Here is a 55545-nt window from a genome sequence, read left to right as displayed (position 1 = left end):
AAGGCCGGCATGATCGGCATGGGCAAGTCGCTGGCCTACGAGGTGGCGAGCCGCGGCATCACCGTCAACGCCGTGGCGCCGGGCTTCATCCAGACCGCGATGACCGACAAGCTGAACGACGACCAGAAGGCCGCCATCATGGGCCAGATCCCGGCGGGCCGCATGGGCACGCCGGAAGAGATCGCGGCCGCCGTGCTCTATCTCGCCAGCCCCGAAGCGGCCTATGTGACCGGCGCGACGCTGCATGTGAACGGCGGCATGGCCATGCTCTGATGACCTGTCGCAGGGGCAGCTCCGGGCGGGGGCGAAAGCGTTTGCCTTGCCCGGCTCCTGTGCTATAGGCGCGCAAGATTTTTCCGGGGATGGCGTCCAGATGGGCGGCTTTCCGGAGGGGTCCGGGGCTGCGGCGCTTCTCTGGCGCCCGGTCCCGCAAAAGGGTCAGAGGGCCCGCAGAATACGGTATTCGGGCACCCGCCCTGAGAGAAAAATGAGGAACCGAAGATGAGCGACATCATCGAGCGCGTCAAAGCGATCGTCGTAGAGCAGCTGGGTGTTGAAGAAGAGAAGGTCAACGAGCAGGCGTCGTTCATCGACGATCTCGGTGCCGACTCCCTCGACACGGTGGAACTGGTGATGCGGTTCGAAGAAGAGTTCGGGATCGAGATTCCGGACGATGCCGCCGAGAAGATCCAGACCTTCGGCGATGCCGTCTCCTTCATCGAGAAGGCCCAGGCCTGATCCGATCGATCGGACGCTGACGTCGCGAATGGCACCCTCGGGGTGCCATTTTGCGTTTCAAGGGGGGCTCGTTCCCAGCAGGCCGAGGTTCGCCGCTTCCGCCAGCTGAGTTGGATGAGGATGGGGCAGGGGCGGCACGATCGCTGCAGGGGCGGCAGCAGACCCGCTTCCGGCCCGTCCTGGCTGCAGGCAAGGTTCGGCGCCGCGTCCCGGCCCGCCGGCGGCCATGCGCGAATCTCCCTGACCGCGTCATCGCGCATGTCCCGGCCCCATGGCCGCCAACGGCGGCTGGCAGGTCATGCACCGTGCAGCGTGTTTTCCCGCATTCCGCCGTCACGCCCGGGAAAACGGCGCTCTCCGCCGGCGGGACTTGAGCGGGACAGGCTGCGGCCGCTTTCCGCGGGCCAATGCGGCGGGCACAGTCCGCAGGCGGGCAGCGATGGCGGCGGGACCCGCGACTGAAAACCGGCGGCGGGCCGGGAATGGCTTGGCCGGGCCGGTCCGCCATGCCGACGCAGCACGTTGCGGATCGGGCGGACGGGCGCCGTGCACCCCGCGCCGCCACCGGGACCATGTTCGGCGCGCGGTCGGCGCAGGCGGAGCCGTCCAGACCGGCCTCCCCCTCTCAGGTCCGCTTACGCAGCCTGCCCTCCGCAGACCGGGTCTCCGCCCCCCGCATGCGCCCGCCGGGCCCCGGCAGGATCCGCCTGATGGGAGCGTCTTCGCCTATGGCTCCTCCAACCGGCCGCGGCAATCCTGGCAGTGGCATCCGGGTGGTCCGGGAGGCGCGCCATTGCATGGAGAATCCGGCGGCGGCTGTCCGGTTTGCGACACTGTCCGGCTGCGCCCCGGCCCGGATCCCCGTGGAGGCGGACCCGGCATGGCCCGTGCTTGGCCAATTCTGCGCGTGGAACAGGAGGTGCGTCATGATCGGAACGGCAATCGTGGGCGGCGGGCTGGCAGGGCTGGCCCTGGCCGCGGAACTGGCTGACGAAGGGCAGGAGGTCCTGCTTTTCGAGGCGCGGGAAAGGCTCGGCGGCCGGGTGCTGACCGTTGCCGATCCCGGAACCGGGCTGGCGCTCGACATGGGGCCGGCCTGGTACTGGCCGGACCAGCCGCTGATGGCGGCGCTGGTGGCGAAGCTCGGCCTGTCTGCGGTGCCGCAGCATGACGGCGGATCGAACCTGATCCTGCGCGATGCCGAGGGCGGACCGGAGCCCGACGGCGCGGATCCGGTCCATGGCGGCGCGCTGCGCGTGGCCGAGGGGCTGGGCGCGGCGGTAGCGGGGCTGGCGGCACGGGTCGGGGCGGAACGCATCCGGCCGGGCCATGTGCTGGCCTCGGTGACGGATTGCGGCGGCCATGTGCGGCTGGGCTTCGCGGATGGCAGCGAGGCGGAGGCGCAGCGCGTGGTGCTGGCCCTGCCGCCGCGGCTGATCGCCGAGACGGTGCGCTTCGAGCCGGAGATGCCGCTGGAGCGGCTGGCGGAGATGCCGACCTGGATGGCACCGGTGGCCAAGGCGGCCGTGACCTGGCCCGGCGCGCCCTGGCGCGCCGAGGGGCAGTCGGGCAACGCCACCGTCACCCATGACCGCGCGGTGCTGCACGAGACTTTCGACCTGAGCGCGCCGGAGGGCGTCCCGGGCGCGCTCGGCGGCTTCCTTGCGCTCGACCCCGGCACGCGGGCGCAGTTCGGCGCCGGGCTGCCGATGCTGATCTCCAGCCAGATGACCCAGATCTTCGGCAAGGCGCTCGAAGGCGGGATGCCCTTCTTCCGGGACTGGGCAGCCGAGCCCTTCACCTGTTCCGCGCGCGACCTCGCCGATCCGGCGGCCCGCCGCAGCGCCGCCCCGGCCTTCCTGCGCCGCGCGCATTGGCAGGGGCGGCTCTATTTCGCCGGAACCGAGACCGCGGGGCGCGATCCGGGCCACATGGAGGGCGCTCTGGAGTCGGCCGAGCGGGTGCTGCGCCAGATCGCGCTGGCGCCGCCGGTCCGTCCCGCGGCGGAGGAGGAGGGGCTGATGGGCTTTGCGGGCTGGCTTGAGGCGCGCGAGACCGCCGCCTTCGACGTCTACCGCCACCACCTGAACCAGCGGCTGTCGCGCCAGCAGGGCACGATGGTCACCCGCTTCGCGGCGCTGGACAGCGTCGAGGCCTTCTTCGGCGAGGCGATCGGCGTGCTCTCGGCCGTGCCCTTCCCCGAGGAGGAGATCGGCGCCGACGGGGCGCGGGCCGAGGTGGTGAAGCATGTAGGCACGATGGCGAAGAGCTTCCTCAACCGCCATCTGGGCGAGATCCTCGCCTTCAACCGGTCGTCCTGCGCGCTGCGGAACTTCCCGGCCGAACACGAGTTGCCCGTCGACTACGTGCAGGCGATCCTGGGCGATGTCTCGCGCGCGGGGGGCGGCTTTCTCGCCGAGGTCGACGGGCTTCTGCGCGCCCGCGCCGCGGCGGCCTGAGCCGTCCGGTCCGCGGTTTCCCGCCCGTTTGGGGCGGGGAAGCCGCACCGGGGCGGGTTCCGCAGGGTCTTGCGCTTGCCGCATCGCGCGCCACAGGGTATCAGGCGCCGGAGCGCTAATGAGAACGGGAGCAGACCATGCGTCGGGTAGTCGTGACGGGATTGGGAATGGTGTCGCCGCTGGCCTGCGGGGTCGAGGAGACCTGGACCCGCCTTCTGGCCGGACAGTCGGGGGCAGGCACGATCGGCAAGTTCGATGCGGGCCACCTTGCGACCACCTATGCCTGCGAGGTGCCCTATGGCGACGGCACGGACGGCACCTTCAATCCCGACCACTGGATGCAGGCCAAGGAGGCCCGCAAGGTCGACGAATTCATCCTCTTCGGGGTGGCCGCGGCCGAGCAGGCGGTGAAGGATTCCGGCTGGATGCCGGAGGATGACGAGGGCAGGGAACGCACCGGCGTCCTGATCGGCTCGGGCATCGGCGGCCTGTCGACCATCGCCGACACCGCGATCCTGCTGAAGGAGCGCGGCCCGCGCCGCGTGTCGCCGTTCTTCATCCCCGGCTCGCTGATCAACCTGATCTCGGGCCAGGTGTCCATCCGCTACGGCTTCAAGGGCCCGAACCACGCGGTCGTCACCGCCTGCTCGACCGGTGCGCATGCGATCGGCGACGCGTCGCGGCTGATCCAGCTCGGCGATGCCGACGTGATGATCGCCGGCGGCGCCGAATCCGCGATCTGCGAACTGGGCATCGCGGGCTTCAACGCCTGCAAGGCGCTGTCGACCAAGCGCGGCAACGAGCCCGAGCGGGCCAGCCGTCCCTATGACGCCGACCGCGACGGCTTCGTCATGGGCGAAGGCGCGGGGGTCGTCGTGCTGGAGGAATACGAGCACGCGGTCGCGCGGGGCGCCAAGATCTATGCGGAAATCCTCGGCTACGGCCTGTCGGGCGATGCCTACCACATCACCGCGCCCTCCGAGGACGGCGACGGCGCCAAGCGCGCCATGACCGCGGCGATCAAGCGGGCGGGCATCCTGCCCTCGGCGATCGACTACATCAATGCCCACGGCACCTCGACCATGGCCGACACGATCGAGCTGGGCGCGGTCGAGGCGATCCTGGGCGATGCGGCCTCCAAGGCCACGATGTCCTCGACCAAGTCCTCCATCGGCCACCTTCTGGGCGCCGCGGGCGCGGTCGAGGCGATCTTCTCGATCCTCGCGATCCGCGACCAGGTCGCGCCGCCCACCATCAACCTCGACAACCCGGCCGTGACGCCGAAGCTCAGCCTGGCGCCCAATGCCAAGGAAGAGCGCGAGATCAAGATCGCGCTGTCCAACAGCTTCGGCTTCGGCGGCACCAACGCGTCGCTCGTGATCGGCCAGGTCGCGGCCTGATGTGGAAATCCGTTGCGTCCAACTTCCTGACGCTGCTGATCATCGCCCTGATGGCGCTGTCCGGCGCCATCTACTGGGCGCAGCGCAGCTGGGTCACGCCAGGCCCGCTGGCTGACGCGGTCTGCATCAGCGTGCCGCGCGGCGGCACCATGACCAGCGTGTCCCAGCAGCTCGAGGACATGGGGGCGGTCGCCAATGGCCGCATCTTCCGCCTCGGCTCGGACTATACCGAGCGCAGCGCCAAGCTGAAGGCGGGGAATTTCCTCGTGCCGGCCGGCGCCTCGATGGAGCAGATCTCGGACCTGCTGACCGCCACCGGGCAGAGCACCTGCGGCGCCGAGGTCAACTACCGCATCGGCGTCACCCTGACCGAGCTGCAGCTGCGCGAGATCGCGCCGGAAACCGGCCGCTACGAGGTCGTGGCCGAATTCCAGCCCGACGCGCCGAAACCGGAAGCTTACCAGCGCTTCCTCGACCAGGGATTCGGCGGCTTCCGCGTCACCGTGGCCGAGGGCGTGACCTCCTGGCAGGTCTGGAACGCGCTGGAGAAGCTCGACATCCTCGACGGCAGCGTCGACTTCGTGCCCGGCGAGGGCACTCTGGCGCCGGGCAGCTACGACATAGCGCCGGGCGACCTGCGCGGCGACATCCTGGCCGAGATGGAAGAGCGCCAGACAGGGATCCTCGACGAAGCCTGGGCGTCGCGCTCCGAAGGGCTGCCCTACGAGACGGTGGAAGAGGCGCTGACCATGGCCTCCATCGTCGAGAAGGAGACCGGCGTGGACGGCGAGCGGCCGACGGTCGCCTCGGTCTTCGTCAACCGGCTGGAACAGGGCATGCGGCTGCAGACCGACCCGACGGTGATCTACGGCATCACCGAGGGCAAGAGCGTGCTCGGCCGCGGCCTGCGCGCCAGCGAACTGCGCCGCTTCACGCCCTACAACACCTATGCGGTGGACGGGCTGCCGCCGGGGCCGATCGCCAATCCCGGCCGCCTGGCCATCGAGGCGGCGCTGCATCCGGCGCAGACCGACTACCTCTACTTCGTCGCCGACGGCACCGGCGGGCACGTGTTCTCCAGCACGCTGGCAGAGCACAACGCGAATGTCCGCAAATGGCGCGAGATCGAGCGCGAAAGGCTTCAGCAGACCGGGCAATAATGCCCGGCCTGCCTAAGGCGCAGCTGTCTGGGAAGGTGCTGCCTCGCTGGCACGGCACCGCAGTGCCGTGCAATTCCTGGTAATCGGCACGCCGGAAAATTAGCCAGGGAGCTGTACCTCCCTGGCTGGAAGGTTCTGCAAAGCACAATTTTATCAAGATGTTGCGGAGCCTAGGGCTCCCCAAACGCCTAAACTAAATACATTCTTAACGTGTGATGAGGCGGCTGGTAAGCTATCGTTTCCGATAGGTAAGGATTCCCGGCCGTGTCCGCAGTGAATGCGATCATCGACATCGCCGACATGTTCGGCGCGGAAGCGGCCACCGGCGAGGCCGGCTGGCTGGCGACGCAGCGCGCGGCGGAGCGTCTCGGCCTCGCGGCGGTCAATGCGGCCGGGGTCTTCACCCGCTCCGGGGAACCGGTCTGGATCCGCTACGGCATGCAGGCCGACTGGGTCGAATCCTACACCTCCGGGCGGATGTACGAGGTTGACCCGGTGATCGGCTGGATCGCGTCCGACAGCCTGTCCGGGCAGTTCTGCTGCGCCGACGTCCGCGCTGCCGCGCCGCGCCGCCAGGCGGCGGAAATGGCCGATCTGCTGGAGGACTACCGCTACCGCCACCTGCTGGGCCGCAAATGGGTCGAGGGGCCGATCACCAAGACAGTCCTGTTCTGCACCGAAGACCCGGCCGAAGCGGTGCTGCCGCCGGAAACGCTGGCGATCCTTCCCGCGGTCTCGGCGATGATGGCCGGGCGGCTCAACGCGCCGCAGGACTGCGCAGGCTTCCTCGGCATGGCCTACCGGCCGCTGAGCGGGCGGGAGAAGGACGTGCTGAGCTATCTCGCAGCCGGGCTCGACAACAACCAGATCGCCGCCCGGCTGGGGCTCGCCGAGGTGACGGTGCGGATGCACATGTCGCGGGCGCGGAAGAAGATGGGGGCGGCGACGCGCGAGCAGGCGCTGGCGCTGGCGATGGCGCGGGGCATGCTCGACCTGTGATCTGCCGGGCCGCGGCAGGGGCGGCGGCCCGGCGGCGGTTCAGAAGCTTGCCGTCAGGCCCAGCCAGAGGCGGCGGCCTTCGCCGACGGTGTTGCTGTCGCCGCTTTCGATCTCGATGTCCGCGAGGTTGTAGATTGCTGCGTTCAGCGTCAGGTTGTCGTTGAACGCGTAGGAGGCGCCGATGTCGATCGTGGTGTAGGCGTCGTACTTGTACGCAATCACGTTGCCGTCGCTGTCGGTCCGGTAGGCCGTGCCGTTGTCGCCGATCCGCGCGCCCGCATTGATTTCCTCGCCGTGATAGGTCGCGCGCCCCCAGGCATCTAGCCCGTCGACCGGCGTCTGCCAGTCGGCCCGGATCGAGGCCTGGTGCTCGGGCGTCCGCGCCAGCGGCAGCCCTTCGTACTCGCCGGTCTCCTGCTCGCTTTCCGTATAGGTGTAGGTGGCCCGCCAGGACAGCACGGCGCTCATGTCCCAGGTCGCCGCCAGTTCCACGCCCTCGATGGTCGCGTCCTGCACGTTGCGGTACTGCCAGAGATTGCGGGTGACGCCGTCCACCTCGATCGTGTCGCCGGTGTTGTAGCTTTCGATCTTGTCTTTGAAGTCGGTGTGGTAGGCGGTGGCGCTGAGCTGCCAGACGCTGTCGGTCCAGATCGCGCCCAGCTCGTAGCTGGTGGAGGTTTCCGGCTTCAGGTCGGGATCGCCGACGATCACGCCGCGGCCGCCCTGGGTGGCGTAGTAGTAGCCCTCGGTGGTCTGGCGGATCTCCGGCGCCTTGTAGCCGGTGGAGACGCCGCCCTTCACCGTCAGCCGGTCGGTGGCGGTCCAGACGCCGTAGATGCGCGGGGTCCAGTAGCCGCCGAAATTCTCGTGCTCGGTATAGCGCGCGCCCAGCGTCAGGGCGAAGTCGGGGACGATCTTCCATTCGTCCTCGGCGAAGAGCGCCCATTGCCAGGCCGAGAATTCCTGCTGCGAGTCGTCCTGCGTGCCGGAATTCTGGTCCTTGAGCACGGCATCGAAATACTGCCCGCCGAAGACCAGCGTGTGCTCGCCCAGGCCGGAAAAGGGCTGGGTGAACTTGGCGTCGAGGACCGAGTTGGCGATCTCGGGATGGCGGTCCGACTTGACCAGGCTTTCGCCCGCATCGGCGCTCCAGGTGTTGCGCTCTCCGGTCTCCCGCTGGAAGGACAGGTCGGCCTCCGTGCTGCCCCAGCTGCCGCGGTAGCCCAGCATCCAGTGCTCCCGCGTGTGGCGGTTCTTGGCGTCGCCGTCGCCCTCGGCCACGGACTTGCCGTCGGTGGTGGTGTTCTGCACCCGGGTGCGGCCGATCTCGGCCTGGAATTCATGGTCCTGCGACGGCGTCCAAGTCAGCCGCGCGGTCATGTCCTCGTCCTCGGATTCGGCATTGCCGTCGAGAACGCCGCTTTCGCCCTGCCAGTAGTTGCGGCCCCAGAGCTGCAGCCCCAGCTTGTCCTGCACAAGCGGGCCCGCAAGGTAGAAGCTCTGCTGCGCGGAGGCGGCGTCGCGGCTGTGCTCGGGCATGGTGCCCTCGACGGTCACCGAGCCGCTCCAGACCGGGCTGACCTTCTTGGTGATGATGTTGATCACCCCGCCCATGGCGTCGGAGCCGTAGAGCGAGGACATCGGCCCGCGCACGATCTCCACCCGCTCGATCGCGGCGACCGGGGGGATCCAGCTCTGCTCGAAGCCCGAGGAGCCGTTGGGGCGGCTCTCGCGGGTGCCCTGGCGGCGGCCGTCGACCAGGATCAGCGTGTAGCTGCCGGGCAGGCCGCGGATGAAGATATCGGATTCGTCCGCCGTGCCGGTGGTCGCCACGCCCTGCACGCCGGTCAGGATGTCGGTCAGGTCGGTGACGTTCTGGCGCTCCAGTTCCTCGCCGGGGATCACGGTGACCGAGGCGGGGGCGTCCTCGACGCTCTGGGCGAAGCCGCCGGCGGTGACGGTGATGTCGCCGAGCATGGTCAGCCCGTCTTCCTGCGCCGCGGCGGGCAGCGCGCTGCAGAGCAGTCCGAAGGCGGTCGTGGTCAGGAAGGGCGGGCGCGGCAGGACAGCGCCGCCCGCGGCAGGGCGGGTCGGGATCATCTCGGCAAACTCCGTGGGATCGGGGAGGGGATCTGCCTGGGCGCGCCTCTGCGGCGCAGCCTTGGTGGATTTCGGCCACTAGTCGAGCAAAACGGTCGGGATTGTCAAGGCAATGTGACTGTGCGCTTTTGCAGTGGCCTTGTGCAGCGGAACCGGATAACGGGGAGCGCCTGCAAACGGAGGGAGCCCATGGCCTATTCGGACTTCTCGCGCGCCATCAAGATCGCGCCGTCGATCCTGTCGGCGGATTTCGCCAATTTCGGTGCGGAGATCCGCGCCATCGAGGCGCAGGGCGCCGATTGGGTCCATGTCGACGTGATGGACGGCCACTTCGTGCCGAACCTGACCTTCGGCCCGCCCGCGGTGAAGGCCTTCCGCCCGCATGTGGAGACGGTGATGGACGTCCACCTGATGATCCAGCCGGTCGATCCCTATATCGACGCCTTCGCCGAGGCGGGCGCCGACATCCTGACCGCCCATGTCGAGGCCGGGCCGCATATCCACCGCACGCTGCAGGCGATCCGCGCTGCGGGGATGAAGGCGGGCGTCGCGCTGAATCCCGGCACCCCTGCGGAGGCTGTCGCCCATCTGCTGGACCTGACGGACCTCGTCTGCGTGATGACCGTGAACCCGGGCTTCGGCGGCCAGAAGTTCATCGACATGACCGCCAAGGTCCGCGCGCTGCGCACGATGATCGGCGACCGTCCGGTGCATATCGAGATCGACGGCGGCGTGACTCCGGAAACCGCGCCCCTGGTGGCGGGGGCAGGCGCCGACGTCCTGGTCGCGGGCTCCGCGGTCTTCAAGGGCGGCTCGGTCGCCGATCCGGCGCCCTACGGCGCCAATATCGCGGCGATCCGCGCGGCTGCCGGCGCCGCGGCCTGATCCCGGCGGGACGGGCGGCACGCCGCCCTCCCAATGCCGCCCGCCCTGCGCGCCCGGGCGGCGCGCTGTGGCCGCCGCGACACGGTCGGCCGCCTGCCGCCCGCCCTGCGGCACTCAGGCCCCGGCGGTCCGATTTTCCGAGGAAAACAGGTCTAAATTTTAGGCAGCCTGCCTGCGCCGCCTCGGCCGCGGCGGCGGGGGCACTGGCGTCATCGATTATTCTGTGAAAGCGTGCCGGACAAAGAAGGGTACGAGGGGCGCAGTTACTCATGTCGATCAAGGCCAGCATCTATCACCTGACCCATTACAAGTACGACCAGCCGGTGGTTCTGGGCCCCCAGGTCATCCGCCTGCGGCCGGCCCCGCATTCGAGGACGCGCGTTCTGACCCATTCGCTCAAGGTCAGTCCGTCCACCCATTTCGTCAACCACCAGCAGGACCCCTACGGCAACTGGCTGGCACGGTTCGTGTTTCCCGAACCGGTGCGCGAGCTGAAGATCGAGGTCGACCTTGTCGCCGACATGTCGGTCTACAACCCCTTCGACTTCTTCGTCGAGGAGCGCGCCGAGTTCTATCCGTTCGAATATCCCGAGGAGCTGCTCGAGGATCTGTCGATCTACATGAAGCCCGAGCCGGCCGGGCCTCACCTGAAGAAATTCCTCGAGGGCGTGCCGACGGAGAAGATGCGCTCGGTCGATTTCGTCGTCGACCTGAACCGCCGCATCAACGAGGCCGTCGAATATGTCGTCCGGCTGGAGCCGGGCGTCTACACCCCGGAAGAGACCTTCGAGAACGGCAAGGGATCGTGCCGCGACAGCTCCTGGCTGATGGTGCAGGCCCTGCGCAACCTCGGCCTCGCGGCGCGCTTCGTCTCGGGCTACCTGATCCAGCTGAAGCCCGACCTGAAGGCGCTGGACGGCCCCTCCGGCACCGAGGTCGACTTCACCGACCTGCATGCCTGGTGCGAGGTCTTCCTGCCGGGTGCGGGATGGATCGGATTCGATCCGACCTCCGGCCTCCTGACCGGCGAGAGCCACATCCCTCTGGCCGCCACGCCGCACTACAAGAACGCCGCGCCGATCTCGGGCGGGTTCTCGGCGCCGGACGACCTGGAGACCGAGTTCGACTTCGACATGCAGGTGACCCGGGTCGCCGAGCACCCGCGCATCACCAAGCCGTTTTCCGATGACAGCTGGGACGCGCTGAACGCGCTCGGCGCGCATGTCGACAAGAAGCTGGCCGAGAACGACGTCCGCCTGACCATGGGCGGCGAGCCGACCTTCGTGTCGATCGACGATTTCGAATCCGACGAATGGAACTCCGCCGCCGTCGGCCCGCAGAAGCGGGCGCTGGCCGATGTCCTGATCCGGCGGCTGCGCGAGAAATTCGCGCCCGGCGGCTTCCTGCATTACGGGCAGGGCAAGTGGTATCCGGGCGAGACCCTGCCGCGCTGGACCTTCTCCTGCTACTGGCGCCGCGACGGCAAGCCGATCTGGAACGATCCCGACCTGATCGCGCGCGAGCTGCCGGTCGCCGAGATCGAGAAGGAGGACGAGCCGACCTACGAGGATGCGGCGCAGCTAACCACGGCGATCGCCGAGGCGCTGGCGGTCGAGACCGGCAACATCATGCCCGCCTACGAGGACCCGGCCGAATGGCTGATCCGTGAAGGCCGCCTGCCGGACAATGTCGACCCCGAGAACTCGCATCTCGAGGATGCCGAGGAACGCCAGCGGATGCTGACGGTGTTCGAGCGCGGCCTGACCAAGCCGGTGGGCTACGTCCTTCCCGTGCAGCCCTGGCAGGTGAAGCACACCACCAGCCGCAAGTGGATGTCGGAGAAATGGAAGACCCGCCGCGGCAAGCTGTTCCTGGTCCCCGGCGACAGCCCGGTGGGCTACCGCCTGCCGCTGGGCGCGCTGCCCTACCTGTCCCCGGCCGAGTATCCCTACATCAACGAGGCGGACACCACGCTGGAACGGCCGCCGCTGCCCGACATCTCCAAGGAGATGGCCGAGCGGCTGGGTAAGGAATGGCTCGACCAGAAGGTCGCCACCGTCACCTACGAGACCGCAGAGAAGGACGGCCCGGTCCCGCAGAGCCTCTACGAGATCGACGGCCATGTCCGCACCGCCATCTCGGTGGAGCCGCGCGACGGCCGCCTGACGGTCTTCCTGCCGCCGGTCGTCTGGCTGGAGGACTATCTGGAGCTGGTCGCCGCCTCCGAGGCCGCGGCCAAGCGGCTGGGCATGCCGGTGCATATCGAGGGCTATCCGCCGCCCTCCGACCCGCGCCTGAACGTCATCAAGGTCACTCCCGATCCGGGCGTGCTGGAGGTCAACATCCAGCCCGCGTCGAACTGGGACGAGGCGCGCGAGATCACCGAGACGATCTACGAGGAGGCCCGCCAGAGCCGCCTCGGCGCCGACAAGTTCATGATCGACGGCAAGCATACCGGCACCGGCGGCGGCAACCATGTCGTCATCGGCGGCGCGACCATCATGGACAGCCCCTTCCTGCGCCGTCCGGACCTGCTGCGCTCGCTGATCCTGCACTGGCAGCGGCATCCGTCGCTGAGCTACATGTTCTCGGGCCTGTTCATCGGCCCGACCTCTCAGGCGCCGCGCGTCGACGAGGGCCGCGCGGATCACCTCTACGAGCTGGAAATCGCGCTTCAGCAGATCCCGGCGCCTTGGGAGGGCATGCCGCCCCTGCCGTGGCTGACCGACCGGCTGCTCAGGAACCTTCTGGTCGACGTCACCGGCAACACCCACCGGGCCGAGATCTGCATCGACAAGCTCTACTCGCCCGACGGCCCGACCGGCCGGCTCGGCCTGGTCGAGTTCCGCGGCTTCGAGATGCCCCCCAATGCGCGCATGTCGCTGGCGCAGCAGCTCCTGATCCGGGCGCTGATCGCGCGGTTCTGGGAAAGCCCGCTTTCCGGCAAGCTGACGCGCTGGGGCACGACGCTTCACGACCGGTTCATGCTTCCGCATTACCTCTGGGAGGACTTCAACGAAGTTCTGGCGGATCTGAACGAGCATGGCTATCCGATGCAGGCCGACTGGTACAAGGCGCAGGCCGAGTTCCGCTTCCCGTTCTGCGGGGAGGTCGAGGGGCCCGGCATCCACCTGGAACTGCGCCAGGCGCTCGAACCATGGCACGTGATGGGCGAGACCGGGGCGATCGGCGGCACGGTGCGCTACACCGACAGCTCCACCGAGCGTGCCCAGGTCAAGCTGACAACCTCGGACCCGTCGCGCTATACCGTGGCCTGCAACGGCCGCATCGTGCCGATGCAGAAGACGGCGGAGAACGGCGTGTCCGTGGGCGGGATCCGCTACAAGGCCTGGCAGGCGCCGCTGGCCATGCATCCGGTCGTGCCGCTGCACGTGCCGCTGACCATCGACGTGTTCGACACCTGGTCGAACCGCGCGATCGCGGGCTGCGTCTACCATGTTGCGCATCCGGGCGGACGGAACTACGACACATTCCCGGTCAACTCGAACGAGGCGGAGGCGCGCAGGCTGGCACGCTTCCAGCCGCATGGGCATACGCCGGGCCTTTACGTGCCGCCGATCGAGACGCCGCATCCGGAATTCCCGATGACGCTCGACCTTCGGCGCCTTGCCGGGATGTGATGATTGAGCACGCATGAAAAATCCGAGCGTCGCGGCGGGCTCGCGGCGTTCATCCGCGACTACCGGCCGACCGCGAACACTGCTGACGAACTGCTTGACCCGGCCGGACAGATGCGTCCGGCCTGGCGCGATTTCATCGGCCAGTTCGGGCGGCTTTCCAGCATGGACATCGAGCGCCGCTTCCACCGGGCGGAGCAGTACCTGCACGATGCCGGGGTGTACTACCGCGAATACGACCACGGGTTCTCGCGCGAGCGCGCCTGGCCGCTGAGCCATATCCCGGTCCTGCTCTCCGAGGAGGACTGGACCTCCATTTCCGAGGCGCTGGTGCAGCGCGCCGACCTGCTGGAGTCGATCCTCGCCGATCTCTACGGACCGAACCATCTGGTCGCGGACGGGCACCTGCCGGCCGCGCTGGTGGCCTCGATGCCCGAATGGCTGCGCCCGATGGTCGGGGTGGAGCCGCGCTCGGGCCATTTCCTGCATTTCATCGCCTTCGAGATCGGCCGCGGTCCGGACGGGCGCTGGTGGGTGCTGGGCGACCGCACGCAGGCCCCGACCGGGGCGGGATTCTCGGTGGAGAACCGCGTCGCGATGAGCCGGATGTTCCCGGAATACTTCGCCGACAAGACCGTGGCCAAGATCGGCGGCTTCTTCGCGGATTTCCGCGCTGCGCTGGAAAGCCTCTCGGACGAGACCGAGGGCGGGGTCGGCGTGCTGACGCCGGGCATGCTGAACCAGGGCTATTTCGAGCATGCCTATATCGCCCGCTACCTCGGCTTCATGCTTCTCGAGGGCGAGGATCTGGTGGTCCGCGACGGCCGCGTCATGGTCCGCACCGTCAACGGGCTGCAGCCGATCAGCGTGATCTGGCGGCGCATCGACAGCGCTTGGGCCGATCCGCTGGAACTGAACGAGGCCTCGCGCCTCGGCACGCCCGGTTTGGCAGGCGCCATCCGGCAGGGCTCGCTGACCATGGTCAACGCGCTCGGCTCGGGCGTGCTGGAGACGCGCGCGATGCTGGCCTTCATCCCGCGCATCTGCCAGGCGCTGACCGGCGAGCCGCTGAAGATGCCGAACATCGCCACCTGGTGGTGCGGGCAGGGGGCGGAGCGGTCGCACGTGCAGTCGAATACCGACCGGATGATGATCGCGCCGGCGCTGGCGACGCGGCTGCCGTTCGACACCGACGGCAAGACCGTGCTGGGCGGCAAGTTCCGCGGCTCCGCCAAGGAATCGATCTCCGACTGGATCGAGAACGAGGCCGGCAACCTCGTCGGCCAGGAGGCCGTGAGGCTGTCGACCACCCCGGCCTGGGACGGCGAGAAGCTGGTGCCGCGGCCGATGTCGCTGCGCATCTTCGCGGCGCGGACCAGCAAGGGCTGGGCGCTGATGCCCGGCGGCTATGCCCGCATCGGCCGCAACCAGGAGTCCACTGCGATCTCGCTGCAGAAGGGCGGTTCGGTTGCCGATGTCTGGCTGCTGTCGGATCCGCCCGGCTCGCAGACGGCGATCGCCGAGGCGCGCTCGGCGCTCGGCACCCGGCCGGATCTGAGCCTGCTGCCCAGCCGCGCCGCCGACAACCTCTACTGGCTCGGCCGCTATGTCGAGCGCGCCGAGGGCACGATGCGGATGCTGCGTGCCTACCATGTCCGGCTGGCGGAGAACGCCGCGGCCGACATGCCGCTGCAGCATGAGATCGGCAAGGCGCTGACCATCGGCGGGGTCGACGTGTCCCAGCCGGTGCCGCTGGCGCTGACCGACATGCTCGATGCCGCGGTGCAGAGTGCGGCGCAGGTGCGCGACCGCTTCTCCGTAGACGGCTGGCTGGCGCTGAAGGACCTGCAGGCCGCGGCGATGCTGCTGGCCGAGAACCACCGCAGCGACGAGGAGCCCCGCTCGGGCGACGACATCGCGCGCGAGATTTCCGGCCTGCTGCGCCAGATCACCGGCTTCTCGGGGCTGGTGCAGGACAACATGTACCGCTTCACCGGCTGGCGCTTCCTGTCGATCGGCCGCGCGCTGGAACGCGCCATGGACATCTGCGCGATGCTGGCGCGCTTCGCCGACCATTCCGCGCCCGAGGGCGGGCTCGACCTGGCGGTGGAGCTGGGCGACAGCGGCATCACCCACCGGCGGCGCTATACGATCGCGACCAACCGGCAGACGGTGATCGACCTGCTGGCGCTCGACGGGCGCAACCCGCGCGCGCTGCTCTACCAGCTCAACCGCATGCGCACGCTGTGCGAAAGGCTGCCCGGCGCCGACGTGCACGGGCGGCTGGCCGATTTCTACCGCGCGGTGATTCGGGTGCAGACCGATATCGAGCTGCAGCGCCCGCACACGCTGGACACCCAGGCGCTGTGGAAGACCCGCGGCGAGCTGATGGAGGTGTCGAACCTCCTGACCCAGCACTATTTCAGGTAAGGGGAGGACCGCGATGCCGACGCGCTACGACATCCGCCTGAAGATCTTCTATACCTATGGCCAGTCCACCAGCCTCGGCCATCACGTGATCCGCATGCAGCCGCTGGAGCTGCCGCGGCGCCAGCGGGTCTCGATCCGCCATCTCGACATCTCGCCGCGCCCGACGGAGCGCACCGAGGGCACCGATTTCTTCGGCAACCGCGTCGTTTCCGTGGGATTCGGCGGCCGTCCCTCGACCGGCATCGAGTTCCGGCTGAAGGCCTGGGTGGAACGGCGCAGCCAGCGGCCGGGGCTGGACATCAGCCCGACGCTGGCACGGCTTCCGGTCGAGCTGGCGGCGATCCGCGATCTCGACGGCAGCTCGCCGCACCATTTCGTGGCGCCCTCGCCGCGGGTCGGCTCGATCTCCGAGATCACCGCATTCGCGCGCGATCTCGTCCCGGCGGACATGACGGCCATGGAGGCTGTCACCCGCATGGGGCTGGCGATCCACGACGAAATGGACTTCCTGCCCGGCGCCACCGATGCCGACACGCCCCCGGCCGAGGCGTTCCGGCGGCGCAAGGGGGTCTGCCAGGACTATTCCCACATCATGATCGCCGGGCTGCGCGCGGTGGGCGTGCCCGCGGGCTATGTCTCGGGATTCCTGCGCACCATCCCGCCGGAGGGCCAGCAGCGGCTGGAGGGCGCGGATGCGATGCATGCCTGGGTTCGCGCCTGGTGCGGGCGCGAGATCGGCTGGATCGAGTACGATCCCACCAATGCGATGATGGCCAGCGAGGACCATATCGTCGTCGCCTACGGGCGCGACTATTCCGACGTGTCGCCGGTCAAGGGCGTCACGCGCATGTCGGGGGTCGGCGGCACCGGGCACAGCGTCGACGTGGTCGAGCTGCCCTCGGAGCCAGCCGGGGCGTGAGGGTCAGCAGACCCGGGGCAGGGCCTGCTCGGCATGGATGCCCAGCACGTGGATCAGCCCCGGATTGGCCTGGGTCAGTTCCGACAGCATGATGCCGTCCAGCGCGCCGTAGAAGGCCTCCACCGCATTGGCGAGCACGCCGCGCAGGCGGCAGTGGTCGACGATCGGGCAGTGGTTCTCGGCGCCCTCGAAGCACTCGGCGAAGGGCACGGTGCTTTCCAGGGCGCGAATCACTTCGCCGATGTCGATTTCCTCTGCCGGGCGGGCGAGGCGGAGCCCGCCGTTGCGGCCGCGGGTGGTCTGGATCACGCCCAGCTGCGACAGGACCACGATGACATGCGCCAGATGGTTTTCCGAAGCGTTGCAGGCGCGGGCCACTTCGGCCTTGCGGACCGTGCGATCGTCGTTGACGGCGCAGAACATAAGCGTCCGCATGGCCAGATTCGTGCGTAGCGTCAGTCTCATGTCTGCCTTGCTCCCTGTGAATGGCGGTAAAATCCGCGTGCACTCTGCACTGTCCGGGAAATTCAGACTTTGATCCTAATCAATTCCCGCGCGGGCTGCGGCGCAGCGCCGGCGGTTCGCAGATGCGGCGACGAAAGTAGGTATTTTTAGGGGGAATTGATTTGCCTGAGTCTGCAATCCATGCAGTATTGGATACATGACATTCCGGCGGGGCCGGAGCCAGCCTGGCATCAGACCGGGCGGCAAGGGACCCAGATGGCCGGAGCCCAGGGGAGGACGCGGACCGCCGGTCCGCGGGTAATATATGGCACAAGATTACTGGCGCGGTTCCGGCCGCAGCGGCGCATCCGAGAACTCGACCGGCGCACCGGGTCCTTCGGTGAAGGTCTGGCCGGGGCTCGAGGCCCGCAGCGGCAAGCGGTTCGTCTGGATGGCGCCTGCTTCCGGCGATGTCAGCACCCACGCCCGCGGCTCCGACCGGTTCCGCCACGGCCTTGAGCTCGGCATGGCTGCGGCCGAGGAGGCGCGCGCCGCCGCGCGGCTGCTCGACGTCGCGATCTGCCCGCGCCATCCCGGTGCTGCCGCTCGGCTGGTGCCGATGCTGTCGGATTTCCTCGGCTGCGACGAGTCGGAGATCGCCGCCGCGATGGAACACCAGCCCGGCTGGATCATGCGCCATGTGAGCCCCTCCGCGCTTGCCCGCCTGCAGCAGCAGTTCGCCGCGCGCGACGTCGCGGTTCGGATTTCCGATCCGGCCACGACGGCCTATGACCTCGACATCTCGCGGATGGACCGCCGGGCGCTGCCGATGCTGGCGCGGGAATGCCTGCGGCTCGGCGTCTGCGCCCATCTGCGCGCGCCGGTCGGCGGCGCGGTCGCCGCGCATCTGCTGGAGCGGTTCGAGCGGCACGGACTATCGGTGACGGACCGGGCCTTCCTGCCGCATTGCGTGCTGCTGACCCGCCTGCCAGGGCACCGCCACGGGCGCGGCGCGCTGGCGGCGCTGTCCGGCCTGCCGATGGACCAGATCCCGGATTCCCCGCGGGACCTGCCGCTGCTGCTGGATGCCGGTCTCGACCGCAACGAGGCGCGCGAGGCGATGGTCGCCTATACCGCGGCCGGCCTTGCCACCGTGGCGCTGTCGCGCCGCGAGCTGCCGCGCTGGCTCGAAACGGTGTTCTGTCCCGGCTCAGGCTGCAGCCGACGCCGGGAACAGCTCCTGCAGCAGATCGATGAAGGCGCGCAGCCGGTAGGTCAGCGACCGCGCTCCGGGATAGACCAGGCTCACCTCCACCGGAAGGCTGCTCCATTGCGGGAGATGGCGGACCAGCCGGCCGGAGGCAATGTCGTCCGCCACGAGATATTCCGGAAGAAGCGCCAGTCCCGCGCCTGAGATGACCGCGCTGTAGAGGCAGGGGTAGGAGGAGAAGCTCATCCCCCCTGCCACGCGCACGATCAGGTCTTCCTGGCCGTCGGTCAGGTGCCAGGTCTGGATCAGCCCGATCCCGTAGAGCGCGATCGGGTAATCCGCCAGCTGCCGCGGCGAAGCCGGGGGCTGCTGCAGCACGCCGGGCGCACCGACCAGGATGCGCGTGCTCTGGAAGAGCGGCCGGGAGACTTCGGCCCCGGTGCCGCCGCCGAGCCGGATCGCCGCGTCGAAGCCTTCCTCGTCCAGATCCGGCTGGCCGTCCGTCAGCACGATCTCCAGCGTCATCTCGGGATGGCGGCGGCGGCATTCCGCGGCCAGCGGCCCCAGGAAGGTCTGGCCGAAGAGCAGCGGCGCCGCGATCCGCAGATGGCCGCGCACCATGCCGTCGGTATCGCCCAGCGAGCGCGAGATGTCCTCGGCATCGGCCAGGATGCGCTCGGCCCGCGCCAGAACCAGCGCGCCCTCGGCCGTCAGCCGCAGCCGCCGCGTGGTCCGTTCGATCAGCCGCACGCCAAGATCCCGTTCCAGGTCCTGGATCCGTTTCGAGACGGTGGATTTCGGCGTGTTCAGCTTCCGGGCGGCGGCCGCAAAGGAGCCCTGCTCGATCACGGCGCTGAACTCTCTCAGAGCATTGAGATCCATGGGCTTTCTGTCTTCCATATCCTGAGGGGCGGACCCTGTCCGGCCATCCTTGCGGACGGCCGCTAGCCGCGGTCCTCCGTATCCATCCAGATCGTCACCGGACCGTCATTCACAAGATGCACCTGCATGTCGGCCCCGAAGACTCCGGTTTCCACGGGGATGCCGAGCGCAGACAGTTCGCGGGCGAATTGCTCGTAGAGCCGACGGCCGGTCTCCGGCGGTGCCGCGGCGGAGAATCCGGGACGGTTGCCCCGTCTGGTGTCTGCGGCCAGGGTGAACTGGCTGACAACTAGGATACCACCGGAGACGTCAAGAACGGAGCGATTCATTTTCCCCGCGGCGTCCTCGAAAATCCGCAGCTTCGACACTTTCGCGGCGAGCGGCGCCACGACCTCCTCGGTGTCGCCCGCCATGGCACAGGCCAGCACCAGTAGGCCGGGGCCGGTGCGTCCCTTGACCTCGCCGCCGACCTCGACGCGGGCTTCGGCGACGCGCTGGATCAGCAGGCGCATGGGGAACTTCCGTTAAGGGATGCCGGTGGGTCAAGGTGTCTCGATACCATGGGCTCTATTCGCGCGTCGCCGCTGCGAGGGCAAGGGGGCGGACCGCAAAATCTTGCCCTCGCAAGGCGGCAGGTTTCGGGGTAACGGCTGTGCCATGAGCGAAAGAGACACATACGAGCTGTTCCTGGTGGCCGCGCCGGGTCTTGAGGGCGATCTGGCGCGCGAGGCGGAGGCCCTCGGCCTCGGCGGTGCGGCTGCCGTTCCGGGCGGCGTCACGGCCGAAGGCGGCTGGCCGGAAATCTGGCGCGCGAACCTGCAGCTGCGTTGCGCTTCGCGCGTCCTGGTGCGCGTCGCCTCCTTCCGCGCGCCGCATCTGGCGCAACTCGATAAGCGGGCGCGCAAGGTCGCCTGGGACCGCATCTTGCGCGCGGATCTGCCGGTGCGGGTCGAGGTGACCTGCAAGCGGTCGCGCATCTACCACCAGGGCGCGGCGGGCGAACGGATCTCGCGCGCGATTTCCGAGACCGCGGGCGTCGCGGTGGCCGCCGAGGCGGCGATCGTGGTCAAGGCGCGGATCGAGGACGACCTCTGCACCATCAGCCTCGACACCAGCGGCGAGCCGTTGCACCGGCGCGGGCACAAGGAGGCGGTCGGCAAGGCGCCGCTGCGCGAGACCCTGGCCGCGGCCTTCCTCGGCCGGATGGGATTCGATGGCAGCCAGGCGGTGGTCGATCCGATGTGCGGCTCGGGCACTTTCCCGATCGAGGCGGCGGAGATTGCCGCCGGGCTGGCACCGGGGCGCTCGCGCCGCTTTGCCTTCGAGGACCTGGCCAGCTTCGACGCCGCCGCCTGGGCCGGGATGCGGCAGGGAACGCCGGGCAAGGCCGCGCCGGGCCCCCGCTTCTTCGGCTTCGACCGCGATGACGGTGCGATCCGGATGGGCACGGAAAATGCCGCCCGGGCCGGGGTGGCGGACTGGACGGACTTCCGCCGCCAGGCGATCAGCGACCTGCAGCCGCCCGAGGGCATGGCGCCGGGCCTCGTCATGGTGAACCCGCCCTATGGCGCGCGGATCGGCGATCGCAAGCTGCTCTTCGCGCTCTACGGCACGCTCGGCCGGGTGCTGTCGGAGCGGTTCCGTGGCTGGCGGCTGGGCATGGTCACCAGCGACGCGGGCCTCGCCAAGGCGACGGGGCTGAGCTTCCTGCCGCCTGAGCCGCCGGTGTCGCTGGGCGGCCTCAAGGTGACCTTCTACCGGACCGGCCCGCTGGGCGGCTGAGCCCGCTCAGAGCCAGAGGTCGGGCTCGACCTGGGCGGCCGCGCCGGCCATCGCGCCGAAATGCGCGCTGGCATAGCCGGCGCCACCGCCAAGGATGACGCCGCTGCCCGGCAGCGATCCGAAATCGAGCCCGGCGATCTCCGATCCGGGCCCCAGCGCCACCTGCGGATCCGCGGCGGCCGTGACCACCGGCACGAAAACCAGCGCGCCGTCTTCGGCCGGGGGCGACACCGGCAGCGCGGCATGGCCCGCGCCGTCAGAGAGTCCGGCCCGTGCCTCCGGGCCGATCCCGTCGAGGCTGCGGTACTGCAAGGCGATGCGGCCGTCCGCCTCCAGCTGGATCTGGAAGCTCAGCCGCCCTTCGCCGCCATAGAGCGCGACATCGCGGTATTCGATCACCATGCGGGTGCCGCCGGCATCGCTCCAGGTGCTGATCCGTCCCGGAGATGCGTCGAGATCGCTCCAGAGCGCCGCAATCATCGGGCCGGGCAGGCCCTCCCCGTCCAGCGGCAGGGGCCGGGCGGCATTCCCCGCGCCGCCGAAAGTCAGATAGCCGTTGGCGCTGACCGTGACCTCGCTGTAGCCGCTGCCGAAGAACGGGAAGAGGAAGGGCAGGCCGACCGCCAGGCTGCCGTCGTCGCCGAGCCCGGCAAGCTCGGTTGCGGCTCCCGGTGCAGCCGCCCAGCCGGGCGCGGCGGCTGCTGCGGCATAGCCGTCGCGGCCGGTGACGCCGCTGCCGGTCCAGCCCAGCGGCAGCTCCTGCCGGACGGTGTAGCTGCCGGGGTCGAGACCGTCGAAGCTGTAGCGGCCAAGCGCGCCGGTGACATCCGCAGGCTCCTCCGCGCCGCGCCGCCCGTCGCCGTCGAGATCGAGCCAGACCGTGCGGCCCGGCAGCGCCGCCTCGCCGGGATCGCGCAGCCCGTCGGAATCCGCGTCGAGCCAGAGCGTGCCGGAGATGCCCTGGATGGTGGCGCGCTGGCCGGTGACCGTGCCGGGACCGGGCAGGGCGAGCAGGTCGACCTCTCCGCCGTCGTCCCCTCCGGTGACGGTCACCGTCACGCCATCGGCATCGAGTGCGCTGATCACCGCGCGGGCCGGGGCGTCGCCGGTGCCGGTGACCTGGCCCAGCACCATCGGCGCGGCGTCGTAGCCTGTCTCGAAATCGTGGAAGGCGATGCTGTCGGCGCTTGCCAGCCGGGCGAGTTCCCACCCCGCGGTCGTGCCGCTGCCCGGCGCGACCGCGAGCCAGCCCGCGCGGCCGCCAGGGGCCGCCGGACCGTCCTCGAGCCCCAGCGCGAAACCTTCCCGATCCGCCCCGCCGAGCAGCAGCGTCCCGGCTGCCGCGCCGCCCTGCGCCTGCGCGAAGACCGCGGGCGCCGCGCCGAAGCTGCGGGCGAAGGCGATTTCCTCGGGGCCGTTCCCGGACGGCGCCGCGTTCCGGGCATGGCCCGCCTCGATCACCGTGTCGTCGGCAAGGCGCCAGCGCCCGGCCTCCACCGCGAGATAGCCCCAGCCCTGCAGCGCCCCGTCCTCCGCGGTCCCCGCAGGCAGCGACAGCGAGAACCCGCCGCGGCTGACCGAGGCGATCTGCGGCGGCGCCGCGGCCGTCGTCCCTCCCTCGGCCAGCAGGAAGACCACCGGGTCGGAGAAGGCCTGCCCGAAGCTGACCGAGAGCGCCGGTGCGCCGGTCCCGCCGATCGACCCGATTTCGGCGACATGCTCCGCGCTTTCCTCGACGGTGATTTCTGGCGCCTCTGCCTTGCCCCGGCCGACCTCGGCCACGACCGTGGCAACGGGGGGCGGGCGGAAGGAGAAGCGCAGCCCGCCGCTGCCCGGCAGCGCGCCGACCGCCAGGCTCTCGGCCGCGCTGCCGCCGCGCAGGCCGATGGCATAGCTCGCGGGCAGCCCGGTCATCTCGCCATAGGCGAAAGTGATGTCGCCGTCGCGGTGGATGGCCATCTCGAAGCTCGCCCGCATCGCGCCGGAAAAGCTGCGCACCCCGGCATATTGCAGCGTGACCCGGTCGTCCTCGGCGAGGACCATGACCTGGCCGCCGTAATCCGTGGTCAGGTCCGCCCATAGCGGCGCGATCGACCAGGCCGGCGCGCCCTCCATCCCGCGGATGTCGAAGGTCCCGCCGGGGGTGCCGAAGCTCGCCAGCCCATTCGCGGTGACGGTCAGCGTGCCGAAGCTCCGTCCGAAGAACTCTACCTCGAAGGGCAGGGCGATGCGCTGGCTGCCCTCGTCGCCGAGATCGAGCAGTTCGCCGCGCCCCGCGAGTTCGCGCCAGGCGATGGTTTCCTCCGAGACCCGCCATTCGGCCCGGGTCCCGGCCTCCTGCCAGCCCGAGGCGAGAACGACCGCGACCTGGTAGCTGCCCGCGGCCAGTCCGGAAAAGGCGTAGCTGCCATCCGCAGCGGTCAGCGTCGCGGCCTCGCCGGCATCCCGCTCCCCGTCGCCATCGGCATCGAGGAAGACCGTCCAGCCTGCCATGCCCTGTCCCGTCGCATCCGCGACCCGGCCGGAAAGCGTGGCCAGCCCGCCGCCCTCGGTTGCCGCCGCGGCGTTCACGCGGCCGCCGCTGACCGTGCGCGAGGCCAGCCCGGCCACCGGATCGGAGCTGTCGATCAGCCGCTGGCGCAGCTCGGCCGGGGTCAGCCAGGGTTCGCTGGCCAGGATCAGCGCGGCAATGCCGGTGACATGCGGCGCGGCCATCGAGGTGCCGCTCTTGCCGGCATAGCCCGCGCCCGGCACCGTCGAGACGATGCCGACGCCCGGCGCCGCCACATCCACCGTGGTGATGCCGTAGTTGGAGAAGCCCGCGATGGCGTCGTCGCGGTCGGTGGCGGCGACCGAGATCACGTTCGGCGCGTCGATGCTGGACGGGTAGTGCGGCGAGACATCGGTGTTCCTGCCGTCGTTCCCGGCCGCCGCGACGATGGCCATGCCTGCCTCTCCGGCCATCCGGACGGCATCGGCCAGCGCGCTGGGATAGGCGCTGCCGCCCCAGCTGCAATTGGCGATCTGCGCGCCCATCAGAGCGGCGTATTCGATGCCCTGGATGGCGTCGAAGATGCTGCCGGTGCCGCCGTCGGACATGATCTGGACGGCCATGATCCGCGCCTCGGGCGCGACTCCGGCGATGCCGATGCCGTTCCCGGCCACGGCGGCGATCGTGCCGGCCACATGGGTGCCGTGGGAATTGCCGTCCATCGGCCGGGCGTCGCTGTTGGCGAAGTCGTAGCCATGGATGTCGTCGACGAAGCCGTTGCCGTCGTCGTCGATGCCGTTCCCGGCGATCTCGCCGGGATTGATCCACATGTTCTCGGCCAGGTCGGGATGGCCGTAATCCACCCCGGTATCGATCACCGCGACCAGCACCCCCGCGCCGCGGCTGGTTTCCCAGGCTTCCGGCAGGTCGATATCGGTGTCGCGGCTGTTGTCGAGCGCCCAGAGATCGCCGATCCGCGGATCGGAGGAGAAGGCCCGGGCATCGAGTTCCAGGTTTTCCTGCAGGTAGCCGACGCTGGCGGAGGCGGCCCCGTACCAGTCCTCGCCGGAGAGGGCGGCCAGCGTCTCCTGGCTGACCGGGGCATCGCAGCGCCAGAGCTCGAAGCCCCAGGACATGGTGGTTTCCACCACCTCGGCGCCCACAGCCTCGCGGAACGCGGCCACGGCCTCCGCGTCGGCGCCGGCGTCCATGCGCACGATCAGCTCCTGCCCCCGATCGGCACGGGGCGACAGGCCGGTGCCTGCACCGCTCAGATATGTCAGCATCACCAGTACCCGGAACACTCGGACTCTCGGCGCCCAGAAAACACGCGGCGGCCCGAAATCCGGTTAACGGGGCATGGCCCAAGCGTTGCCGGATTGCGGCAATTCCATTCAAATTCCCCGCGACTGCCACGCCGTCCGCGCTCCGTTGCCCCGGCGATGGCAGGGTCTGCGCAAAGGAGGACCTTCCATGCCCCAGTCCCGCGACGCTTTGGTGATCGACACCGCGATACGGCTGCTGTTTCTCGGCGGCTTCGTCCTGATTGCGCTGCATCTCGTGGCGCCGCTCTTCGGGCTGATGCTCTGGGCGGTGATTCTCGCGGTGGCGGTCTATCCGGTCCATGCCTGGCTGTCGGCGAAGCTCGGCGGACGGGCGACGCTGTCGGCGGTGCTGATCACGCTGCTGGGCCTGGCAATCACGCTGGGTCCGATCGCGGTGCTGGCCAGCCAGGTGATCGACGCGGCGACCTGGGCGATGGCGGCGGTGCAGAACGGCAGCTTCGGGCTGCCCTCGCCGGAGCGGCTGGCGCGGATCCCGCTGGTGGGGGCGAAGCTGGCCCAGGCCTGGACCTCGTTCGGCAGCAACCTGGCGCAGCTGCTGGCGCAGGTCGGGCCGGTGCTGCTGTCCACCGGCAAGATGGTGCTGGCCAAGGTCGCCGGGGTCGGCATCGCGCTGGCGATGCTGTCGGTGTCGGTGGTCATCATGGGGCTGCTGTTCCGCCCGGGCCCGGCGCTGGCCGCGCATGCCCGCCGCTTTGCCAACCGCATCTTCGCGCCGCGCGGCGCGGGCTTCGTCGATCTGGCCGGGGCGACGGTGCGCAACGTCTCGCGCGGGGTGATCGGCGTGGCGGTGATCCAGTCGCTGCTGGCGGGAATGATCATGGTGGCCTTCGGCGTGCCGCTGGCCGGGCCGCTGACGCTGGTCGCGCTGTTCCTGGGCATCATCCAGATCGGTCCGGGGCCGGTGCTGATCCCGGTCATCATCTGGGCCTGGTTCGGCATGGGAACCGGGCTGGCCATCCTCTTCACCGTGATGATGGTCCCGGTGATGGTGGTCGACAACGTGCTGCGGCCGATCCTGATGGCGCGCGGGCTGGAGACGCCGATGCTGGTGATCCTGGTCGGCGTGCTGGGCGGCATGTTTGCCTACGGGCTGATCGGGCTGTTCATCGGGCCGGTGATCCTGGCGGTGTTCTACGAACTAGTCATCGCGTGGGTCGCGGCCGCCGAGGCGGAGCCTGCGCCGGAAGAAGAGGACTCCGCGCCCGGGGCCTGAGCTGCCGGCCGGGCGGGCGCAAGCAGCGTGCCAGGTCCGCGCCGCGCTTTGCGGCCGTGCGGAACCGTGCGACGCTGGCGTCCCGTCCAGCATGAGGAACCAGGCCATGACCGCAGATCCGACTTTCGCGCCGCAGCTGATCGGCAAGGCCCGGGCGGACCTGCCGCACGAGGATCCGGGCTGGTGGGCGGCCGGGCTCTACCGCAGCGGCGACGGCTACCTTCTGGCGGGCGCGGGCGGGCCGGACAGCGAATTCGCCCCGGCCCCGGGCGAAAAGGGCTGCATCCGCGAGCTGGACGAGACCGAGGCCTACAACTGGGCGGCAAGCCACCTGACGATCGACCAGGTGGAGGAATTCTTCGATCACCTGACGCAGGAAATCTGACTGGCGCGCCGCCACTCTCCCGCTGGGTGAGTCGCGGCGGCGTTCCTCTCCTGCCCGATCCCTCCGCGGAAAACGGGCCGGAACCGGCCGAAATCGGGCGAATCGTGTCCCGCGGACAGTCACGACAGGTTTCAGTTTCGAAAAGTTAAATCAATCTACGGAGTCGTGAAGCGCGCATTAAGCCTTATGGGCGCAGACTTGCCTACAGCGCCGGGTCCCAGACGGATCCGCTCTTGCGACACCGGAGAAACCGGTGCAAAGGGCATCCCCGATCCGCACCGGTGCGGAGGAGAGCAGAGTGATGCCGCAAGCAACTTCCAAGGGCGGAAAGCCCAAGCCGGACAGCCGTCCGAAGCCCGTCCAGTTCACTGACTGGGCCATGATCTGAAAAGAAACCGGAGCGCCCAGCGGCGCTCCGTTTCTCTTTCGGGGGGCCTGATCGGCGCCCGGTCCGGCCCTCCGCGAGGAGACTCTTGCGCCGACTCGCCAAACACGGCATTTTCAGGCACGCATACGTCTTTTGCACTCGACCCGCTGCTCCGTTCCGGCTGTCAGACATCGATCCGCACTGACCACGGCCGGGCTGCCGCAATACCGCGGGCAGCATCTACGACAGGAGACACGGGATCATGCCGAAGGGCACCGTGAAATGGTTCAACCAAACCAAGGGCTACGGCTTCATTGCGCCTGAAGAGGGCGGCAAGGACGTCTTCGTCCACATCAGCGCAGTCGAGCGCTCCGGCCTGACCGGGCTGAATGACAACCAGAAGGTCGAATACGAACTGCGCACCGGCCGCGACGGCCGCGAGAGCGCGACGGATCTGACCGTCCTCTGATACGGCGCCTCCGGGCCCGGACAGACGAAGCCGCGCAGCCCAGGGCCGCGCGGCTTTTTTCATGCATTGGCAGAGCGGGTCAGCGCGACTTGCGCAGGAATTTCCCGACCTCGCGCACGGCCTGTTCGGCGGCGGCGGATTTCGGCGAGCGGCGCGCGCCAGCGCGGTAGCTGCCGGGACGGGCCGGGCCATGCGAATGGCCCTTGCTGCGGGCGTAGGATTTGGCAGCGGATTTCAGCATCGATGTCAGCGACATTGTATTTTCCTCCGTTCTGGCTATCGGGAGGACAATGCGCCGGGCCGCCTTGCGTTCCCCGTGCCGGGGGCACGGGGCGGGGGCGGGCGGAAACCCGCCTCAGCTGTTCAGGACGTCGGCGATCTCGTTGCAGAGCGTGCGGATCTCGACCGCGGCAGGACCCTTGGCGGCCTTCTCGACCACCCCCTGGCCTTCGCCCAGAACCTCGGCATAGATCACGCGGTTGTTCAGCATGGTTTCGGCGGCGGGACTGTCGAGCTCCTGGATCTTGCCGGTGATGTCCGCGGTCAGCTTGGCGCGCGGCGCGGCGCGGTTGAGCACCAGCAGAGTCTTGCGGCGCTCGCGCTGCGCCATTTCCAGCACGCTCTCGGTGGCCCAGACATCGACCTGGCTGACTGCGACCGGCACCACCACGAGGTCGGAGGCGCGCATCGCCGGGCGCAGGTCGCTGTCGACCTTGGGCGGCGTGTCCACGACCACGATCTCGTTGTGCTTGAGCAGCTTCTCCAGCTCGTAGGAGACGCCCCAGGCGCTGGCCGTGGCGAATTCCAGCCCGGCTTCGCCGTTCATCGCTTCGCGGCGGGCCATGTACCAGCGGCCCAGGGACCCCTGGGGATCCGTGTCCAGAACCGCAACGGTATGGCCCCGCTTCCAGAATTCGACGGCCAGGTTGACGGCCAGCGTGGTCTTGCCGGAGCCGCCCTTCTGCTGGGCCACCGTGATCGTGAATCCTGCCATCTTGTACCTCCTGAACTACAACACACTACATCCGGGGGGAACGCAACGGAGAATTGAGCGCAACCCGCCTTTTCGCCGCGCCTGCCACGGAAGCGTGCCGCGTGCCAAGCCGTTGACATTGTCGGGCGTTGCCGGGAAGGAGGGCTTTCGGGAGACGAAGATGCGCCATGTGATCGGACCCGGCAGGCCCCAGGCGCGGCCGGGACAGGTAATCGGATTGCTCGGCGGATCCTTCGATCCGCCGCACGAGGGCCATTTGCACATCACGCTGGAGGCCATGAAGCGCTTCCGGCTCGACCGTGTCTGGTGGCTGGTCTCGCCCGGCAACCCGCTGAAAAGCGAGGGTCCGGCCGAGCTGCCGCGCCGCCTGGCGGCCGCGCAGGCGCTTGTCGGCGGCCATCCCCGCATTGTCGTCACCGACATCGAGAGCCGCCTCGGCACGCGCTATACTGCCGAGACGCTGGAAGGGCTGATCGGCGCCTATCCGGGCACGCGCTTCGTCTGGCTGATGGGCGAGGACAACCTGGCTGGCTTCCACCGCTGGGACCGCTGGCGGGCGATCGTCTCCAGCGTTCCGGTCGGCGTGCTGGCCCGTCCCGGACAGCCGGCCTCGGCGCGCACGGCGCGGGCGTCGCGGGTGTTCCGCAGCCACCGGCTGTCGGTGGCGGCCTCTGGCCTGCTCGGCCGTGCCGAGCCGCCCTGCTGGTGCCACCTGCCGATCCCGCTGCGCAGCATCTCCTCGACGGCGCTGCGCGCCAGCGGGCAATGGGTGCGTTAACCAACCCAGGTCTTGAAATCTCAACCTTTTCCGGCGAGTGTTCGCCGCGCAGATCCACGTGATCAGGAGACGTCGATGAAGAGCCTCACAAGGCGCGGTGTCCTCGCAGGGCTTGGCGCGCTGGCCGCGGCGCCGCTGCAGGCGCAGGTGACCGGCTCCCCGGTGCCCCGTCCGCGCCCGCAGATGGCAGGCGCGGCACGTCCCGCCGCCCCGGCCGCGGTGGTCCGCCATGATGTCGGCCCGGCGTCCAATGCGCTGATCGACAGCTTCCGGCTGGGCGGCGAGGTGACCTTCCAGCTGCGCGACGCCGTTACCGGCGAAGTCCTGGCCGGGCGCGGGGCCGACGACCCGATGATGCCCGCGAGCACCTGCAAGACCATCACCACCGCCTATGCGCTCGACCATCTCGGGCCCGCCTACCGGTTCCGCACGCGGCTGCTGGCGACCGGCCCGCTGCGGCAGGGGCGGCTCGAAGGCGACCTGATCCTTGCCGGCGGCGGCGATCCGACGCTGAGCTCGGACGATATAGACGCGCTGCTCGACCAGCTCGCGGCGCTCGGCCTGCGAGAGATCTCGGGCGGCTTCAAGGTCTGGGACGACGCGCTGCCCTATGTGGCCGAGATCGATCCCGGCCAGCCCGACCACCTGGGCTACAACCCCGCGGTTTCGGGGCTGAACCTGAATTTCAACCGCGTGCATTTCCAGTGGAAGCAGCAGGGCAGCGGCTACGACATCGACATGGATGCCCGGGCCGACCATGTGGTGCCGCCGGTGCGGATGGTGACGATGAGCACCTCGAACCGCAGCGGCCCGATCTTCGAGGTGGAAGCCGCCCCGCCCGGGCAGGAAGCCTGGACCGTGGCGCGTCCCGCCCTCGGCGGCGCAGGCGCGCGCTGGCTGCCGGTGCGCGACACCCAGCGCTACACCGCCGAGGTGATGCGGACGCTGGCCGCGATGCGGTCGCCCGCGGTGGTCCTGCCGGAACCCGAATACATCGACGAACTGCCGCCCGCGGTGCCGGTCGGGCTGCACCAGAGCGCGCCGCTCACCGACGTGGCGCGGGAGATGCTGAAATACTCCACCAACCTCACGGCCGAGGTGCTGGGCCTGACCGCGACCAAGGCGCGGACCGGCGCGACCCCGGCCGACCTGACCGCCTCTGCCGCCGAGATGACCGCCTGGGCGCAGGGCATCGGCATGACCGAAAGCCATCTGGTAGACCATTCCGGGCTGGGTCCCGACTCGCGCGTCACCGCCCGCGACATGTCGCTGATGCTGCACCATATCGGGCTCGACGGGCCGCTCTGGCCGCTGCTGAAGCATGTCGACCTCTACAACAAGCAGGGCAAGGCGGAGCCGTTCCAGCTGCGCGCCAAGACCGGCACGCTGAATTTCGTCAGCTGCCTCGTCGGCTATATCCGCCGCCCGTCCAAGCCGCCGCTGATCTTCGCGATCCACACCGCCGAGGAAGAGCGCCGCGCGAAGATCGCCCCCGGCGACGAGGAACGCCCGGCGGGCTCGCATGGCTGGACGACGCGGTCGCGCGCCATGCAGTACGACCTGATCCGTCTCTGGTCCGACAAGGCCTGAGGGCCGGGCCTGCCGTTCCGCATTGCCGTTCCGGAATGATCCGCGCCGTGTCCTCCGACACATACGCGGCGCGGCGGCCGTGCCATTTTGCGCGCACCGGAAGAACGGAGGACGGCATGAAGTACGAACGGGACATCGACGGTGGCTGGCATGCGATGGAGCGGCAGCACAGGCCGAATTCCTGCGGGCCCGCCTCGGTCAAGATCGTCCAGAAGCTGGTCAACGACGCCGATCTCGGCGAGCAGTACGTGCGGATGCAGATTGCCGCTTTCGAGGGCAATGCCGACGGCAATATCGGGCAGGGCGGGCTGCTGGTCGAGGGCGTCCGCAATTTCGCGGCGGCGGGCACATGGAACGTCCGGGCGGGGCTGGACGCGCTGCGTCCGGCGGTGAGCTACGCGACCTACAGCTCGGGCGACCTGGCGGGCGGCACGGTCCAGGCCATCGCCGCGGGCAATGCCTCGTCCTCGCCGATCCTGGTGCAGACCTCGCGGCGCAAGCCCGCGATCACCGAGGTGCGCTGGGTCGGCGGCGGCGCGCATTGGGTCGTGGTGGCCGGGCCGCTGTCGCATGGCCGCCTGCTGGTGCTCGACCCCTGGTACGGGGTCCAGTACGTGACGGTCACCGGCGGGATCCTCCAGCCCTACGCGCCGCGCAATCCGGTCACCCGGGTCGTCGAGGCAACCGCGAACTGGGCGCCGAACGTGGTCATCGTCACCTGACGCGCGGCGCGGAGGCGGAGTATCCGCCCCGCGCCGGCCGTCCGGCTCAGGCCGCGTCGAGTGCGGCGATGATCGCGCCGAAATCCTTGGCCTTCAGCGAGGCGCCGCCGACCAGCGCGCCGTCCACGTTCGAGACCGCGAAGATCTCCGCGGCATTGCCGGGCTTCACCGAGCCGCCATAGAGCAGCGGGATCCCGTCCGCGGCATCGCCGAAGCGTTCGGCCAGCGTGGCGCGCATCGCATCATGCACCTCGGCAATCTGCTCCAGCGTCGGGGTGCGGCCGGTGCCGATCGCCCAGACCGGTTCGTAGGCGATCACCAGCCCTGCCGTCTCCGGCAGCGAACCGGCCAGCTGCGTGGCCACCACGGCCAGCGTCTCGCCCGCATCGCGCTCGGCCTCGGTCTCGCCGACGCAGATCACCGGCAGCAGCCCCGCCTCGAGCGCGGCCTCTGCCTTGGCCTTCACCACCGCATCGGACTCGCCGTGATCGGCGCGGCGCTCGGAATGGCCGAGGATCACGTGGCTTGCGCCGGCATCGGCCAGCATCGCCGCGCTGATGTCGCCGGTATGGGCGCCCGAAGCCGCCGCGTGGCAGTCCTGCCCGCCGACATCGATGAAGCTGCCCTTGCAGGTCTCGGCCATCGCGGCCACCAGCGTTGCCGCCGGGCAGAGCAGCACGCCGCATCCCGGCGCTCCGGCTTCCAGCAGCGTCCGCACCTCCGCGAGGTCGGCGCTCAGCCCGTTCATTTTCCAGTTTCCCGCCGCGAGCTTGCGTGCCATCGCCGTTTCCCTTTTCGCAGTTCAGTCGGACCGGCGCCCGGCCCGTCAGGAGGCTTAGCACAAGTCTCGGGGGCGGCAACCGGGGTAACATGACGCCGGGGGCAGCGGCGATTCCGCAGATGCCCCCTTCCGCGCTTCGCTGTTCTGCAGCATAGTTCGCCATGGGCGGGATTCCGCTCATGGGCTGCAGCTTCGGGGGGAGGCGCCTGAGATGAAGCGCGAAAGGCTGGCAAACCTGCTGATCGACACGGCGGACCGCATGGCGGCGGCGGCCGACGACGAGGCGCGGTGGCGCGAGACGGTGGAAATCTGCACCGCGCTGGGGGCCACGTCCGTCAATTCCTGCGGCTTCCTGCAGCGCTCTGGGCAGCTGGCCTGGACCCGCAACACCCTGCCGGACGACTGGCTGGAAGAATACCGCGAGGCGCGGCTCGTGGGGGTCGATGCGACCGTGACGCTGGCGGGGGCGGGCAGGCTGCCGCCGGTTTTCGATCTGCGCGCGACGCCGGGATTCGGCTGGGACGCGAAGCGCCGGGTGCAGCTGGCCGCCCTGCGCGAGCGTGCCGGGCTGCGCTACTGCCTGACGGCGAGCTTCGCCTCGGGCGGGCTGCGCCGGGTGCTGGCGATCACCTGCCGGGAGGAGCCGCAGGCGCTGTTCGGCAGGGGCACCGCCCAGGCCTTCGCGTCGATCGGAGCGATGCTGTCGCTGCAGCTGGCCGCGCCCAGGGAAAGCCGGGACGACAATTCATCGGCCTTCGGCGTGGGCTTCGGAACGCTGTCGGAGGCCGAGCGGCGCATCCTGGACGCGATGGCGTCCGGGCAGGGCCTGCTGGCGATTGCCGCCGATGCCGGGGTGGCGCCGCAGGTGCTCAGGGGGATGCTGCGGACGATCTGCGCCAAGCTGCAGGTCGGCACGCACCATGACGCCCTCGCGATGGCGAGGGCGCGGGGCCTTGTCGCGATGTGAACGGGCTCAGCTCTGCTGCGGATCGGCGAACTTGATCGACTCGCCGCAGCCGCAGGCATCGACCACGTTGGGGTTGCGGAACTTGAACCCGGCCTCGAGCAGCGAGACCTCGTAGTCGATTTCGGTGCCGAAGAGGAACATCTGGGCCATCGGCGCGATCATCACGCGGGCGCCGTCCTGCTCCACCACTTCGTCCATCGGGTCCACCTGGGACACGTATTCCATGGTGTATTCCATGCCCGCGCAGCCGCCCTTCTTGACGCCGATGCGCAGGCCCTGACGGTCGTCCTTGGCCATCAGGCTGTTGATCTGCTTGGCAGCGGCCGGGGTGAGGGTCACGGCCTGCTTGCCGGGGATTCCGAACATGGTGCTCTCCTGACTAACTTACTCAAGATAAGGGAGACGCGCCGCCAACTCAAGGGAGCAGCAGCCCGGGAATTCCGCCGGGAAGCAGCCCCAGCACCAGGATTCGCAGCGCGATCCCGGTCAGCACCGCCCAGCCGACCGAGGCCATGGTGCCGATGATCACGTATTCGGCGACCTTGCGGCTCTTCTGCGCGTCCGAGAAGCGCAGGATCGACTTGGCCGCGACCAGCACGGCGATGCCAGCGACGTTGCCGGTCAGCACCGAGGCATAGGCCAGGCCGCGCTCCATCTGGCCGATGACCGCGCCCGCGCCCTTGATGCCGCCGCCGTTGACCTGCGCCCGCAGCGCCCAGTCGCGCGCCAGCAGCGGCGCGATCAGCAGCTGCACCGCGATCCCGCCCGCCCGGGTGGCGAAGAGCAGGCCCGCGGCCAGCGCCATCACCGCCGGCGCGGCAGGCGGCAGCAGCCCCGCCCAGAGCCCGTCTGCCCAGCCCGCGGCGAAAACGGCGGGCAGGGCGAAGACCGCGGCGACATGCAGGGCCTGGTCGGCGAGATAGCTCCACAGCTGGCCGGTTCCGAGCCGGGTCTTCACCGCATCGGTCGCCATGTGCAGCAGCGTCACTGCGGCCACCAGCGGCAGCGTCGCCGGAGCCAGTCCCAGCGCCAGCCAGCTGGCCGCGAAGACAATGGCACCGTGCAGCGCCAGCACCTTGAAGCGGTGCTTGTTCTCGACGATCCAATCGGTCTGGAAGGCGTAATCCGCCAGCACGTGCGCCAGGAGCAGCGCCGCGGATGTTTCAAGCATGATGTCTCGCAGCGCGCAAAACAAGCCTCTAAACTTGTATTTCTAAAAACAAGCCCTGTGACTTGTAATTCGGAGAACAGGGCCGGGCGTCAGCCTGCGCGCGCTTCCGCCCAGGCCATGGCCTGTTCTAGCGCCCAGAAGCCGGCCAGGTCCAGCCGGTCCTGGACCGCCTGCTGCGTAAGTCCCAGGGCTGCGCCGATTTCCGCCTGCGTGGGCGCGTCCGGCGGCAGGGCCAGCGCGACGGCCTCGGCCTGGGCCCGGCTCCAGCGCGCGGCCAGCGCGTCGCAGAGCGCGGCGGCGGCGGCCAGTCCGTCGGGGGCGGCCTGGGCGGCGACGGCCAGGCGGCGGCGGCGGGGCAGGGAGTCGAGCAGGTGCCCGGCATTTCGGAAGGCGGCGCCGTCGGCATCCGACAGATCCCGGCTGCCGGGGCGGTCGATGCCGCCGAAGCCGATGGCGATGCGGGTCTCGGGCAGCTGTTCCGCCGCGCGGAACCGGGCCCGCAGCAACAGCCCCGCGCGCAAGGCGCCGCTGCCGGGCAGGATGGCCGCCTGCCAGCCGTCGCCGCGGAAGCGGGTCAGCCGGGGATCGCTGCCGTTCCAGCGGCCGATTTCGGCGAAGGCCGCGCCGAGCGCCGCGAAGGCCGCCTCAACCGCCTCCGGACCGGCCCGGACGGAGCCGACCAGATCGCCGGAAATCACCGCGCCGCCGGTCATGGCGATGTCACATGAAGCCCAGTTCCAGCCGCGCCTCGTCGGACATCATCTCCATCCCCCAGGGCGGGTTCCAGGTCAGGTCGACATTGACGCTCTTCACGCCGGGCAGGGGCTCCACCGCATCGGCGACCCAGCCGGGCATGTCCCCCGCCACCGGGCAGCCCGGCGCGGTCAGGGTCATGATGATGTTGACCTCGTTCTCGTCGTTGATCTCGACCGTGTAGACGAGGCCGAGATCGTAGATGTTCACCGGGATCTCGGGGTCGTAGACGCTGCGGCAGGCTTCGACCACCGCTTCGTGCAGCGGGTGGTCGGTGGAAGACGGCTTGATCAGCGGCGCGCCTTCGAGCTGCGGATCGGAGGTGTCGGTCACGGACATGCATATTCCTCGTGTTTCAGTCGGGAATATAAGCGCCGCGGCGCGCGAGGTCCAGAACCCAGCGCCTGCGGAAGGCCGGGGTTGCGGGATTGTCATCGCAATGCTTGCCGCTGGGGCAGGCCGGTGGCAGAATGGAGGCAATTTTAACAGTCATTTCCGGGAGAGGACCCATGCCGCTCGCGCTGCTCGGGAAAAACGTGCCGAAACATACCGCCCAGTCCTTCGTCACGCAGGTGATCGAGCCGGTGCTGTGCCGGCTGACCGAGATTCCCTTTTCCGCGGCGGCGGCGCAGCTCCTGCTGGGCACCGCCCTGCACGAGAGCGGCGGGCTCAAGTTCCGCCGCCAGCTGGGCAGCGGTCCGGCGCGCGGGCTGTTCCAGATGGAGCCGGCCACCCATAACGACCTGTGGAAGAATTTCCTCGCCTTCAAGAAGCCGCTGGCGGCGGAGGTCGAGGCGCTGCTGAGCGCGCCGGGGGCGGACAAGGTCGCCGAGCTGGAAACGAACGACAACTATGCCGCCGCGATGGCGCGGGTGCATTACTGGCGCGCGCCCGCCGCGCTGCCCAAGGCGGGCAACACGACCGGCCAGGCGACCTACTGGAAAAGGTACTACAACACGCCGCTGGGCAAGGGCACGCCGAAGAAATACCTCGACGACTATGCCCTGCATGGCGGCGGCGCGGTGACGTTCCGGTCCTCATGTCCCTGAGGCTCCTGCGGTCGGCGGCGCTCCTGCTGGTCGTCGCGCTCGCGGGGGCGGCGGAGGCCCAGGTCCGGACGAACCGGACGGCCGGGAAGGACTACCACCATCTTGCGGTCGATCTGACGGCGGACATGCTGCGCCCGGTGCCCGAGGGGCGCGACGGCGAGCTGGCCTACCGGCTGTCGGACGGCGGCATGTTCGAGATCTACCTGGCGCCGGATGCGCTGCCGGGGGTGGCGGCGCCGGGCTGCACGCGGATCGTGCTGCGGATGCCCTGGACCGATCCGCTCTATCCGGGCGCGCAGGAATACGTGGCGGAGAAGGCGGCGCTTCTGGACGGGATCCTGGCCCTGCGGGACGGCGCGCGCGGCCCGGTGCCGGCAGTTCTGGAGCTCGATCCCTATGCCGTCCATGGCGCGGAGGGCTGGAAGCTGACCGACTGCCTGGCCTTCTTCCGAACCGCCCGCGGCCGCTACGTGCCGCAGGACGGGCCGCTGGACGCGCCCTAGGCCGCGTCCCGGCTGGCGGGACTAGCTGCGGCTGTCGCGCGGGACGGTCGCGCTGCGGCGCACCGGGGCGGGGCGGACGCGCTTCTCGATGTCCTGGTAGAGCGTCTCGACGATGTTCTTGCCGGTCGCCTTCTCGATCCCCTCGAAGCCCGGCGAGGAATTGACCTCCAGCACTTTCGGCCCGGTATTCGACCGCAGGATGTCGACGCCCGCCATGTTCAGCCGGAACGCCTTGGCGGCGCGGATGGCGATGTCGCGCTCTTCCTTGGTGATCCGCACCGGCTTCGCGGTGCCGCCCTGATGCAGGTTCGAGCGGAATTCGCCCTCGCTGGCCGCGGAGCGCTTCATCGAGGCGACGACCTTGCCGTTGATCACCAGGCAGCGCACGTCCTCGCCCGCGGCCTCCTTGACGAATTGCTGCACCAGGAAGTTGGCCTTGAGCCCGCGGAAGGCGGAGATCACCGACTCGGCGGCCTTCTTGGTCTCGGCCAGCACGACGCCCTTGCCCTGGGTCGACTCCAGCAGCTTGACGATCAGGGGCGCGCTGCCGACCAGCTCGATCAGGTGCAGCGTGTCCTTGGGCGAGGAGGCGAAGGCGGTGACCGGCATGTTGATCCGGTGCCGCGCCAGGACCTGGTGGGCATGCAGCTTGTCGCGGCTGGCGGTGATGCCGTCGGCAGGGTTCACGCAATAGGTGCCCACGGTCTCGAACTGGCGGATGACCGCAGTGCCGTAGGGGGTGATCGAGGCGCCGATGCGCGGGATCACCGCGTCGTAGCGCGGCAGGCGCTGGCCGTCGTAATGCACCTCGGGCGCATCCGCGTTGATCGCCATGTAGCACAGCGAGGTGTCGATCACCTCGACGACATGGCCGCGGTTTTCGCCCTCGGCGACGATCCGGCTGGTGGTGTAGTTCTTCGGCTCGCGGCTGAGCACGGCGACGCGCAGGGAGCGCCGCGGCGCCTGGGTGCGGACATCTGCCGTGTGGTAGACGTCGTAGCTCAGCTCCGGCTGGCAGCAGCGTTCCGAGGCGGCGACCAGCATGTCGTCCATCAGCGCCTGGCGGCCGAGCAGCATCCGGTAGGCCATCGAGCCGCGGTTGGTCAGCGTCACTTCGATCGGCCAGGATCGGTTGCCCATGTGGACCTCGGTGCGGATGACATAGCGCAGTTCCATGTCGCCGTTGGACGAGGTGACCTCGCGGCGGTCGACGATGGTGGCCGAGCAGGGAATCGACAGCTCGTCGCGCCCCGGGATCGGATGCACGCCGAACCGGACCTTGGGCTTGTTGATCGGCCCGAAGGGTTCGATGTCGAAGGCATGCAGCGCCGAGGTCCGCGCGCCGGTATCGACCTTCGCCTTCAGCGCCGGCAGCCCGAGCGCCGGCAGCGAAAGCCATTCTTCCCAGCCGAGCCGGAAATCCGTCTGGTCGTTGCTGATGTCGGTCATGCGATGCCCCCGCCTGCCTTGGTCTGGCGCCGCCCTAGCCTCTGCCGGGGCGCGCGGTCAATGCGCTTGCCGCGGGAAATCCCCGCGCCGCGGACTTGGCACTGCGGCGGAAATGTGCAGAAGGGGGAGCCGAGCAAAGGACCGACCGCCCGTGACCCAGAGATTCAGCTTCGCCCTCCACGCCACCGACGGCAAGGCCCGCACCGGGCTGATCAGCACGCCGCGCGGCGATATCCGGACGCCTGCCTTCATGCCGGTGGGCACGGCGGCGACGGTGAAGGCGATGATGCCCGAAAGCGTGCGCGCCACCGGGGCGGACATCCTGCTGGGCAACACCTACCACCTGATGCTGCGTCCGACGGCGGAGCGCATCGACCGGCTGGGCGGGCTGCACAAGTTCATGAACTGGGACCGGCCGATCCTCACCGACTCGGGCGGCTTCCAGGTGATGAGCCTTGCCGACCTGCGCAAGCTGACTGAGGAGGGCGTGACCTTCCGCTCCCATGTCGACGGCTCGCGCCACATGCTGTCGCCCGAACGCTCGATGGAGATCCAGAAGCTGCTGGGCTCGGACATCGTGATGTGCTTCGACGAATGCCCGGCGCTGCCCGCTCCGCGCGAGCGGATCGAGGAGTCGATGCGGCTGTCGATGCGGTGGGCGGCCCGCTCGCGCGAGGCTTTCGGCGACCGGCCGGGCCATGCGCTCTTCGGCATCCAGCAGGGCGGCGACATCGAGGATCTGCGCGGCGAGAGCGCGGAGAAGCTGCGCGCCATCGGCTTCGACGGCTATGCGGTCGGCGGGCTCGCCGTGGGCGAGGGGCAGGAGATCATGTTCCAGGTGCTCGACTATGCGCCCGGCATGCTGCCCGAGGACAAGCCGCGCTACCTGATGGGGGTGGGAAAGCCGGATGACATCCTCGGCGCGGTCAAGCGCGGCATCGACATGTTCGACTGCGTGCTGCCCTCGCGCTCGGGGCGCACCGGCCAGGCCTTCACCCGCCGCGGCGTCGTGAACATCAAGAATGCCCGCCATGCCGACGATCCGCGGCCGCTGGACGAGCATTGCAGCTGCCCCGCCTGCTCGCAGTACAGCCGCGCCTACCTGCACCATGTCTTCCGAGCGGGCGAGATCATTTCCTCGATGCTGCTGACCTGGCACAACCTGCATTACTACCAGGAATTGATGCAGGGCATCCGCGATTCCATTGCCGCGGGACGTTTCGGCGAATTCGAGGCGGATTTCCACGCTGCGCGTGCACTGGGCGACGTGGAACAACTTTAACGGGATGGTATCGGGCTACCTGACTCCCATAGGTTGACACATGTTAATTTTTTCATGCGAACTGCCGGTTTTCTTTTGACCTTGCGGGGGAGGGGCTTCTAAGCGCGGGGGTGTCCGCAGTTTGTTTCGATTTTCGATTTGGTGGTTTTGGCGCGGACGGCATTTATCAAAATCGAAAGGAAGAAAGTTGAGAACGAACACGTTCCTTTTCTCGGTCTTGCTTGCGGCAGCAACCACCCCCGCGCTGGCCCTGACCGTAACCTACAATGACACCACTGCGCTCCGGGATGTCGAACTGGATTCCGGCGCGCTCCTGCAGGACCCGCTGAGCATTCCGCTCTTCGATTCCTCGCTCGGCACGCTGATCTCGGTTTCCTACGAGCTGACCGGCACGGTCGACGGCTCGCTCGGGATAGTCAATCTCTCTCCGAACCCGATCGGGGGGTATGCGACGAGCACGGTGGCGTTCTCCTTCGCCTCGTCGCTGCTGGGATCCGACAGCTTCGATACCGTCGCGTCCACGGGGCTCATCCTGCTGGGCGTGGGCGGCTCGACGACCGTGCCCGTCTCCGGATCGAACAGCTACTCGCAGTCGATCACCGATCCGGTCGCCCTGGCCGGGTTCATCGGCAGCGGCAGCTTCGACATCGACTACCTGACGTCGACCTCGCTCGGCGGCGGTGCCTGGGGAGGCGATGTCTCGATCACCCAGCTGACCGATGCGCAGCTGGGCATCTCGGTGACCTATACCTTCGCGACCGTGCCGCTTCCGGCCAGTTCCGCCCTGCTGTTCGGCGGGGTCGGGCTGCTGGCCGCCGCGGGCCGCCGCCGCACGTCCCGCGGGTAGCTGGCGGCAGGGCCCGACGCAGGACCGGAGGGGATGCCCGCGCAGCCGGGCGGAAGGGCCGGGGAAGTCCCCGGCGCCCCCGCCAGGCTCCGCGATGTCCGCCTTGCGCGGCCTGCCTGCCGAGGGCATGCCCGGCCTGCCGCCATCTGCGCAGAGGCGTGGCGGCGGGTCCCGGCGGCAGCCCGCCGCAAGCGCGGGCTGCCGCTCCGGCCGATAGCGGCTGACTTTGCCGCCCGGGTGATGTAGGGTCCGAGACCCGGGCTCCGTGACGGCCCGGCAACCAGAGGCAAGGGAGGTGCCAGATGGACATGACGACGATTTCCCAGCATGCGCATGCGCTCTACCGCGCGCATGGCGACCGCGCCGAGGCCGAGGCCCAGCACCAGTTCCGCGAGGCCGAGGCCCGCGGCGACAGTGCCGAGGCCGAGGACTGGAAGGCGATCCGCAAGACCATCCGCATGCTGCGCGGACCCAACGAAAGCTGAGCCGGCGCCGGACGGACCAGGACGGCGAAACGGGGCCGGGCGGCACGCAGCCGCCCGCCAGCCTCAGGCAAAGCGCCTGCCGCGGTGCCAGATCCGCTTGATCCTGGGATGGCGCCAGATCGACTGGGCGCAGATGTTGGCGGCATCGATGTTCATGTGCGCCAGCAGGATCAGCTTGTTGCGGCTGCGGTGGATCAGGCGGCCGTGCTTGTACTCGCACAGCACCTCGCCGACGCCGGCAATCTCCTCGTTGCCGTAGACATAGCCGTTGGTCGTGTCGATCACTTCGCGGCCGACATTGTCGGGCTCGTCATGTTGCTGGGTGATATGCCCGAAATGGCGGTCCGTCAGGAAATAGACGGTCGGGAGCTCGTTGAGCGACCCGGTGAAGCCGATGATGTTTTCCTTGATGTAGAAGTTGTCGTGGAACGCCATGGGAACCTCCTGTGGGTGCGTCTTGCATGAAGTCGCGCCGCTGCCGGGAACGGTTCAAAAAGAGGCGGACTTTTTTCCGCGTGCCGGGAAATCTGCAGCTGCCGGCGGGCAGGGCGGTCCCGCGCTGCCCTTGCGGCAGCATGTCGTTGCGATTCTCCGGAAGGCCGTGACACCCTCGCGACCAGTTTTGTGGTTCATGGAGTGCCGCATGAAGTTCCTTTTCCCCGCCTTGCTGCTTTCCGCCCTGTCTTGCCTGCCGGCAGCCGCCGTCACGCTGGCCGGCGCGCCCGTCGAGATTTCCTACATCGCCTCCGACCGTCCGCTGCTGGCGCAGACCTATGTGACGGCGCCGGGAATCGCGCCGCTGGGCTCGGATTTCGTCGTGGAGCTGGGCAGCAGCTGGATCGAGCTCAGCGCGCCGACCGGCGGGCATTTCCTCGACCTGCCGTTCAACGGGTTCCGGATCTCGGACGTGTTCGGCGGGATTGCCCCGATCACCTTCGCGGCGCTTGGCGCCGCGGTGCAGTCCGGCACGCCGGTGCTGAGCTTCGACGCGGACAACGTGTTCCTCAACATGGCGGCAACGGATATCGGGGCGGGCGTCTTCGCGCGGATCGACCTGGAACCGGTGGCGGCCAGTCCCGGCGGCGCCGCGGAGTCGCAGGTGCCGCTGCCTGCCTCGCTGCCGCTGCTTCTGGCGGCCCTGGGCGGGGCGGGGGTGCTGGTGCGCGGCCGGGGCTGAGCCCCGAAAGCAGAAAGGCCCCCGCGATGCGGGGGCCTTCCGGAACTTGCCCGGAGAGGGCGCCGAGGATCACTCCTCTGCGGCTGCCTCTTCCTCTTCGTCGGCAGAGCTGCCGCCGATCCCGGCAGGCGCCTGGATGTTCGCGATCACGAAGTCGCGCTCGATCTTCGGCTTGACGCCTTCCGGCAGCTGCGCGTCCGAGATGTGGATCGTGTCGCCGATCTTGCGGCCTGCAAGGTCGATCACGATCTTCTCGGGGATGTCGCCGGCGGTCACGACCAGCTCGACTTCGGGACGGACCTCGGTCAGGACGCCGCCGCGCTTCAGGCCGGGGCATTCCTCGTGGTTGATGTATTCCACGTGGATGAACAGGTTGATCTTCGACGCGCGGCGCAGGCGCATGAAGTCGACATGCGTCGGCAGGTCCTTGACCACGTCGCGCTGCACGGAACGGCAGATCACGCGGAAGTCTTCCTGGCCCTCGATCTTCATGTTGAAGAGCGTCGAGAGGAAGCGGCCCTGCTTCAGGCGCTTCAGGAGGACGTTGAAGGGGATCTGGATCGCCTGCGGCTCTGCTTCGCCGCCATAGACAACGCCAGGAACCATGCCGTTGCGGCGTGCCTCGCGAGCGGCCCCCTTGCCCGTCCCCGCGCGAACCTGGACTTCGAGATCAGGAATCTCACCAGCCATGTTATTTCTCCTAGAATGAGTGGGCCGCCTCCAAGGGTGTCGGCCCGGATGAAGCGCGCGCATAGCCGGCGGACGGGATTTGCGCAAGGAAAAAGCGCCGTTCTGCCGCAGGCCGGGTCAGGCCCGCGCGGCCAGCGGGCGTCCGGGCGGCTGCGTCGGGCGGCTTCCCGCCCAGACGCAGGCCAGGACGATGGCGGCGCCCGCCAGCTGCAGCGGGCTCAGCGCCTGTCCGAGCACGGCCCAGCCCAGCAGGACGGCGGTCAGCGGGCTGAGGAAGCCGAAGCCGGTGACATTGGCCGGACCCAGCCGCCCGATGCCGCGGAACCAGAAGATGTAGCTCAGCGCCGCGCCGAACAGGCCGAGCCAGAGGAAGCCTGCCAGGTTGGCGGGGGTCAGCGGCGGCAGGGCGGGCTCCAGCAGCAGCGCAGCGGGCAGCAGCAGCAGCCCCCCGGCTGTCAGCTGCCACGCAGTGAAGGTCAGCGCCGGAACCGGCGGCTGCCACTTGCGGGTCAGCACCGTGCCGAGCGCCATGGACACCGCCCCGGCCAGCGCCGCGGCGATGCCGGGCAGGTCGAGCGCGGCATCGGGGCCGAGCACCAGCAGCGCGACGCCGAGGATGCCCGCGGCGGCCGCGCCGATGCTGCGCGCCGAGAGCGGCGTTCCCAGCGCCATGTGCGCGAAGCCCAGCACGAAGAGCGGCTGCACCGCGCCCAGCGTCGCGGCCACCCCGCCGGGCAGGCGGTAGGCGGCGACGAACAGCGCGGCCCAGAAGATGGCGAAGTTCAGCGCCCCCAGCGCCAGCAGCCGCCAGAGCCAGTCCCGCGGCGGCAGCCTGCGGGTCAGGGCGAGAAGCAGCAGCCCCGCGGGCAGGGCGCGCAGCACCGCATCGGTCAGCGGATAGCCCGGCGGCAGGAGCTCGGAGGTGACGATGTAGGTGCTGCCCCAGACCGCCGGGGCGGAAGCGGCAAGAAGCATGTCGAGGCTGCGCGGCATGGGCGGGTCTCCGGCTTTGTCTCGACGTCGAGATAAATTCCGGAAACCTTGACGTCAAGATAAAATCCGGCTAGCCCGCGGCCATGGATCAGGTGGACCGGATACTGGAGCAATGGCGCCGCGAGCGCCCGGATCTCGATGTCGGGCCGATGGGGCTGCTCGGGCGCATGAAGCGCCTGCACGACCATCTGGCCGAGGAGACCGCGCGGGTCTTCAAGGCACACGGGCTGACCGCGGCCGGGTTCGACGTGCTGGCGACGCTGCGCCGGGCGGGGCCGCCCTTCGCGCTGACGCCCTCGGCGCTGGTGGACTGGACGATGGTGACCTCCGGAACGATGACCAACCGGCTCGACAAGCTGGAACGGGCCGGACTGGTCGAGCGGCGCCCCAATCCCGCCGACGGGCGCGGGGCGCTCGTCGCGCTGACCCCGGCGGGGCGGGCGCTGATCGACCGGGCGGTGACCGAGCATGTCGCCAACCAGCACCGGATCCTTTCGGACCTGACGCCGGAGCTGCGCGCGCGGCTCGATGCCGATCTCAGGGCCTGGCTCGGCGCCTGCGCGCCGGAGTGAGTGCCGCCGCGCCGACGGCGCGGGCGCGGCTCACCGATACTAAATACTGAATTGATCGAGGCCGGACCCGGCCGCAGACTCCCCCCGATGGCTGGCCATAACGATACTCAACAGCCGCATTGGGAGGAAAAAATGGGATTCTTGTCTAAGCTCTTCGGGGGCGACGACCCTGCGCCCGCAGCAGCGCCGGCGAAACCGGCCGTGCCGACCAGCGGGGTGAAGATCCACCCGGCCGTCGACAACGGGGTGAAGCCCGCGCAGCCCGGATTCGCCGGGGGCACGCTGAGCTGCAAATGCGGCTCCGACAAGGTCGAGGTCACGCTGACCGGCCAGACCGCGCACAACCATGTCTGCGGCTGCACCAAGTGCTGGAAGCCCACCGGCGCGATCTTCAGCCAGGTCGCGGTCGTGCCGCGCGACCAGCTGAGCGTCACCGCCCATGCCGAGAAGCTGTCGATCGTCGATCCCTCCGCCGCCATCCAGCGCTATGCCTGCACCGGCTGCGGCGTGCACATGTACGGCCGGATCGAGAACCAGGAGCATCCCTTCTACGGGCTCGATTTCGTCCATACCGAGCTGAGCCCGCAATCCGGCTGGTCCCCGGCCGAATTCGCCGCCTTCGTCTCGTCGATCATCGAGTCGGGCGTCGATCCGTCGAAGATGGACGGCATCCGCGCGCGGCTGAAGGAGCTGGGCCTGGAGCCCTATGACTGCCTGTCGCCGCCGCTGATGGACGCGATCGCCACGCATCTGGCGAAGAAGAGCGGGGCCCTGCCGTCCTGACGTTTGGTAAGGCGACAGGTTGTTGCGTCATGCCACTCTTTGTTGTTTGTTTCGACTCAGGGAGGAACTACCGATGAAGCATGACCGATTGATTTCGGAGGGCAGGTCGATTCGATCTGTCCTCGTTATCGACGACCATCCGCTCTATGCCTACGCGCTCACCACGGCGCTGACGCAGGTCTTCCATGACTGCCGGGTGGAGACCGCCACGACGCTGAAGGACGGGCTGAAATCCGTCGGAAGCGGTGCCGGTCCCGACCTGGTGATGCTGGATCTGCGCCTGCCGGACGCCTCCGGGCTGTCCGGCCTGATCAGGCTGAGGGAGCGGCTGCCCGACACGCCCGTCCTGATCATCTCGGCCCAGACCTCCGCCGATGTCGTCCAGTCGCTGATGGATCTCGGCGCAGCGGGCTTCGTGCCGAAGGACCTGCCGCTGCCCGAGATCGAGGCCGCCCTCGGCGAGGTGCAGCGCGGCAACCGCTACCTGCCGGTGGAGTACCAGAACGCCTTCCGCCGCCGGGCCGCCCCGCCGTCCGACCTGGAAAACATCAGCCGCAAGATCGCCGAACTCTCGCCGCAGCAGATGCGCATCATGAAGCTGATCTGCGCGGGCAAGGCCAACAAGCAGATCGCCTACGAGCTGTCGCTGGCCGAGGCCACCGTCAAGGCGCATGTCACCGCGCTCCTGCGCCGTCTCGGCGTGCAGAACCGCACCCAGGCCGCCGTCATGATGGAAAGCGTCAGCCTGGAGGACGAGGCAGGGGAGACGCTCAGGGCCCGTGGATAGCAATGGGTAACCTGATCGCCGATCCCGTGGCGCGGCCCTCCGGGGCCGCGGCGAACCCGATTGCGGTCGCCGTGTCGCGCGAACCCGATGCCGGGCGCGCCGTGGTCGACCTGGCGCAGCAGCTCGCCGGCACCGACATCTGCTTCCTGCTGGTCTTCGCCCCGGCCGCGCTCGACCGCGAGGATCTGGCCGCGGGGCTGAACCGCGCCTTTGCCGGGCTGCCGGTCTTCGGCTGTTCCTCGGCGGGACAGATCACGCCGGAGGGCTACGAGACCGGCGCGCTGCTGGCGATCGCCTTCACCAAGGCGCATTTCCGCTGCGCCTCGCTGCTGATCTCGCCGCTGAAGCCGCTGGCAATCAGCCGGATCTCGCGCGACCTGCGCCGCCTGGCCTCGCGCTTCCCGCGCACGGCGAACTGGAACCGGCTGGCGCTGACCTTCGCCGACGGGCTGTCGAAGCAGGAGGACATGCTGGTCGCCACCATGGTCACGACGCTGGAGGATCTGCCCTGCTTCGGCGGATCGGCGGCGGACGACCACGAATTCGCGGAGACCTTCGTGCTGCATGGCGGGCGCTTCCTGACCGATGCCGCGGTGGTGCTGCTGATCGAGACCGACATGGACTTCGCGGGGCTCGGCTTCGACCATTTCCTGCCCTCGGACCAGCACATGGTCGTCACCCGCGCCATTCCCGAGGAGCGCATCGTCCAGGAGCTGAACGGCGCCCCCGCGGCCGAGGAATATGCCCGCCAGCTGGGACTGTCGGTCGGCGAGCTGACCCCCAAGGTCTTCGCCGAGAACCCGGTGCTGGTCAGGAACAACGCCATGTACCACGTGCGCGGCATCCAGCAGGCGCTGCCCGACGGGTCGCTGTCCTTCCTGTCGGCGATCGAGGACGGCATCCTGCTGACCCTGGGCGAGGGCCAGGACCTGATCGCCAAGCTGCGCGCCGGGCTCGACGTCACCGACGCCAAGGGCAGGCGGCCCGATTTCATCCTCGGCTTCGACTGCTACCTGCGCAAGCTGGAGCTCGGCCAGAAATCCCTCACCGGCGCGGCCTCGCGGCTGCTGCAGGAACATCGTGTCATCGGCTTCAACACCTATGGCGAACAGCATTGCGGCGTGCATGTGAACCAGACATTCGTCGGCGTCGCCTTTTTCGGACCGTCATGGACCACCCTTCTCTGATCAATCCCGCCGACCCGCCGGAAGTGCAGGTGGAGAAGCAGGCGCGCATCATCGACGCGCTCCTGCGCCGCAACCAGCGCCAGCATACGGTCGGGCAGTCGGCCTATGCCGCCTTCCAGTCGGCCGTCACGCTGCAGGAACAGGTCTGGGCCAAGACCCGCGACCTGGAGCGCGCCTCCACCGAGCTGGAGCAGCTGCGCTTCGACCGCGAGAAGAGCCGCAAGACCCTGACCGAGGCGCTCTCGGTGATGGAGGGCGGCTTCGCGCTGTTCACCGACGGGCGGCTCGACATCTGCAACGACCTCTTCGAGACGCTGCTGCCGGATGTCTCGCACCGCATCCGCGCCGGGCTGACCGTGCCGGAGTATTTCGACGCGCTGCGTGCCTCGGGCCACGTGCTGAACCAGGACGGCCGGACCCGCGAGGCGCTGGCGCGCGCCCGCGACATGCCCAAGGGCCAGACCGTCAACACCTTCGTCGTCGGGCTGATCGGCGACCGCTGGTTCCAGTTCGCGCTGCAGCGGACCTCCAGCGACAACCAGATCATCCTGCAGACCGACATTTCCGACATCGTGCGGCGGGCGCGGCGCGAGAAGGACCACCTGATCGACATGCACGCCCATTACATGCAGGCGGCCTTCGATCACATGTCGTCCGGCCTGGGCACCTTCTCCCGCGAGGGGGCGCTGCTGATCCACAACGACCGGTTCCGCGATCTGCTGGGCCTGCCGGTGCGGCTGGTGCAGTCCGGCACCTCCTTCGCCGACATCCTGGACTTCATCCGCACCAGCTATGACATCCATGTCGAGGACCTGCTGGATTTTTCCAACTGGCGGCAGGTGCTGCGCGACGAGGGCGGTCTGCGCAAGCGACTGCGCCATCCCTCGGGCCGCGTGCTGGGGCTGCATGTCCACCTGCTGCCCGACCGCGGCTTCCTGGCCGACATTGCCGACATCACGCTGGAAGTGCAGGCGACCGAGCTGCTGGAGCGCCGCGTCGAGGAGCGCACCGCCGAGCTGACAGCCGCGCACCAGGCGCTGCTGGAGCAGCACGAGCACCAGGCCAAGGTGAAGGAAGAGCTGAAGCGCGCCAAGGAGCTGGCCGAGGAGGCGGTGACCTCCAAGACCCGATTTCTCGCTGCCGCCAGCCATGACCTCCTGCAGCCGGCCAATGCCGCCAAGCTGCTTCTGTCGTCGCTGGCCGAGAAGGCCCGCGACAGCGAGCTGATCGGCATGGTGGAGCGGCTGCAGGGCTCCTTCGCCTCGATGGAGTCGCTGCTGCAGGCGATCCTCGACATTTCGCGGCTCGATTCCACCGGCGCCGATCTCAGCCCGTCGCCGGTCTGCCTCGGGCCGCTGATGAGCTCCGTGGTCGAGGACCAGGCGCCGCTGGCCGCGCAGAAGCGGGTCAAGCTCTCTGTGGTGCCCAGCTCCGCCTGGGTGATGAGCGACCAGCGCTACCTGCTGCGCTCGATCCAGAACCTGGTGGTCAACGCGATCCAGTACACTTCCGAGGGCCGGGTGCTGCTCGGCTGCCGCCAGCGCGGCGACGAGACGGTGCTGGAGGTCTGGGACACCGGCATGGGGATCAGCCCCGAGGACCAGCAGAAGATCTTCAAGGAATTCACCCGCGCCGCCGGGGCCAAGGCCGGGCCGGGGATGGGGCTGGGCCTGTCGATCGTCGACCGCACCTGCCGCCTGCTGGGGCACCGCCTGTCGGTGCGCTCCACGCCGGGCGTGGGATCGGTCTTCTCCATCGCGCTGCCGCGGGTCGATGCCCCGCGCGTCAGCCAGCCCGCGCCCGCCGCGGCGCCGGATCTGTCGGGCGAGGACCTGGACCTGCTGGTGCTGGTGATCGAGAACGATCCGGACCTTCTTTTCGCCACGGTGCAGGTGCTGGAAAGCTGGGGCGCCTCGGTTTTCGGCACCTGCTCGGCCGAGGAGGCGCTGGCGGTCACGGCCGATATCGGCATCCCGCCGGACCTGATCCTGGCGGATTACCATCTGGATGACGGCGCCACCGGCGTCGACGCGATCGCCGCGGTGCGCCGTGCCACGGGCGTTTCGATCCCGGCGATCATGGTGACGGCGGACCGTTCCACCGAACTTCTCTGGACCGCGCGCTCGATGGGCGCCGAGGTGCTGACCAAGCCCGTGGACCTGCAGAAGCTGCGCCGCCGCGTCGCCGCCGCGATGCGCGAGCGCAATGCCTTTTCCGCGATGACCGCCTCCTGAGCGGCACCGCAGCAGACTTGAGGGAGGAAACCATGAAGACAGGCCTGATGGCTGCGGCGCTGGCCGCCGCGCTGGCGCTCGCCGCGCCTTTCGCGGCACCGGCCGCCGAGACCGCGGCGCCCTATGCGCTGATGTTCCGAGGCGGCACGCTCGATGCGGTGCCGCACGGCAAGGTGCTGACCTATGCCCGCACCGTCGTCCTGCCCGCCGACGAAGGCTTCGCGTCGCGCAACAGCGGCGTGCTGCGGCTGGCCTTCGCCGGGGACGATGCCGACGAGGTGCAGCTGGGATTCGGCCCCGACCGGGACAGCACGCATGTCGTCGGCGCCTTCCCGGCGAGCGTCGGCAGCCCGCTGGCGATGTACCACATGGAAACCGTGACCCGCGACATGGCGCAGATCACCGGCGGCAGCCAGTTCTACATCCGCAACCGGATGAAGGACGCGCTGTCGCGTCCCGCGGGCGTCGAGGATGTCGAGGTCGATGGCCAGCCAGCCCGCGAGGTGGTGTTCCGTCCCTTCGAGGGCGACCCGAACTCCGCCCGCATGGCCGGCTTCGCGGCGCTCGAGATCCGCGCGGTGATGAGCGAGGCCGTCCCCGGCTGGTACAGCCGCCTCTCCGCCACGGTGCCGGACGGCCAGGGCGGGGTGCTCTACAGCTCGGAAATCACCTTCGAAGGCGAGGAGGGCGGGCAATGAGGCCGGTCCTCGCGGCGCTCCTGCTGGCCGGGAGCGCGGCCGGAGCGCAGGGGCTCGACGAGCGCTTCAACGACTACCCGACCTCGGCGCGCGCCGATTACGTCTTCGCCTGCATGGCGGTGAACGGGCAGGGGCGCGATGTGCTGGAGCGGTGTTCCTGCTCGGTCGACCAGATCGCGGCGGTGCTGCCCTACGACAAATACGTCGAGGCCGAGACCGTGCTGTCGATGCGCCAGGTCGGCGGCGAGCGGATGGCGATCTTCCGTTCCTCGCCCTCGGCCGACGCGCTGGTGGCCGATCTCCGCCGCGCCCAGGCCGAGGCGGAGATCCTCTGCTTCTGATCCTGCCGGGCAGCGCGCCGGGCGGTCCGGCGCGCGCGGCGGGGCCGGCGGGCTCCGGCCGTGCTAGGGTCGCCCTAGCTGGCGCTGTCCTTGGGCAGCTCCTGGCGGAAGGTGTTGCCCTCGGTATCGGTCGCGGTGACCGTCAGCGTGGGCGAGCCGTCATCGGCATAGGAGAAGCGGAAGGCCGGGTTCTCGCTGATCGAGATGCCGCCCTCCATGCGGAACAGCAGGTCGCCGCCCTGCCGCACCTCCAGCTCCGAGATGAAATGCGCGGGGATGAAGAGATGGGTGACCTGGTCGCGCTGCAGCCCGGAGTAGTTCGGATGGCGAATCATCACCTGCGCCTCGCGGCGCCCGCCGGGATCGCCGCCGAACGTCTTGAGCTTCATCTGCCCCATCGAGGCCAGCGCCAGTTCCGGGTCGCGCGAGGCCGGGGCCGCGCAGCCGCCCGAGGCCTTGACGAAGCGCCCGGTCATCGCCAGCCCCTGCGGCGTCTCGGCGATCACCCGCAGGTCGGAATACTGGTTCACCCGCACGCGCAACTCGAAGTCGAGCGGCGCCATGGCGGTGCCGAAGGTGAATTCCCCGGCCACCGGAGCCGGGTTTTCGTCAATGATCACGGTCGCTTTGGTGATCGTCCGCGACGGGTCGAGCTGGGTGATCCGGACTGGCACGGTGGCCGCGTCATGGGCGCGGTAGGGCGCGTCGACCTCGAACAGCCCGGCGCCGTCGGCAATCGGATCGTCCCCGGCGATGTCATAGCGCAGCGCGTCCCAGGTGGGGCCGTTGACCAGCGGATTGGGCAGCTCGTCGGCCAGCGCCAGCACGGCCGGGGCGGCCATGACGGCGGCGAGGATGGCGGTCCTCCAGAGCATGTGGTCTCCTCCCTTGCTCTCTCAGGTTGCAAGCCTGCCACGGAACGGGACAATCGGGGAAGGAATTCCGGGAGAATGGCCCGCAACTTTCCGTGCGGGCGGAGGAGGGACGGATGTTCGAAGTGCTGGTGACGCTCTGCGCGCTGGAAGGCGGCGACTGCCGCGACATGCTGGTGCCGGGGCACGAGGCCGCGACGATGGAGGCCTGCGAGGCGGGGCTCTCCGCCGCTGCCGCGCCGGCCCTGCCCGGGCTGGAGGCGAAGGGCGCGCCGTTCTGCGCCGCCTCCGGCCCCGGGCTGTCCGTCGAGGAGGTCGCGCCCGGGGTCTTCGTGCACACGGGCGCCATCGCCGAGCCCGACTCGGAGAATGGCGGCGACACCTCGAACCTGGCCTTCGTCATCGGCACCGACAGCGTCGCGGCCATCGACAGCGGCAGCAGCCGGGCGATGGGCGAGGACCTGTGGCGGGCGATCCGGGCGCGCACCGGCCTGCCGGTCAGCCACGTGATCCTGACCCACATGCATCCCGACCATGTCTTCGGCGCCTCCGTCCTGGCCGAGGCGGGGGCGGACGTCGCCGGCAGCCACAGGCTGGCCCGCGCAATGGCCGACCGGGCGGAAAGCTACCTGACGCGGTTCCGGCAGGAGATCGGCCCGGGCTTCCTCGGCTCGCAGATTCCGGCGGTGGACGCGGAGATATCGGATTCGGTGGAGATCGACCTGGGCGGCCGCCGCCTGTGGCTGGCCACCTGGCCGGAAGCGCACACGCCGACCGACCTGACGGCGGCCGACAGCCTTTCGGGGCTGCTCTTTGCGGGCGACCTGGTCTTCGACCGCCACGCACCGGTGATCGACGGCTCGCTCCGGGGCTGGCAGTCGGTGCTGGCGGCCCTGTCGAAGATGTCCTTTTCGGGGGTTGTGCCGGGTCACGGCGCCGCGCGGCTCGGCTGGCCGGACGGTGCGGAGCCGCTGCGCCGCTATCTCGACGTGCTGGCCGGGGACACGCGCGCTGCGCTCGACATCGGGCTGCGCCTGTCCTCGGCGACCGCGGCGGTGGCGGCCTCGGAGGCAGGGAACTGGGAGCTTTTCGAGCTCAACAACCCGCGCAACGCCACCGTCGCCTATGCCGAGCTGGAATGGGAGTGAGCGCCGCCTCCGGCCCGGGGGTCTCCGCCCGGCGGCCGGCCCGCGGGCCGGAGGCGGGCGCCTAGCTCCGGATCTCGGCCTCGAGCATCTGGGCGATGCCGTAGAGCCGCTTCTCCAGCAGCACCGGGGTCTCGCAGACATAGGTCAGCGAGCGCTGCCGGTCGGTGAAGATGCGCTCGTCCCAGTCGATCTGCACCTCCAGCTCGTCGACCCGGTCATAGTCGGGATCGTCCGCGGCCATCAGCGTGTCCATCTCGCTGCGCGCGCCGTCGATCCGCTTCGACAGCGCGATCTGCTTCTGCGCGTATTCCTCGATTCCCTTCATGATCCGCGTGCGCAGATGGGAGAGCTTGTCGAAGCTCTCGCCGAAGAGGTGGCTCATCATCGCCTCGCCGCCGCCATGCGCATCGGCGAAGCCGTCCAGGGCGGGCTGCACCTCTTCCAGCGGCATGCGCCGCAGGACCAGCCGCGCGACCACGTCGTCCGCGGCCGCCGCAGTCTCGGCATCGAGCTTCATTTCGGGGATCGGATGGGCCCACATCAATCCCGGGGAAAGCTGGCTGACCTTGCGCTGAACGCAGGGCCAGTCCGGGTCGGAGGCCGGCTGCGCAAGCGCCGCGCAGCCCGTCACCGCCACCGCCGCAAGTGTCGCAAAGCTCGGAAAATATTTCGCAATCATTCTTTTACCTCCCGCGGCCACAGGATACCAAGCCCTCAGGTCGTGTCCATCCGCAGCTTGTATGCCATGGCACATCCGAAGGTATGAATTGTTCCGGCCGGGGCGCGGCTCTACCGTCTCGGTCAATCAGTGAAGGCCGCGGCAAGCGGTCATGGAGGACAGAGACTTGCGCACCAAAGCAGCCGTGGCCATCGAGGCCGGCAAACCGCTCGAAGTGATGGAAGTTAACCTCGAAGGCCCGAAAGAGGGCGAGGTTCTGGTCGAAATCAAGGCCACCGGCATCTGCCATACCGACGAATTCACCCTGTCCGGCGCCGATCCCGAGGGCCTGTTCCCGGCGATTCTGGGCCATGAGGGCGCAGGCGTGGTGGTCGAGGTCGGCCCGGGCGTCAAGTCCCTGAAGCCGGGCGATCACGTGATCCCGCTCTACACCGCCGAATGCCGCGAGTGCGAGTACTGCCTCAACCCGAAAACCAACCTCTGCCAGAAGGTCCGCGCCACCCAGGGCCAGGGCCTGATGCCCGACGGCACCTCGCGCTTCTCGATGCTCGACGGCACGCCGATCCTGCACTACATGGGCTGCTCGACCTTCTCGAACTACACCGTGCTGCCCGAGATCAGCCTGGCAAAGGTCCGCGAGGACGCGCCCTTCGACAAGATCTGCTACATCGGCTGCGGCGTCACCACCGGCATCGGCGCCGTGCTCTACACCGCCAAGGCGGAAATCGGCTGCCGCGCCATCGTCTTCGGCCTGGGCGGCATCGGTCTGAACGTGATCCAGGGCCTGCGCCTTGCCGGCGCCGACCAGATCGTCGGCGTCGACCTGAACCCGGCCAAGGTCGAGATGGCCACGCGCTTCGGCATGACCGACTTCGTCAATCCGAAGGAAGTCGAGGGCGATCTCGTTCCCTACCTCGTCAACCTGACCAAGGGCGGCGCGGACTACACCTTCGACGCCACCGGTAACGTTCAGGTGATGCGCACCGCTCTGGAAGCCTGCCACAAGGGCTGGGGCGAGAGCATCATCATCGGCGTGGCGCCCGCGGGCGCGGAAATTTCCACCCGCCCGTTCCAGCTGGTCACCGGCCGGTCCTGGCGCGGCACGGCCTTCGGCGGCGCGCGCGGCCGGACGGACGTTCCGAAGATCGTCGACTGGTACATGGACGGCAAGATCGAGATCGACCCGATGATCACCCATGTGCTGCCGCTGGAAGACATCAACAAGGGCTTCGACCTGATGCATGCCGGCGAATCCATCCGCGCGGTGGTGCAGTACTGATGAGCTTCGAGATCCTCTCGGAAAACAAGAGCTTCGGCGGCGTGCAGGGCGTGTACAGGCACGCCGCCAGCTCGACCTCCTGCGACATGACCTTCGCCGTCTACCTGCCGCCGCAGGCTGCGCACGGCAAGGTGCCCTGCCTTTGGTATCTCTCGGGCCTGACCTGCACCCACGAGAACGCCATGACCAAGGGCGGCTTCCAGGAACATGCGGCGAAACACGGCATGGCCGTCGTCTTTCCCGACACCTCGCCGCGCGGCGAGGGCGTGGCAAATGACGACGCCTATGACCTGGGCCAGGGCGCGGGCTTCTACGTGAACGCCACGCGCGAGCCCTGGGCGCCGCATTTCCGGATGTGGGATTACGTCACCGACGAGCTATATTCCCTGGTATCGGAGAATTTTCCGGTCGATGGCCGCCACGGCATCACCGGGCATTCGATGGGGGGGCACGGCGCGCTGACGGTGGCGCTGAGGAACCCCGACAACTACGGCTCGCTTTCGGCCTTCGCGCCGATTGCCAACCCGACCCAGTCCGACTGGGGCCGCAAGCAGCTCTCGGCCTATCTGGGCGAGGACGAGGCGGGATGGGCGATGCATGACAGCTCGATCCTCCTGGAGGAGCGCGGCTGGAAGGGCGAGCTTCTGGTCGACCAGGGGGCCTCGGACCAGTTCCTCGACCTGCTCCGCCCCGAGGCGCTGGCTGCCGCGATGGGCCGCCGCCGCCAGCCCGGCATCCTCCGCTTGCAGCCGGGCTATGACCATAGCTACTACTTCATCTCGACGTTTGCCGAGGACCACGTGAAGTGGCACGCGGAGCGTCTCGGAGCGGTTTGAGCCAGAGAAGGACTACTTGACCATGACAGCCAAGATCATCGCCCTTTCCCTCGCAGCCCTGAGCCTGGCCCTGCCGGCCGTCGCGCAGGAAGGCGGCGACCCGGCAAAGGGCGAGAAGGTGTTCCGCAAGTGCATGGCCTGCCATGCCGTCGGTCCGGATGCCAAGAACAAGGTCGGACCGGAACTGAACGGCATTGTCGGCCGGGTCACCGCTTCGGCGCCGGACTTCAAGTATTCCGATGCCATGATCGCCAAGGGCGCGGACGGGCATGTCTGGACGCCCGAGGAGCTGGACGCCTACCTGGCCGATCCCAAGGCATTCGTCCCGGGCAACAAGATGGCCTTCGCCGGGCTCCGCAAGGAGCAGGAGCGGGCCGACGTGATCGCCTATCTCGCGACCTTCCCGTAAGGCGCGCCGGGCTCTCGACCATCCCGGCGGTCTCGACAGCCGCCGGGCCAGCAGCAAGGAGGACCGTTACGATTTCTTAATGCCCCCTGAGTCAGGAGAGGAGCCTGTTGGGGGGAGCCCTTTGTTCCGGGAGAATCGAAGGTGCCATGGTGGGCATCCGGGGCCGGCGCAG

Annotated in this window: 53 protein-coding genes (1 of these 53 only partly in view); 35 read left to right on the top strand and 18 right to left on the bottom strand. The window is 69.1% G+C overall.

Going from position 1 to position 55545, the window contains the following annotated elements; all coding sequences use genetic code 11:
• From fabG to HCC78_RS00240, 6 genes are all read left to right on the top strand, one after another.
• Positions 1-273 carry the final stretch of a 3-oxoacyl-ACP reductase FabG gene (fabG, locus tag HCC78_RS00265; protein ID WP_172326731.1) on the top strand. 465 nt of this gene lie to the left of the window's left edge, so the window shows 273 of its 738 coding nt (coding positions 466-738); its start codon lies beyond the left edge, outside the window; the stop codon is at positions 271-273.
• A gap of 228 nt (positions 274-501) precedes the next feature.
• A complete protein-coding gene (locus HCC78_RS00260; RefSeq protein WP_172326730.1) occupies positions 502-738 on the top strand; it encodes an acyl carrier protein in 237 nt (78 codons plus the stop codon).
• Between the two features lie 926 nt (positions 739-1664).
• A complete protein-coding gene (locus tag HCC78_RS00255) occupies positions 1665-3197 on the top strand; it encodes an FAD-dependent oxidoreductase (protein ID WP_172326729.1) in 1533 nt (510 codons plus the stop codon).
• 137 nt (positions 3198-3334) lie between these two features.
• Positions 3335-4597: a beta-ketoacyl-ACP synthase II gene (gene fabF / locus HCC78_RS00250; RefSeq protein WP_172326728.1), complete on the top strand. Its 1263-nt coding sequence runs from the start codon at positions 3335-3337 to the stop codon at positions 4595-4597.
• A complete protein-coding gene (mltG, locus tag HCC78_RS00245) occupies positions 4597-5757 on the top strand; it encodes an endolytic transglycosylase MltG (RefSeq protein WP_172326727.1) in 1161 nt (386 codons plus the stop codon). The genes fabF and mltG overlap by 1 nt, the downstream gene beginning before the upstream one ends.
• Positions 5758-6021: 264 nt before the next feature.
• Entirely contained in the window at positions 6022-6756 is a 735-nt protein-coding gene (locus tag HCC78_RS00240) for a LuxR C-terminal-related transcriptional regulator (protein WP_172326726.1), read from the top strand.
• A gap of 39 nt (positions 6757-6795) precedes the next feature.
• Here HCC78_RS00240 and HCC78_RS00235 read toward each other — a convergent pair whose 3' ends face one another.
• Positions 6796-8856: a TonB-dependent receptor domain-containing protein gene (locus HCC78_RS00235; RefSeq protein WP_216670975.1), complete on the bottom strand. Its 2061-nt coding sequence runs from the start codon at positions 8854-8856 to the stop codon at positions 6796-6798.
• Positions 8857-9045: 189 nt separating this feature from the next.
• On the opposite strand from HCC78_RS00235, the gene rpe reads away from it, so the two are divergent.
• The 4 genes from rpe (at position 9046) to HCC78_RS00215 (ending at position 16728) form a co-directional block, all read left to right on the top strand.
• Entirely contained in the window at positions 9046-9741 is a 696-nt protein-coding gene (gene rpe, locus HCC78_RS00230) for a ribulose-phosphate 3-epimerase (RefSeq protein ID WP_172326725.1), read from the top strand.
• 269 nt (positions 9742-10010) lie between these two features.
• A complete protein-coding gene (locus HCC78_RS00225) occupies positions 10011-13382 on the top strand; it encodes a DUF2126 domain-containing protein (protein WP_172326724.1) in 3372 nt (1123 codons plus the stop codon).
• Between the two features lie 3 nt (positions 13383-13385).
• Complete coding sequence (locus tag HCC78_RS00220) at positions 13386-15809, top strand: circularly permuted type 2 ATP-grasp protein (protein ID WP_253948975.1); 2424 nt, start codon at positions 13386-13388, stop codon at positions 15807-15809.
• 13 nt (positions 15810-15822) lie between these two features.
• Positions 15823-16728 (top strand): transglutaminase family protein, encoded by a 906-nt coding sequence (locus HCC78_RS00215; protein ID WP_172326723.1) that lies wholly within the window; start codon positions 15823-15825, stop codon positions 16726-16728.
• 3 nt (positions 16729-16731) lie between these two features.
• Here the strand turns inward: HCC78_RS00215 and HCC78_RS00210 are convergent, their stop codons facing one another.
• From HCC78_RS00210 to dtd, 3 genes are all read right to left on the bottom strand, one after another.
• On the bottom strand, positions 16732-17193 hold the full coding sequence (locus HCC78_RS00210) for an Rrf2 family transcriptional regulator (protein ID WP_172326722.1): 462 nt from the start codon (positions 17191-17193) through the stop codon (positions 16732-16734).
• 1189 nt (positions 17194-18382) lie between these two features.
• A complete protein-coding gene (locus HCC78_RS00205; RefSeq protein WP_172326721.1) occupies positions 18383-19264 on the bottom strand; it encodes a LysR family transcriptional regulator in 882 nt (293 codons plus the stop codon).
• A 62-nt stretch (positions 19265-19326) separates the two neighbouring features.
• Complete coding sequence (gene dtd / locus HCC78_RS00200) at positions 19327-19776, bottom strand: D-aminoacyl-tRNA deacylase (RefSeq protein ID WP_172326720.1); 450 nt, start codon at positions 19774-19776, stop codon at positions 19327-19329.
• Between the two features lie 145 nt (positions 19777-19921).
• On the opposite strand from dtd, the gene HCC78_RS00195 reads away from it, so the two are divergent.
• Positions 19922-21046 carry a class I SAM-dependent RNA methyltransferase gene (locus HCC78_RS00195; protein WP_172326719.1) on the top strand — a complete coding sequence of 375 codons (1125 nt, stop codon included), beginning with the start codon at positions 19922-19924 and terminating at the stop codon, positions 21044-21046.
• A gap of 6 nt (positions 21047-21052) precedes the next feature.
• Here the strand turns inward: HCC78_RS00195 and HCC78_RS00190 are convergent, their stop codons facing one another.
• Entirely contained in the window at positions 21053-24823 is a 3771-nt protein-coding gene (locus tag HCC78_RS00190) for a S8 family serine peptidase (protein ID WP_172326718.1), read from the bottom strand.
• Between the two features lie 187 nt (positions 24824-25010).
• Here HCC78_RS00190 and HCC78_RS00185 point away from each other — a divergent pair, with 187 nt between their 5' ends.
• The 3 genes from HCC78_RS00185 (at position 25011) to HCC78_RS00175 (ending at position 27317) form a co-directional block, all read left to right on the top strand.
• A complete protein-coding gene (locus HCC78_RS00185) occupies positions 25011-26096 on the top strand; it encodes an AI-2E family transporter (protein ID WP_172326717.1) in 1086 nt (361 codons plus the stop codon).
• Between the two features lie 106 nt (positions 26097-26202).
• The gene (locus HCC78_RS00180) at positions 26203-26481 is read left to right on the top strand and encodes a hypothetical protein (protein ID WP_172326716.1); all 279 of its coding nucleotides are present in this window, start codon (positions 26203-26205) and stop codon (positions 26479-26481) included.
• 629 nt (positions 26482-27110) lie between these two features.
• Positions 27111-27317: a cold-shock protein gene (locus HCC78_RS00175; protein WP_108261940.1), complete on the top strand. Its 207-nt coding sequence runs from the start codon at positions 27111-27113 to the stop codon at positions 27315-27317.
• Positions 27318-27396: 79 nt separating this feature from the next.
• Here HCC78_RS00175 and HCC78_RS00170 read toward each other — a convergent pair whose 3' ends face one another.
• Together HCC78_RS00170 and parA are read right to left on the bottom strand one after the other, a co-directional pair.
• Positions 27397-27573, bottom strand: a complete 177-nt coding sequence (locus HCC78_RS00170; protein ID WP_172326715.1) for a hypothetical protein — start codon at positions 27571-27573, stop codon at positions 27397-27399.
• Between the two features lie 99 nt (positions 27574-27672).
• Positions 27673-28311, bottom strand: coding sequence for a ParA family partition ATPase (parA, locus tag HCC78_RS00165; RefSeq protein WP_172326714.1), 639 nt, complete (start codon positions 28309-28311; stop codon positions 27673-27675).
• 160 nt (positions 28312-28471) lie between these two features.
• Here parA and HCC78_RS00160 point away from each other — a divergent pair, with 160 nt between their 5' ends.
• From HCC78_RS00160 to HCC78_RS00150, 3 genes are all read left to right on the top strand, one after another.
• Complete coding sequence (locus HCC78_RS00160) at positions 28472-29089, top strand: nicotinate-nucleotide adenylyltransferase (RefSeq protein ID WP_172326713.1); 618 nt, start codon at positions 28472-28474, stop codon at positions 29087-29089.
• A gap of 75 nt (positions 29090-29164) precedes the next feature.
• A complete protein-coding gene (gene dacB, locus HCC78_RS00155; RefSeq protein WP_172326712.1) occupies positions 29165-30679 on the top strand; it encodes a D-alanyl-D-alanine carboxypeptidase/D-alanyl-D-alanine-endopeptidase in 1515 nt (504 codons plus the stop codon).
• Positions 30680-30795: 116 nt separating this feature from the next.
• Positions 30796-31401, top strand: coding sequence for a hypothetical protein (locus HCC78_RS00150; RefSeq protein ID WP_172326711.1), 606 nt, complete (start codon positions 30796-30798; stop codon positions 31399-31401).
• A 46-nt stretch (positions 31402-31447) separates the two neighbouring features.
• On the opposite strand, the gene tpiA is transcribed toward HCC78_RS00150, so the two are convergent.
• Positions 31448-32182 carry a triose-phosphate isomerase gene (tpiA, locus tag HCC78_RS00145; RefSeq protein ID WP_172326710.1) on the bottom strand — a complete coding sequence of 245 codons (735 nt, stop codon included), beginning with the start codon at positions 32180-32182 and terminating at the stop codon, positions 31448-31450.
• A 211-nt stretch (positions 32183-32393) separates the two neighbouring features.
• On the opposite strand from tpiA, the gene HCC78_RS00140 reads away from it, so the two are divergent.
• Complete coding sequence (locus HCC78_RS00140; protein ID WP_172326709.1) at positions 32394-33149, top strand: autoinducer binding domain-containing protein; 756 nt, start codon at positions 32394-32396, stop codon at positions 33147-33149.
• A gap of 6 nt (positions 33150-33155) precedes the next feature.
• Here HCC78_RS00140 and HCC78_RS00135 read toward each other — a convergent pair whose 3' ends face one another.
• From HCC78_RS00135 to HCC78_RS00120, 4 genes are all read right to left on the bottom strand, one after another.
• Complete coding sequence (locus HCC78_RS00135) at positions 33156-33515, bottom strand: iron-sulfur cluster assembly accessory protein (protein ID WP_172326708.1); 360 nt, start codon at positions 33513-33515, stop codon at positions 33156-33158.
• 49 nt (positions 33516-33564) lie between these two features.
• On the bottom strand, positions 33565-34320 hold the full coding sequence (locus tag HCC78_RS00130; protein ID WP_172326707.1) for a DUF3307 domain-containing protein: 756 nt from the start codon (positions 34318-34320) through the stop codon (positions 33565-33567).
• Positions 34321-34409: 89 nt separating this feature from the next.
• Positions 34410-35033, bottom strand: coding sequence for a hypothetical protein (locus tag HCC78_RS00125; RefSeq protein WP_172326706.1), 624 nt, complete (start codon positions 35031-35033; stop codon positions 34410-34412).
• A 7-nt stretch (positions 35034-35040) separates the two neighbouring features.
• Positions 35041-35412 (bottom strand): SUF system Fe-S cluster assembly protein, encoded by a 372-nt coding sequence (locus HCC78_RS00120; protein WP_216670974.1) that lies wholly within the window; start codon positions 35410-35412, stop codon positions 35041-35043.
• Positions 35413-35582: 170 nt separating this feature from the next.
• On the opposite strand from HCC78_RS00120, the gene HCC78_RS00115 reads away from it, so the two are divergent.
• Entirely contained in the window at positions 35583-36122 is a 540-nt protein-coding gene (locus HCC78_RS00115) for a hypothetical protein (protein ID WP_216670973.1), read from the top strand.
• Entirely contained in the window at positions 36113-36625 is a 513-nt protein-coding gene (locus tag HCC78_RS00110; RefSeq protein WP_172326705.1) for a hypothetical protein, read from the top strand. Before HCC78_RS00115 ends, HCC78_RS00110 begins: the two co-directional genes overlap by 10 nt.
• A gap of 21 nt (positions 36626-36646) precedes the next feature.
• Here HCC78_RS00110 and rimK read toward each other — a convergent pair whose 3' ends face one another.
• Positions 36647-38074, bottom strand: a complete 1428-nt coding sequence (gene rimK, locus HCC78_RS00105; RefSeq protein WP_172326704.1) for a 30S ribosomal protein S6--L-glutamate ligase — start codon at positions 38072-38074, stop codon at positions 36647-36649.
• 151 nt (positions 38075-38225) lie between these two features.
• Here rimK and tgt point away from each other — a divergent pair, with 151 nt between their 5' ends.
• The 3 genes from tgt to HCC78_RS00090 all read left to right on the top strand — a co-directional run bounded on the left by tgt (position 38226) and on the right by HCC78_RS00090 (position 40688).
• Positions 38226-39356 carry a tRNA guanosine(34) transglycosylase Tgt gene (gene tgt / locus HCC78_RS00100; RefSeq protein WP_172326703.1) on the top strand — a complete coding sequence of 377 codons (1131 nt, stop codon included), beginning with the start codon at positions 38226-38228 and terminating at the stop codon, positions 39354-39356.
• A 187-nt stretch (positions 39357-39543) separates the two neighbouring features.
• Positions 39544-40203 carry a choice-of-anchor E domain-containing protein gene (locus HCC78_RS00095; protein WP_172326702.1) on the top strand — a complete coding sequence of 220 codons (660 nt, stop codon included), beginning with the start codon at positions 39544-39546 and terminating at the stop codon, positions 40201-40203.
• A 302-nt stretch (positions 40204-40505) separates the two neighbouring features.
• On the top strand, positions 40506-40688 hold the full coding sequence (locus HCC78_RS00090; RefSeq protein ID WP_172326701.1) for a hypothetical protein: 183 nt from the start codon (positions 40506-40508) through the stop codon (positions 40686-40688).
• A 63-nt stretch (positions 40689-40751) separates the two neighbouring features.
• On the opposite strand, the gene HCC78_RS00085 is transcribed toward HCC78_RS00090, so the two are convergent.
• Positions 40752-41123, bottom strand: a complete 372-nt coding sequence (locus HCC78_RS00085; protein ID WP_172326700.1) for a hypothetical protein — start codon at positions 41121-41123, stop codon at positions 40752-40754.
• Between the two features lie 208 nt (positions 41124-41331).
• Here HCC78_RS00085 and HCC78_RS00080 point away from each other — a divergent pair, with 208 nt between their 5' ends.
• Entirely contained in the window at positions 41332-41865 is a 534-nt protein-coding gene (locus tag HCC78_RS00080; protein ID WP_172326699.1) for a hypothetical protein, read from the top strand.
• A gap of 69 nt (positions 41866-41934) precedes the next feature.
• On the opposite strand, the gene HCC78_RS00075 is transcribed toward HCC78_RS00080, so the two are convergent.
• Together HCC78_RS00075 and HCC78_RS00070 are read right to left on the bottom strand one after the other, a co-directional pair.
• Positions 41935-42555, bottom strand: coding sequence for a 50S ribosomal protein L25/general stress protein Ctc (locus HCC78_RS00075; RefSeq protein ID WP_172326698.1), 621 nt, complete (start codon positions 42553-42555; stop codon positions 41935-41937).
• A gap of 117 nt (positions 42556-42672) precedes the next feature.
• Entirely contained in the window at positions 42673-43548 is an 876-nt protein-coding gene (locus tag HCC78_RS00070; protein ID WP_172326697.1) for an EamA family transporter, read from the bottom strand.
• 83 nt (positions 43549-43631) lie between these two features.
• On the opposite strand from HCC78_RS00070, the gene HCC78_RS00065 reads away from it, so the two are divergent.
• The 7 genes from HCC78_RS00065 to HCC78_RS00035 all read left to right on the top strand — a co-directional run bounded on the left by HCC78_RS00065 (position 43632) and on the right by HCC78_RS00035 (position 50150).
• On the top strand, positions 43632-44120 hold the full coding sequence (locus tag HCC78_RS00065; protein WP_172326696.1) for a MarR family winged helix-turn-helix transcriptional regulator: 489 nt from the start codon (positions 43632-43634) through the stop codon (positions 44118-44120).
• 132 nt (positions 44121-44252) lie between these two features.
• Positions 44253-44903 carry an S-(hydroxymethyl)glutathione synthase gene (gene gfa, locus HCC78_RS00060; protein WP_172326695.1) on the top strand — a complete coding sequence of 217 codons (651 nt, stop codon included), beginning with the start codon at positions 44253-44255 and terminating at the stop codon, positions 44901-44903.
• A gap of 73 nt (positions 44904-44976) precedes the next feature.
• The gene (locus tag HCC78_RS00055) at positions 44977-45690 is read left to right on the top strand and encodes a response regulator transcription factor (RefSeq protein WP_172326694.1); all 714 of its coding nucleotides are present in this window, start codon (positions 44977-44979) and stop codon (positions 45688-45690) included.
• 2 nt (positions 45691-45692) lie between these two features.
• On the top strand, positions 45693-46877 hold the full coding sequence (locus HCC78_RS00050) for an FIST N-terminal domain-containing protein (RefSeq protein ID WP_172326693.1): 1185 nt from the start codon (positions 45693-45695) through the stop codon (positions 46875-46877).
• A complete protein-coding gene (locus HCC78_RS00045) occupies positions 46859-49111 on the top strand; it encodes an ATP-binding protein (RefSeq protein ID WP_253948974.1) in 2253 nt (750 codons plus the stop codon). Before HCC78_RS00050 ends, HCC78_RS00045 begins: the two co-directional genes overlap by 19 nt.
• 32 nt (positions 49112-49143) lie before the next feature.
• The gene (locus HCC78_RS00040; RefSeq protein WP_172326692.1) at positions 49144-49809 is read left to right on the top strand and encodes a hypothetical protein; all 666 of its coding nucleotides are present in this window, start codon (positions 49144-49146) and stop codon (positions 49807-49809) included.
• Entirely contained in the window at positions 49806-50150 is a 345-nt protein-coding gene (locus tag HCC78_RS00035) for a hypothetical protein (RefSeq protein ID WP_172326691.1), read from the top strand. Before HCC78_RS00040 ends, HCC78_RS00035 begins: the two co-directional genes overlap by 4 nt.
• A 74-nt stretch (positions 50151-50224) precedes the next feature.
• Here HCC78_RS00035 and HCC78_RS00030 read toward each other — a convergent pair whose 3' ends face one another.
• Positions 50225-51025, bottom strand: a complete 801-nt coding sequence (locus HCC78_RS00030; RefSeq protein WP_172326690.1) for a quinoprotein dehydrogenase-associated SoxYZ-like carrier — start codon at positions 51023-51025, stop codon at positions 50225-50227.
• A gap of 113 nt (positions 51026-51138) precedes the next feature.
• Between HCC78_RS00030 and HCC78_RS00025 the strand changes: the two genes are divergently transcribed.
• Entirely contained in the window at positions 51139-52170 is a 1032-nt protein-coding gene (locus tag HCC78_RS00025; RefSeq protein ID WP_172326689.1) for a quinoprotein relay system zinc metallohydrolase 2, read from the top strand.
• A gap of 61 nt (positions 52171-52231) precedes the next feature.
• On the opposite strand, the gene HCC78_RS00020 is transcribed toward HCC78_RS00025, so the two are convergent.
• On the bottom strand, positions 52232-52849 hold the full coding sequence (locus HCC78_RS00020) for a hypothetical protein (RefSeq protein ID WP_172326688.1): 618 nt from the start codon (positions 52847-52849) through the stop codon (positions 52232-52234).
• A 166-nt stretch (positions 52850-53015) separates the two neighbouring features.
• On the opposite strand from HCC78_RS00020, the gene HCC78_RS00015 reads away from it, so the two are divergent.
• Genes HCC78_RS00015 through HCC78_RS00005 form a run of 3 tightly spaced genes read left to right on the top strand, consistent with a single transcriptional unit; the run spans position 53016 to position 55373 of the window.
• Positions 53016-54128 (top strand): S-(hydroxymethyl)glutathione dehydrogenase/class III alcohol dehydrogenase, encoded by a 1113-nt coding sequence (locus HCC78_RS00015; RefSeq protein ID WP_172326687.1) that lies wholly within the window; start codon positions 53016-53018, stop codon positions 54126-54128.
• Positions 54128-54964 carry an S-formylglutathione hydrolase gene (gene fghA, locus HCC78_RS00010; RefSeq protein ID WP_172326686.1) on the top strand — a complete coding sequence of 279 codons (837 nt, stop codon included), beginning with the start codon at positions 54128-54130 and terminating at the stop codon, positions 54962-54964. The genes HCC78_RS00015 and fghA overlap by 1 nt, the downstream gene beginning before the upstream one ends.
• A 22-nt stretch (positions 54965-54986) precedes the next feature.
• On the top strand, positions 54987-55373 hold the full coding sequence (locus HCC78_RS00005) for a cytochrome c family protein (protein WP_172326924.1): 387 nt from the start codon (positions 54987-54989) through the stop codon (positions 55371-55373).
• The last annotated feature ends 172 nt before the right edge of the window (positions 55374-55545 follow it).

The organism is Mangrovicoccus sp. HB161399 (assembly GCF_013184745.1).
In the GTDB taxonomy this organism is placed as follows: Bacteria; Pseudomonadota; Alphaproteobacteria; order Rhodobacterales; family Rhodobacteraceae; genus Mangrovicoccus.
This window is presented reverse-complemented; position numbering and strand designations above follow the sequence as displayed.

Bases quoted from the DNA above. Each gene is read 5' to 3' on its own strand.
- HCC78_RS00260 (WP_172326730.1), top strand. From the start codon at position 502: ATGAGCGACATCATCGAGCGCGTCAAAGCGATCGTCGTAGAGCAGCTG.
- HCC78_RS00255 (WP_172326729.1), top strand. From the start codon at position 1,665: ATGATCGGAACGGCAATCGTGGGCGGCGGGCTGGCAGGGCTGGCCCTG.
- fabF (WP_172326728.1), top strand. From the start codon at position 3,335: ATGCGTCGGGTAGTCGTGACGGGATTGGGAATGGTGTCGCCGCTGGCC.
- mltG (WP_172326727.1), top strand. From the start codon at position 4,597: ATGTGGAAATCCGTTGCGTCCAACTTCCTGACGCTGCTGATCATCGCC.
- HCC78_RS00235 (WP_216670975.1), bottom strand. From the start codon at position 8,856: ATGATCCCGACCCGCCCTGCCGCGGGCGGCGCTGTCCTGCCGCGCCCG.
- rpe (WP_172326725.1), top strand. From the start codon at position 9,046: ATGGCCTATTCGGACTTCTCGCGCGCCATCAAGATCGCGCCGTCGATC.
- HCC78_RS00225 (WP_172326724.1), top strand. From the start codon at position 10,011: ATGTCGATCAAGGCCAGCATCTATCACCTGACCCATTACAAGTACGAC.
- HCC78_RS00215 (WP_172326723.1), top strand. From the start codon at position 15,823: ATGCCGACGCGCTACGACATCCGCCTGAAGATCTTCTATACCTATGGC.
- HCC78_RS00210 (WP_172326722.1), bottom strand. From the start codon at position 17,193: ATGAGACTGACGCTACGCACGAATCTGGCCATGCGGACGCTTATGTTC.
- HCC78_RS00205 (WP_172326721.1), bottom strand. From the start codon at position 19,264: ATGGATCTCAATGCTCTGAGAGAGTTCAGCGCCGTGATCGAGCAGGGC.
- dtd (WP_172326720.1), bottom strand. From the start codon at position 19,776: ATGCGCCTGCTGATCCAGCGCGTCGCCGAAGCCCGCGTCGAGGTCGGC.
- HCC78_RS00195 (WP_172326719.1), top strand. From the start codon at position 19,922: ATGAGCGAAAGAGACACATACGAGCTGTTCCTGGTGGCCGCGCCGGGT.
- HCC78_RS00190 (WP_172326718.1), bottom strand. From the start codon at position 24,823: ATGCTGACATATCTGAGCGGTGCAGGCACCGGCCTGTCGCCCCGTGCC.
- HCC78_RS00185 (WP_172326717.1), top strand. From the start codon at position 25,011: ATGCCCCAGTCCCGCGACGCTTTGGTGATCGACACCGCGATACGGCTG.
- HCC78_RS00180 (WP_172326716.1), top strand. From the start codon at position 26,203: ATGACCGCAGATCCGACTTTCGCGCCGCAGCTGATCGGCAAGGCCCGG.
- HCC78_RS00175 (WP_108261940.1), top strand. From the start codon at position 27,111: ATGCCGAAGGGCACCGTGAAATGGTTCAACCAAACCAAGGGCTACGGC.
- HCC78_RS00170 (WP_172326715.1), bottom strand. From the start codon at position 27,573: ATGTCGCTGACATCGATGCTGAAATCCGCTGCCAAATCCTACGCCCGC.
- parA (WP_172326714.1), bottom strand. From the start codon at position 28,311: ATGGCAGGATTCACGATCACGGTGGCCCAGCAGAAGGGCGGCTCCGGC.
- HCC78_RS00160 (WP_172326713.1), top strand. From the start codon at position 28,472: ATGCGCCATGTGATCGGACCCGGCAGGCCCCAGGCGCGGCCGGGACAG.
- dacB (WP_172326712.1), top strand. From the start codon at position 29,165: ATGAAGAGCCTCACAAGGCGCGGTGTCCTCGCAGGGCTTGGCGCGCTG.
- HCC78_RS00150 (WP_172326711.1), top strand. From the start codon at position 30,796: ATGAAGTACGAACGGGACATCGACGGTGGCTGGCATGCGATGGAGCGG.
- tpiA (WP_172326710.1), bottom strand. From the start codon at position 32,182: ATGGCACGCAAGCTCGCGGCGGGAAACTGGAAAATGAACGGGCTGAGC.
- HCC78_RS00140 (WP_172326709.1), top strand. From the start codon at position 32,394: ATGAAGCGCGAAAGGCTGGCAAACCTGCTGATCGACACGGCGGACCGC.
- HCC78_RS00135 (WP_172326708.1), bottom strand. From the start codon at position 33,515: ATGTTCGGAATCCCCGGCAAGCAGGCCGTGACCCTCACCCCGGCCGCT.
- HCC78_RS00130 (WP_172326707.1), bottom strand. From the start codon at position 34,320: ATGCTTGAAACATCCGCGGCGCTGCTCCTGGCGCACGTGCTGGCGGAT.
- HCC78_RS00125 (WP_172326706.1), bottom strand. From the start codon at position 35,033: ATGACCGGCGGCGCGGTGATTTCCGGCGATCTGGTCGGCTCCGTCCGG.
- HCC78_RS00120 (WP_216670974.1), bottom strand. From the start codon at position 35,412: ATGTCCGTGACCGACACCTCCGATCCGCAGCTCGAAGGCGCGCCGCTG.
- HCC78_RS00115 (WP_216670973.1), top strand. From the start codon at position 35,583: ATGCCGCTCGCGCTGCTCGGGAAAAACGTGCCGAAACATACCGCCCAG.
- HCC78_RS00110 (WP_172326705.1), top strand. From the start codon at position 36,113: ATGTCCCTGAGGCTCCTGCGGTCGGCGGCGCTCCTGCTGGTCGTCGCG.
- rimK (WP_172326704.1), bottom strand. From the start codon at position 38,074: ATGACCGACATCAGCAACGACCAGACGGATTTCCGGCTCGGCTGGGAA.
- HCC78_RS00090 (WP_172326701.1), top strand. From the start codon at position 40,506: ATGGACATGACGACGATTTCCCAGCATGCGCATGCGCTCTACCGCGCG.
- HCC78_RS00085 (WP_172326700.1), bottom strand. From the start codon at position 41,123: ATGGCGTTCCACGACAACTTCTACATCAAGGAAAACATCATCGGCTTC.
- HCC78_RS00080 (WP_172326699.1), top strand. From the start codon at position 41,332: ATGAAGTTCCTTTTCCCCGCCTTGCTGCTTTCCGCCCTGTCTTGCCTG.
- HCC78_RS00075 (WP_172326698.1), bottom strand. From the start codon at position 42,555: ATGGCTGGTGAGATTCCTGATCTCGAAGTCCAGGTTCGCGCGGGGACG.
- HCC78_RS00070 (WP_172326697.1), bottom strand. From the start codon at position 43,548: ATGCCGCGCAGCCTCGACATGCTTCTTGCCGCTTCCGCCCCGGCGGTC.
- HCC78_RS00065 (WP_172326696.1), top strand. From the start codon at position 43,632: ATGGATCAGGTGGACCGGATACTGGAGCAATGGCGCCGCGAGCGCCCG.
- gfa (WP_172326695.1), top strand. From the start codon at position 44,253: ATGGGATTCTTGTCTAAGCTCTTCGGGGGCGACGACCCTGCGCCCGCA.
- HCC78_RS00055 (WP_172326694.1), top strand. From the start codon at position 44,977: ATGAAGCATGACCGATTGATTTCGGAGGGCAGGTCGATTCGATCTGTC.
- HCC78_RS00050 (WP_172326693.1), top strand. From the start codon at position 45,693: ATGGGTAACCTGATCGCCGATCCCGTGGCGCGGCCCTCCGGGGCCGCG.
- HCC78_RS00045 (WP_253948974.1), top strand. From the start codon at position 46,859: ATGGACCACCCTTCTCTGATCAATCCCGCCGACCCGCCGGAAGTGCAG.
- HCC78_RS00040 (WP_172326692.1), top strand. From the start codon at position 49,144: ATGAAGACAGGCCTGATGGCTGCGGCGCTGGCCGCCGCGCTGGCGCTC.
- HCC78_RS00035 (WP_172326691.1), top strand. From the start codon at position 49,806: ATGAGGCCGGTCCTCGCGGCGCTCCTGCTGGCCGGGAGCGCGGCCGGA.
- HCC78_RS00030 (WP_172326690.1), bottom strand. From the start codon at position 51,025: ATGCTCTGGAGGACCGCCATCCTCGCCGCCGTCATGGCCGCCCCGGCC.
- HCC78_RS00025 (WP_172326689.1), top strand. From the start codon at position 51,139: ATGTTCGAAGTGCTGGTGACGCTCTGCGCGCTGGAAGGCGGCGACTGC.
- HCC78_RS00020 (WP_172326688.1), bottom strand. From the start codon at position 52,849: ATGATTGCGAAATATTTTCCGAGCTTTGCGACACTTGCGGCGGTGGCG.
- fghA (WP_172326686.1), top strand. From the start codon at position 54,128: ATGAGCTTCGAGATCCTCTCGGAAAACAAGAGCTTCGGCGGCGTGCAG.
- HCC78_RS00005 (WP_172326924.1), top strand. From the start codon at position 54,987: ATGACAGCCAAGATCATCGCCCTTTCCCTCGCAGCCCTGAGCCTGGCC.